Consider the following 57,671-nt stretch of genomic DNA (forward strand, 5'->3'; position numbering starts at 1 on the left):
CAACCGCTCCTCCGGCAAGCAGGGGTACGCGGTGGCCCGGGTCGCCGCGCAGCGGGGCGCCGACGTCGTGCTCGTGACGAGCGCGGAGCTCCCGGTGCCGCAGGGCGTGCGCGCCGTCCCCGTGGAGACCGCCCTGGAGATGGCCCGCGCCGTCGAGCAGGAGGCCGTGGGCGCCGACGTCGTCGTCATGGCCGCCGCGGTCGCCGACTTCCGCCCCGCCCAGGTCGCCGGGCACAAGATCAAGAAGACCCACGAGGCGGGCCCGGACGGCGCACCCGACGAGTCGGCACCCACCGTCGCGCTCGTCCGCAACCCCGACATCCTCGCCGGCCTCGTCGCCGGACGGGGCGAGGCACTGGCCCCCGTCGTCGTCGGGTTCGCGGCGGAGACGGGTGACGAGGCCGCGTCCGTGCTGGAGCACGGACGCGCCAAGCTGGCACGCAAGGGATGCGACCTGCTCGTGGTCAACGAGGTCGGCGCGGGCCTGACCTTCGGCGCCGACGAGAGCACCGTGCACATCCTGCGGCGGGGGAGCGAGGACGTCCTCGACGTCGGCCCCGCGAGCAAGGACGTCGTGGCGGGCGCCCTCTGGGACGCCGTGGCCGAGCTGCTCTGACGGCCGGCCCGCGCGCTCAGCGCCGGGCCGTGTCCGGCGTCTCGTCGGCCTCGACGGTCTCGTCGGCCTCGACGGCCTCCTCGGGCTCGCCCTCGTCCTGCGCGTCCTCGACCTCGCGGACCTCCTCGGGCTCCTCCTGCTCATCGGTGACGTCGAGGGCCTGCTCGCCCTCCTCCGGCGCCGGCGCGTCGTCGGGCTCGACCTCGACGACCTCGGCCTCCTGGCCAGCGGCGGCGATCGCCTCGGCGGCACCGGGCCCGCCGAAGGTGGCGAGCATGTTGCGCACGTTGGACAGCTGGGCGGTGATGCTGTCGCGTCGGGCGACCGCGGCGGCCAGCTCGCGGTCGGAGTCGCGACGGACCCGTTCGGCCTGCTCCTTGGCGGTGCGCACGATCTCGCTCGCCTCCGCCCGCGCGGCCTCGAGGACGTGACCGGCCTCGGCGGTCCGCGCGGCGTGCTCCTCCTCGGCCTCGCGGGCCAGCAGGTCGGCGCGCTCCTGGACGGCGGCCAGGGCCTGGTCCTGGGTGGCCATCTGGGCGTTGAACTCGGCGGCGGCGGCCTCGCGGCGCTCACCGAGGGTCCGCTCGAAGTCGGTGGCCTGCGCGGCGGCCGCAGCGCGCTGCTGCTCGTAGTAGGCCTCGGCCTCCTCCCGCCGGGCGGCCGCCTCGCGCGCGGCGTCGTCGAGGATCGAGTCGGCCTGCGCCCGGGCCCGGGAGAGAACCTCGGCCGCCTCGGTGTCGGCCCGGTTGCGGACCTCCTCGGCGTAGTGGTCCGCGTCGGCGCGGGTGAGCCGGCTGTCCTCCTCGGCGGCCGCGCGCAGCTGCTCGGCCTCGGTGGCCGCTGCGGTGCGCAGCGAGGTCGCCTCCTCGTCGGCGAGCCCGAGCATCGACCCGATGCGCTCGCCGAGGTCGGCGAAGGTCGGGGCGGACACCTTGCGCGACTCCTCCTCGAGCTCGGCGACCCTCCCGCGGTACCCCTCGATCTCCCCGGTGAGGGCCTCGTGCTCCTGGCGGGCCTTGGTCAGCTGCACCGAGGTCTCGGCCGCCTCCTGCCGCGCCGCGTCCGCCTCCTGCTGCGCGGTCTCGACCGCCTGCGCAGCGGCAGCGAGGTGCGCGTCGACCTGCACGGGGTCGTACCCGCGGAAGACGGTGGGGAACTCGGGCTGGTTCATGCGGACTCCTCGTCGGGGGTGGGGTCGGGGGCGGTGTCCTCGGGGGCGGGAGGGCGCTCGTGCGCATCCGCGGGGGCGTCGTCGGGGGTGACGGCGTCCTCCTCGTGGACGGCGAGGGCCTCGATGACCCCGGAGAGACGGCCGAGCTGGTCGCTGATGGCGTCGCGGCGCGCCGCAAGGGCCTGGACCTCGGCACGGGCCCGCTCGAGGGCGGCGTGCGCCTCGTCGCGCACCGTGTCGGCACGCGTCCGGGCCTCCTCGGAGGCGCGGACGATCTCGGCCCGTGCGGCCCGGTGGTACTCGTGCGCCTCGCGGTGCATGTGCTCGACGTCGTCCGCGGCCGCCTGGCGGACGCGGCGGGCCCCCTCCTCGGCCTCGGCGAGCCGGCGCTCGGCGCGCGCGGTGGACTCCGTCTCCTGACGCCGAGCCTCGGTGAGGACGCGCTCGGACTCTCGGGCGGCCGCGGTGCGGGTGCGTTCGGCGTCCGCGCGGGCCTCGGCGAGGACCGTCTCGGCCTGCTCGCGCAGCCGCCGGGACTCCGCCTCGGCCTCGGCGAGCCGGTCGCGGCTCTTGGCCGTCGCGCTGCCGAGGAGGGTCTGGACGCGCTGGCGGTGGCTGCGGGTGCGCTCGACGAGCACGTCGTGGTGCTCCCGGGCCCGGTGCTCCCGCTCGCGCTCGGCGCGGTCGAGGACCTCGCGCACCGTCCCCTGCGCCCAGGCGAGGTGCTTCTCGGCACTGTCGACGACCGAGCCGGCCTCGGCCTCGGCCTCGGCCTGGATCCGGGCGGCCTCCTTGTGCGCGTCCTCGACGAGCAGGTCGGCCTCCACCCGCGCGCCGCGCTCGCGGGTCGTGAGGTCGGCGAGCCGCTGGGCCACCTCCGCCTCCGCCTGGGCCCGGTGGTCGGCGGCGAAGGACTCCGCGTCCTCCCGCAGGGTGGCGAGCTCGGTCTCGGTGCGCTCGCGCAGGGCCGCGAGCTGCGCCGTGTGGCTCGCCTGCTCGGCAGCCCACCGCTCGCGGTGCTGGTGCTCCTCGTCGGCGAGCCGGGCCAGGGTCGACTCGTGCTCACCGCGGGCGGCCTCGAGCACCTGCCGGGCGCGCTCCTCGGCCTCGGCGACGAGCGCCGCGGCCTGCTCCTCGGCGAGCGCGATCGCCTCGTCGCTCGCCTTGGTCGCCCGGGCCCGCAGCAGCGCGGCCTGGTCGGCGGCGTCGCCGAGCATGACCTCGACCTCGGAGCGGGCCTCCTCGAGCTGGTGGCGCGCCTGCGTGCGGGCCTCCTCGAGGCTCGCGGTGAGCTCGGCGAGCTCCTGCGCGGCGGAGGCGGTCTCGGAGCGGATCCGGGCCGCCTCGGCCCGGGCCTCGCTCAGCTCCTGCCCGGCGTCCTGGCGCAGCTGGTCGGCGAGGGTCTGGGCGCGCGTGAGCAGCGAGAGCGCCTCGTCGACCGGGCTCGCGGATGCTGTGGTCTCCACCCCGGACGGCGTCGCGTCGTTGTGGGACCCGTCGGACACGGCCCCCATGATGACACGGCAGCCTGTCCCGCGCGGCCCGAGCCGGAGAGGCTTCTCAGCGACCGGTATGTTGAGCCGGGTGCGCCCCGGTCCCCACCGGCGCATCCCGACGTCGAAGGAGTTGCCGCGTGTCCGCACGCCTGTTCACGTCCGAGTCGGTCACCGAGGGGCACCCGGACAAGATCTGCGACCAGATCTCCGACAGCATCCTCGACGCGCTCCTGGCCCAGGACCCGCACAGCCGGGTGGCCGTCGAGACGATGGTGACCACCGGGCTCGTGCACGTCGCCGGCGAGGTCACCACCGAGGCGTACGTCGAGATCCCGCAGGTCGTCCGCGAGACCGTGCGCGCCATCGGCTACGACTCCTCGACGAAGGGCTTCGACGGCGGCTCCTGCGGGGTCGAGGTGTCGATCGGCCAGCAGAGCCCCGACATCGCCCAGGGGGTCGACACCGCGTTCGAGAGCCGCACGGGCGCGGTCGACCCGCGTGACAAGCAGGGCGCCGGCGACCAGGGCCTGATGTTCGGGTACGCCTGCGACGACACCCCCGAGCTCATGCCGCTGCCGATCCACCTCGCCCACCGGCTCTCCGAGCGGCTGACGCAGGTGCGCAAGAGCGGTGAGCTGTCCTACCTGCGCCCCGACGGCAAGACCCAGGTGACCATCGCCTACGACGGTGACAGCGCGGTGTCGTTGGACGCCGTGGTCCTCTCGACCCAGCACGCCGAGGACGTCAGCCTCGAGGGGCTCCTCGGCCCGGACATCCGCTCCCGGGTCATCGACCCGGTGCTGGCCGAGCTCGCCGACGGCGGGACCGAGCTGCGGACCGACGCGGTGCGCACCTACATCAACCCCACGGGCAAGTTCGTCATCGGCGGCCCGATGGGGGACGCCGGCCTCACCGGGCGCAAGATCATCGTCGACACCTACGGGGGGATGGCCCGGCACGGTGGGGGCGCGTTCTCCGGCAAGGACCCCTCCAAGGTCGACCGGTCCGCGGCGTACGCGATGCGGTGGGTCGCCAAGAACGTCGTCGCGGCGGGGCTCGCCCGCCGGTGCGAGGTGCAGGTCGCCTACGCCATCGGCGTCGCCCAGCCGGTCGGCCTCTACGTCGAGACGTTCGGCACCGAGACGGTCCCGGTCGAGCGCATCCAGGCCGCGATCACCGCGGTCTTCGACCTGCGGCCGCTGGCGATCCTCGAGGACCTCGACCTGCTCCGGCCGATCTACCAGCCGACCGCCGCCTACGGCCACTTCGGTCGGGCCAGCGCCCCGGGCGTCGCGGACGCGTTCACCTGGGAGCGCACCGACCGGGTCGAGGCCCTGCAGCGAGCCGTCCGGGGCTGACCGGCCGTCGGGCCCCTTCGCTAGGTTGCGGGCGTGACCGGGACCGGCGAGAGCGAGCAGCTGGCCCTCCTCGCGGGGGCCGGGCCGGCCCGTCGGCGCCGCGCCGGGCAGGACCCGCCCGCGGCCGAGCGGCCGGTCGCGCTCGTCCAGGTCGACACCGGCCTGGCCCACCTCGACCGGCCCTTCGAGTACCTCGTCCCCGAGTCCATGGCGACGGGGGCCGTGCCCGGGGCCCGGGTCAAGGTGCGTTTCGCGGGGCAGGACCTCGCCGGCTGGGTCCTCGAGCGCCGGGAGAGCGCCGAGCACGCGGGCACGCTGCGCCCCCTGCGCCGGCTGGTCTCCCCCGAGCCGGTGCTCACCCCCGCCGTCCTCGACGCCGCGCGCACCGTCGCGGCGCGCTACGCGGGCACCCTCGGGGACGTCCTGCGGCTCGCGGTCCCGCCGCGGCACGCCCGGGCCGAGCAGGCCCTTCCGGTCACGGCGCCCGAGACCGAGCCGCTCGGGCCGGCGCCGGCCGCCGGGCCGTGGTCTCGCTACCCCGCGGGCGCCGCCTTCCTCGACCGGCTGCGCGAGCGCGGGTCGCCGGGGGCCGCGGTCCTCGCGCTGCCCGCCGGTGGCCCGGAGCAGGACTGGCCGACGCTGCTCGCGAGCGCCGCCCGGGCGTGCGTCGACGGCGGCCGGGGCGCGCTCCTCGTCGTCCCCGACCACCGTGACGTCCGCCGCGTCGAGGAGGCGCTCACCGCCGCCCTGGGGCCGGGCCGGCACACCCGGCTCACCGCCGACCAGGGCCCCCAGGCCCGCTACACCGCGTTCCTCAAGGCTCTGCGCGCTCATGTGCCCGTCGTCGTCGGCACCCGGGCCGCGGCGTTCGCCCCGGTCCGCGACCTCGGCCTGGTCGCCTGGTGGGACGACGGCGACGACCTCCTGGAGGAGCCCCGCGCGCCGTACCCGCACGTCCGGGAGGTCCTCCTCGCCCGGGCGGAGCGGGAGCGGGCCGCCGTGCTCGCGGCCGGGTTCGTCCGCTCCACCGCGGTCGCCCACCTCGTCGGGCAGGGGAGGCTGGCCGCCGTCGAGGCTCCCCGGCGCGCGGTGCGCGCGGCGGTGCCCGCTGTGCGGGTCGCGGGCGAGGGCGCCGACCTCGAGCGCGACCCGGCCGTGGCGGCGGCCCACCTGCCGAGTGTCGCCTGGCGCGCCGCGAAGGACGCTCTCACCGGGGGTCCGGTGCTCGTCCAGGTCCCGCGCCGGGGCTACCTGCCCTCGCTGTCCTGCCAGGACTGCCGCCGGCCAGCCCGCTGCCGCGCCTGCTCGGGGCCGCTGGCGCTCGCCGGTCCGCAGGGGCCACCCGCGTGCCGGTGGTGCGGTCGGGTGGAGACGGCCTTCGCGTGCCCGGTGTGCTCGGGGACCCGGCTGCGCTCGTCGGTGGTCGGGGCGCACCGCACCGCCGAGGAGCTCGGCCGGGCGTTCCCCGGGGTCCCCGTGGAGCGTTCCGGCGCCGGGGCGGTGCTCGACGTGGTTGCCGGGTCGCCTCGGCTGGTCGTCTCGACCCCGGGCGCGGAGCCGGTCGCCGAGGGCGGCTACGCGGCCGCGCTCCTGCTCGACGCCTGGGCGCTGCTGGACCGGCCGACCCTCGACGCGGGGGAGGAGGCGCTGCGCCGGTGGTGCGCGGCCGCGGCGCTGGTGAGACCGGCGAGCGCCGGGGGCGCGGTCGTGCTGGCCGGCGCGCCCACCCACGTGACGGTGCCGGCGGTCGAGGCGCTCGTGCGCTGGGACCCGGCCTGGTTCGTCGAGCGCGAGCTCGCCGAGCGTCGCGAGCTGGCCCTACCGCCGACGGCGCGGGTGGCGGCGGTCACCGGCTCGCGGGCCGCGGTCACCGCTGCGCTCGGGGAGCTCCGGCTGCCGCCGAGCGCCTCGACCCTCGGCCCGCTGCCGCACGGGGAGACCCGCTGGCGCGCCCTCGTCACGGTCCCGGAGGCCGACGGCGTGCAGCTCGCCCAGGAGCTCGCCGCGATGCGTGCCCGGGCGTCGGCACGCAAGGAGGCCGACGCCGTCAGCGTGCGCGTCGACCCGCGCGACCCGGCCGCCTGAGGGCGCGGGGCGCCCCTCCTAGACTCGCCGGGTGCGTCTCGTCCTCGCCGGAACCCCCGCCACCGCCGTCCCCTCCCTCGAGGCGCTGCTCGCCTCGCGGCACGAGGTCGTGGCCGTCGTCACCCGCCCGGACTCGCGGTCAGGGAGGGGCCGCACGCTGGCCCCCTCCCCGGTCAGGGCGGCCGCGCTCGAGCACGGCCTCGAGGTGCTCACTCCCGCCAGCCCGAGGGAGCCGGGGTTCCTCGACCGGCTGCGGGCGATCGCCCCCGACTGCAGCCCGGTCGTCGCCTACGGGGCGCTCCTGCCGCGTGAGGCGCTCGAGGTCCCGGCCCACGGGTGGGTCAACCTGCACTTCTCGCTCCTGCCGGCCTGGCGGGGCGCCGCGCCCGTGCAGCGGGCGATCATGGCCGGGGACGAGGTGACCGGGGCGAGCACGTTCGTCCTCGAGGAGGGGCTGGACACCGGTCCGGTCCTCGGCACGGTGACCGAGCAGATCCGTCCCGACGACACCGCCGGGACGCTGCTCGAGCGGCTCGCCGACGTCGGGGCCGGCCTGCTCGTCGCGACGATGGACGGGCTCGAGGACGGCTCGCTGCGGGCCGTCCCGCAGCCCGAGGACGGCGTGAGCCTCGCCCCGAAGCTCACCGTCGAGGAGTGCGAGGTGCGCTGGTCACTGCCGCCGCATCTCGTCGACCGGCAGGTGCGCGGCTGCACGCCGGACCCCGGCGCGTGGAGCACGTTCCGAGGCGAGCGCCTGAAGATCGGCCCGGTCCACCCCGGCACCGCGACCGAGGGTCTTCCCGCGCTCGGGCCGGGCGTGCTGCACCCGACGAAGCGGGTCGTGTACGTCGGGACCGCCGCCGGCCCGGTGGCGCTCGGCGAGGTCGTGCCGCCCGGGAAGACGCCGATGCCGGCCGCCGACTGGGCCCGTGGTGTGCGGATCGACCGGGGGGAGTGTCTCGGCTGAGCGCAGGGCGCCGACCGCCCGGCGAGGGCCGCCCGGGGTGTCCTACCGTCGGGTCATGGTCCGTGACTCCACCGCAGCGGTGCTGCGCCGCACCGCCCTCGACCGCCAGCGCTCCGGGCGGGTGCCCGGTCTCCACGCCAGCGTCGTCAGACACGGGGAGCTGCTCTGGGAGGGCGCGATCGGGACGGCAGAGGTCGGCACCGAGCGCGTACCGAGCCGCGAGGACCAGTTCCTCGTCGCCTCGAACACGAAGACCTTCGTCGCGACGATGGTCATGCAGCTGCGCGACGAGGGCCGGCTCTCGCTCGAGGACCGCCTCGCCGACCACCTCCCGGGGCTGCGTCACGACGTCACGGTCCGTGACGCGCTGTCGCACGTGAGCGGCCTGCAGCGGGAGCCCGTCGGTGACGTCTGGGTGACCCTGCGCCACCCGGACGAGGAGGCCCTGCTGCGCGAGGCCGACTCGGCCGAGGCGCTCCTGCGGGCGGGGGAGCAGTGGCACTACTCCAACCTCGCCTTCGCCCTCCTCGGCCAGGTCGTGGCCCGGCTCGACGGCAGGGCGTGGCACGAGTCGCTACGCGCGCGCCTCCTGGAGCCGCTGGGGATGACGCGGACCAGCGTCGGCTTCGACGGCGGGAGCCGTGCCCACGGCTACTACGTCGGGCCGTACGACGACGTGCCCCGCGCGGAGCCCGTCCTCGACCTCGCAGCGACCGGGCCGGCCGGGGCGCTGGCGTCCACCGCCACCGACCTCGCGCGGTGGACCGCGTTCGTCGCGGACCCCGACCCCGACGTCCTGGCCCCCGCGACGATGGACGAGATGACCCGCCCGCGGGCCTTCGTCGACGCCGAGGGCTGGCAGATGGGGATGGGCCTCGGCTTCTTCCTGCTGCGCTCACCCGGGGGCCGGGTGCTCGCGGGGCACACCGGAGGGATGCCGGGGCACGTCACCGGGGTCTTCACCGACCGGGCCACCGGCACCGCAGGGGTGGTCCTGATGAACGCGAGCACCCCGGGCGACCCGGCGGGCTTCGCCGCCGCCCTCGTCGACGTCGTCCTCGACCGCGAGCCGCCCGAGCCGGAGCCGTGGCGACCGGGGACCACGGTGCCCGACGACCTGCGCCCGCTCCTCGGGCGGTGGTGGTCCGAGGGCCGGCCCTGGGACTTCTCGGTCCGCCAGGGGCAGCTCGAGGTGCGGTCGCCGGACTGGCCGGCCGACCGGGAGCCGTGGACCTTCGAGCGGGTCGGCCCGGACGTCCTCCGCACGACCACCGGGGCCGAGCGGCACGAGCCGCTGCGGGTGCTCCGCGGTCCCGACGGTGGCGTGGAGTCGCTGCGGTGGGCCACCTACCGGGTCACCCGCGAACCGCTGGGGTTCGGTGAGGAGCCGTCAGCCGGCTGAGGTGCCACCGTCTGCCTCGACCGTGTCGAGGTCCCGCTCGGCGTAGCGGCGGTGCCACCACTCCTCGTTGAGGACCACGTGCAGCGGGTGGCTCGCGGGCATCGTCTCACCGGCGGGCGGCCAGCCGACGCCCTGGGGTACGGTCAGCTCGCGCTCGAGGTCGGCGTCGGTCAGCCCGTCGACGACCTGCCGCACCATCGCCATCCGCTCGGACCGCAGCGCGAGCACCGTGTCGAGGTCCGGCCGGGCGGCACGGTCGCGTGGCACGCCCGGCGTGTCGGGCATGCCGTCCCACGGGAGCGACAGCGGGTGCCACGGCGACGGGTCGCCGAGCACGACGCGGCCGACCCAGGACTCGGTGGCGAAGCACAGGTGGCGCAGGGTTTCGGTGAAGGACCACTCGTCGTCGACCGACGCGTGCAGCTGTTCGGGCGCGAACCCCCGGGCGCGCTCGACCGTGCCGGCCCACAGCCGCTCGACGACGTCCCAGGCCTGCCGGAAGCCCTCGGCGTCGGTCGGCTTCATCGCCGCGTAGTCGGGGTACCGGCGGGCCAGCTCGGCCTCGACGAGCGGCGCCACCTCGACCCCGTTGACGACGAGGCCCTCCACGTCACCGCTGATCTCGACCCGGCCCTCGAGGGAGGCGCCCCGGACGACGACGTCGGCGAGGAGGACCTCGGTGAGCCGCAGCCCGGTGAGGTCGGCGTCGCTGACGTGGGCCCCGCGCAGCCGCACCTGCTCGGCCCGGGCCCCGGAGAGGTCCACCTCGTGGGCTGTGACGTCGCGCAGGACGACCCGCCGGGCACTCGTTCCGGACAGGTCGACGTCCTCGTGGTCGCTCATGGGCGTGACCGTAGCGAGCGATCCGGACACTCGGCGTCCGCAAGGGCCGGATGTGCCCGGCGACCGCGCCCGGCTAGCCTCCTCGGGTGCCCGACCGACCCTCCCGATCCCACGGTGGCGGACCGCGCCGCCGCTCCCGCACCGCGCCGTCCGAGCGCACCCGCCGCGCGGAGCCGACCCGCTTCGCCGCCTACACCCTGCTGCGCGCCGTGGCCGACGGGGCGTACGCCAACCTCGAGATGCCGCGCATCCTCCGCCGGCGCCGCCTCGAGGGTCGCGACGCCGCCTTCGCCACGGAGCTCGCGTTCGGGACGGTGCGCTGGCAGGGGCTGTACGACCGCATCGTCGCGGTGGCGGCGGACCGTCCGGTCGAGCGCATCGACCCGCCCGTGCTCGACGTGCTCCGCCTCGGCGTGCACCAGCTGGTCGGGATGCGGGTGCCCGCGCACGCCGCCGCCGACCAGACCGTGGGGCTCGCGCGCGCCGTCGTCGGCCAGGGCGCGTCCGGTCTCGTCAACGCCGTGCTGCGCCGCGTGGGCGAGCGCGACCTCGAGGAGTGGACCGATGCCGTGACGCCGGAGGGCGGCGGTGTGGCGGCCCTCGCCGTGCGCCACTCGCACCCCGAGTGGGTCGTCACCGCGCTGCGGGCCGCCCTGCTCGGGCACGGCCGGGCCACTCCCGACACGGTCGACGCCGAGCTCGCGGCCCTCCTCGCCGCCGACAACGCGCCCCCGCAGGTGCACCTCGTCGCCCGCCCCGGGCTCGCCACCGTCGACGAGCTCGTCGCTGCCGCCGACGCCGAGCCGAGCGCGACCTCCCCGATCGGCGTCGTCCTGCGCGGTGGCGACCCCGGGCGGGTCGCCGCGGTGCGCGACGGCCGGGCCGCGGTGCAGGACGAGGGCTCGCAGCACCTCGCCCTCGCGCTCGCTGCCGTCGAGGTGGCCGACGGCCTCCCGACCCGCTGGCTCGACCTGTGCGCCGGTCCCGGCGGCAAGGCCGGGGTGCTCGGCGGGCTCGCGCTCGAGCACGGGGCCGACCTCACCGCGGTCGAGGTGAGCCCGCACCGCGCCGACCTGGTCCGCTCCAGCCTCGGGTCGCTCGCCGAGCGCGCCGAGGCGGTGGGGCGCAGCGTGGAGGTGCGCACGGCCGACGGTCGCGAGCTGGGTGCCGAGGAGCCCGGCCGGTACGCACGGGTTCTCGTCGACGCACCGTGCACCGGCCTCGGGGCCCTGCGGCGTCGCCCCGAGGCACGGTGGCGGCGGCAGCCCTCCGACCTCGCGACGCTCGGCCCGCTGCAGCGTGCGCTCCTGGCGTCGGCGCTCGACGCCGCCGCGCCCGGAGGGGTGGTCGCCTACGCGACGTGCAGCCCGCACGTCGCCGAGACGCGGTTCGTCGTCGCCGACGTCCTCAAGAAGCGCGACGACGTCGAGGTGCTCGACGCCCGGCCGTCCCTGCGCGACGCCCACGGTGAGCAGCTGCCCGAGCTCGGCGACGGCCCGCACGTCCAGCTGTGGCCGCACGTCCACGGCACCGACGCGATGTTCCTCGCGCTGCTCCGGAAGCGGGCGGCCCGATGACCCCGGCGGAGGAGGTGGCCCGGGCCACGGAGGCCGCGTACGACGCAGCCTGGAACCGCGCCGACGTCGACGGGCTGCTCTCCTGCCTCACCGACGACGCCGTCCTCGTCAACCCCTCGGGCGAGGAGGCCCGGGGCCGGGACCAGGTCCGCACGGTGTTCGAGGGGCTGTTCGCCGGCTGGGCCGCCGGGTCGCGCCACGAGAGCCGCGTCGTGCGCGCCGACGCCGTGACCGACGACGTCGTCGTGCTCGACGGCGTCGCGCGGCTCACGGGGCTGGGCCCCGACGCGCCACTCGCCGTCGGTGACGACGGGGTCCTCGTCCACGAGTTCACCGAGGTCCTCGTCCGACGGGACGGGCGCTGGCTCCTCGCCCACGTCCGGGCGCACGCGTCCCGTGGCTGACGACGCGCTCGTCCGGCGCGAGCCCGTCCCGTCGGACGCCGAGGCCCTGGGCCTGATGCACCACCGGTCCTGGGTGGACACGTACGGCCCGCTCCTGCCCGACGGGTGGTTCGACGAGCACCCGGCGCAGGAGCGGATCGCGATGTGGCAGCGGGTCCTCGGGCTGCCGCTGCCGGACGGCGCCCGCCGCACAGCGGTGTTCGACCGCCAGGGGGTTGCCCTCGCGTGGTCGATGGCCGGCCCCGCCCGCGGCCACGAGGGCGTCGAGCCGGTCCGTGGCGAGGAGCTGTGGGGGCTGTACGTCGCCCGGGGGCAGCTGGGCACCGGGCTCGGCCAGGAGCTGGTCGAGTGGGCCGTCGGCGACCGGCCGGCCGAGCTGTGGGTGGCCGAGGGCAACGACCGTGCCATCGCGTTCTACCGCCGCAACGGCTTCGCCCTCGACGGGACACGTGCGGCGAGCCGCGGGTTCCCGCTCACCGAGCTGCGGATGGTCCGCTGACCCGCGCCGTCACTCCCCGGGAGAGAGGGCGGGCAGGACGTGCTCGGCGAGCAGGGGCGCGAGGTCGTCCGGCCACGGCCGCTCGCGGGGGTCGAGCCAGCGCTGCTCCTCGATCTCCGACGCGGGCGCGTCGCCCATCGGCACCGGTGGGTGGGTGAAGACGACCGACTCGACGGTGCGCCCCTCCTCGTTCGCGGCCCGGGCGGTGAACCGTCCGAGCCGCACGAGCCGGCCGAGGTCGAGGTCGACGCCCACCTCCTCGGCGGCCTCGCGCACCGCCGTCTGCTCGGCGGTCTCACCGGGCTCGTGCTTGCCACCGACGAGCATGAACCGGTGTGTGCCGCGCTCGCGGACGGTCAGCAGCCGCCCGGCGCCGTCCTGGAGGACGACGGCGCTGACCCGGATCGGCTCGGCGGGGTCGCTCGCGTCGCAGGGGGAGGTCACGGTGTCCGACCCTAACGGCCGCTCGCTAGGGTGGCTTGCGTGCTGATCTCGCCCTCGATCCTCGCGGCCGACTTCGCGAACCTCCAGTCCGAGCTCGAGGCGATCGCCACCGCCGACTGGGCCCACGTCGACGTCATGGACAACCACTTCGTCCCGAACCTCACGCTCGGTCTGCCGGTCGTCGAGGCTCTCGTGACGGTGTCGCCGGTCCCCCTCGACTGCCATCTGATGATCGAGGACCCCGACCGCTGGGCGCCCGGCTACGCCGAGGCCGGTGCGGGGTCGGTCACCTTCCACGTCGAGGCGGCCCATGACGCCGTCGCGACGGCCCGAGCCATCCGAGCGGCGGGGGCGCGGGCCGCGTTCGCGCTCAAGCCGGGGACCCCGTTCGGGCCGTACGAGGAGCTGCTGGGGGAGGTCGACATGGTGCTCGTGATGACCGTCGAGCCGGGCTTCGGCGGGCAGTCGTTCATGAGCGACCAGCTGCCCAAGGTCGCCCAGGTCCGCGAGGCCGTCCGCCGGCACGGCGGCGAGCTGTGGGTACAGGTCGACGGGGGAGTGTCCGCGGAGACGATCGAGCAGTGCGCCGAGGCCGGTGCCGACGTCTTCGTCGCGGGTTCGGCCGTCTACGGCCGGGACAGCGCGGCCGACGCCGTCCGGGAGCTACGCGCCCTCGTCGAGCGGCACCGACACCCGTGAGCAGCTCGCTCGCCGAGCGGCTCGAGGGTACCGGCGGCTACGCGCGCGACCTCGACCTCGTCGAGGGGCTCGCGGCCGGTGAGGTGCTCGACGGGGTCGAGCTCGAGGGGTGCCGGCTCGACGGCTGCGACCTGGAGAAGGCCGTGCTGCGTGGGTGCACCTTCCTCGAGTGCACCTTCACCGGGTGCAACCTGACGATGGTCGACCTCGGCGGGTCGCGCTTCACCGACTGCCGCCTCGTCGACTGCAAGGCGCTGGCCGTGAGCTGGGCACGGGCCGCGACCGCGCCACTGTCCACCCGTCCCTGGGACTTCGAACGGTGCCGTCTCGACCTCGGCTCCTTCCGCGACGGCGCGCTGGCCCGCTCCCGGTTCACCGGCTGCGGGCTCGTCGAGGTCGACCTCGCCGGTGCCGACCTGCGCGATGCCGAGCTCACCGGGTGCGACCTGACCGGGGCCACCTTCGCCGGGACCGACCTGCGCGCGGCCGACCTGCGCGGGTCCACCGGCTACCTGCTCGACCCCGCGCAGAACCGGGTACGCGGCATGCGCGTCGACGCCCTCGCCGCCGGCGGGATCCTGCGCGCCATGGGGATGGTCGTGCAGGACTGAGCGCGGTGAGCGAGGGCACAGCGCACGGCGGTGACGTCCCGCGGCGGCTGGGGCATAATCGGGCGCACGTGCTCCGGGGTCGGTGAAACTCCGAACCGGCGGTGACAGTCCGCGACCCGGCCGCAGCCAGCGGCCGGTTGACCAGGTGGAACTCCTGGACCGACGGTGAAAGTCCGGATGGTAGGCAGCACGGACGGCAGGACGTGCCGGTCCCTCGTGGGCGCGGTCCGTCCCGCGGTGGAGTCCCCGGAGTTCGTCCGAGAAGCACAACGAACCCGAAGGACGAACACCTCTCATGAACACCCTCCTCGCGGCGGCCGACCCGTCGCAGAACCTCTTCCAGCAGGCGATCGACGCCGCCATCCCCATCGGCCCCTACGAGCTGCACTGGCTCGAGCTCATCGGGGTCCTCATCGGCGTCGCGTCGGCGTGGTACGGCATGAAGCGGGCCGTATGGGCCTGGCCGGTCGGCATCGTCGCCAACGTCATGCTCTTCTTCGTGTACATCGGTGCCGCCTTCGGCGCCGACCAGCGCATCCCGCTCTTCGGGCAGTCCGGGCGGCAGGTGCTCTTCATCGCGGTCAGCCTCTACGGCTGGGTGCGCTGGGCCCAGCACCGGCGGGCCGCGGGCGGCGTCGGGGGCGCACCGGTGCTCGTCCCGCGGTGGATGACCTCGCGGGAACGTCTCGTCGTCGCGGCGGGATGGCTGCTCGGGACGGCGGTGGTCTGGTACCTCTTCCTCCAGCTGTGGAACCTCGCGCCCGATCCCTACTGGACTCCGCAGTGGTGGTACTACGCCGCCGACGCGTGGATCTTCGTCGGGTCGTTCGTCGCGACCTACGCGATGGCCCGCGGCTGGAACGAGTTCTGGCTGGCCTGGATCGGCGTCGACCTCATCGGGGTCCCCCTGGGGTTCGCCACCGGGTACGTGCCGACGTCGGTGATGTACATCTTCTACGGCCTCTTCGTCCTCTACGGCTTCACCCAGTGGGTCAAGGTCACCCGGGCCGCCCGGCAGGAGGCCCGCGACGTCGACCCGGCACCGGTCGCCTGAGGGTCCCGACGGGGGAGGGCGGCGTCCGCGGACGGCCGTCCTCCCCCCGGCCAGGTCCCCGTACCCTTGACCCTCGTGAAGACCTTCGACGCGCTGTACGCCGAGCTCGCCGACAAGGCCCGCTCCCGCCCCGAGGGGTCGGGCACGGTCGCCGCCCTCGACGCGGGGGTCCACGCGATCGGCAAGAAGATCGTCGAGGAGGCGGCGGAGGTGTGGATGGCCGCCGAGCACGAGGGGCGCGAGCGCACGGCGGAGGAGGTCAGCCAGCTGCTCTACCACCTCCAGGTCCTCATGGTCGCCACCGAGCTGACCCCGCAGGACGTCTACCGCCACCTGTGAGCGCGCGACGCCCATCCGCCACCCACCCAACGGACCCCGAGGACCCACTCATGCTGCGCATCGCCGTCCCGAACAAGGGATCGCTCGCCGAGCCTGCGGCCGACATGCTCCGAGAGGCGGGCTACCGCACCCGCCGCGACAGCAAGGAGCTCGTCGTGCGCGACGAGGGCAGCGAGGTCGAGCTGTTCTACCTGCGCCCTCGGGACATCGCCGTGTACGTCGGGTCGGGCACCGTCGACTGCGGCATCACCGGGCGTGACCTCCTCCTGGACTCCGGCTCGGCCGCGGTCGAGGTGATGGAGCTCGGCTTCGGCGCCTCGACCTTCCGCTACGCGGCCCGCCCGGGCACCGCGACCTCGCTGGCCGACGTGGCCGGGCACCGTGTCGCGACGAGCTACCCCGGCCTCGTCGAGAAGCACCTCGCCGACCACGGCGTCTCCGCAGAGGTCGTGCGTCTCGACGGTGCCGTCGAGACGGCCATCACCCTCGGTGTCGGCGACGTCATCGCCGACGTCGTCGAGACCGGCGCCACCCTGCGCAGCCAGGGCCTCGAGGTGTTCGGCGACCCCATCCTGCGCAGCGAGGCGGTCCTCGTCCGGCGCGAGGGCAGCGAGGAGAAGTCCGGGATCGAGGTGCTGCGCCGCCGGCTGCTCGGTGTGGTCACCGCCCGGCACTACGTCATGCTCGACTACGACGTCCCGGCCGACCTCGTCGACCGCGCGTGTGCCGTCACCCCCGGGCTGGAGAGCCCGACGGTCTCCTCCCTGCAGAACCGTGACTGGTGCGCCGTGCGGGCGATGGTCCCGCGGGCGGTGACGAACACCGTGATGGACGAGCTCTACGACCTCGGGGCCCGCGCCATCCTCGTCACCGACATCACCGCCTGCCGGCTGTGAGCCCGCCGGAGGGGCCGGTCGACGGCCCACCGTTCAGGCCCCGCCGCGGGCGGGTGGTGCCGCTCGTCGTCGGTGCGGTCTTCGTCGCGACCTGCGCCGCGGTCGCGGTGGGGATGGGGGCCCTCGGGACCTGGGGGCCCGTGGACCAGCTCGCCCTGCTCGCGCTCGGCGTCGCCGTGGCCCTCTTCCTCGCGCGGTACGCGGCGATCCGGGCCACCCCGGGACCGGACGGGCTGACCGTCCGTAACCTCATGCTCACCCGGACCATCGGCTGGGACGAGATCGTCGGGGTCCGCTTCGTCGAGGGCGACCCGTGGGTGAGCCTCGAGCTCATCGACACCGACGTCGTCGCCGTCATGGCCGTGCAGCGGGTCGACGGCGCCCACGGGCGTGCCGAGGCGAGCCGGCTCGCCGCCCTCGTCGCCGCCCACTCCACCGGGCGCCAGGGTCTCGACGGAGAGCGGTAGCGGCCGACCTCAGGCGGTGACCCGCTCGCGGCTCGTCCCACCGACCCTGCCCAGACCGGGCCGCAGACGCGAACCCGCGAGCATCTGGGGCACCGCGACGAGCGCGAGCAGGCCCCACAGGACCCGCCACGAGCCGGAGAGGTCCTCGACGGCTCCCATCGTCGCCGGCCCGGCGGAGGCCACGGTGTAGCCGAGGAGGAAGCCCATCGCGGTGAGCCGGGCGCTGTCGCGGGGGGTGGCGCTGAAGCGCACGACGAGGCCCAGCGCCAGGGCGAAACACGCCCCCTGACCGACCCCGAGCAGGACCGCCCAGGCCCAGGGCGCGAGGCCGGGAGCGAGCCAGACCCCGACCGTCCCGGCACCGCCGACGGCGGAGAAGCCGACGACCAGGGCCCGGGCGTCGCGCACCCGGTCCAGGAGGACCGGCGCGAGCAACCCCGAGACCAGCTGGGTGCCCGCGAACGCCGACATCAGCAGGCCCGCGTCCGCCGCGCTCCACCCGTGCGCCTCGTAGGTCGGCGCGACCCAGGCCAGCGAGGAGTAGAACTGCCAGGACTGGCACACGAGGAACCCCGAGAGCAGCCACGCGGTCCGGCTGCGCCACGGCAGGGCGTGTGAGACGTCGGTCGGCGGGGCCTCGGGCAGGGTCCGCCGGCGGGTCGCGAGGCTCACCGGGACCCACACGAGGACCGCGAGGGCGGCGAGCGGCGCCCAGGCCAGCAGCGAGCCGGCCCAGCCCCCGAGCGCGTCGGCGAGCGGCACCGCGGTGGCCGATGCCAGCGCCGCGAGGGACATCATCGTCAGCATGACCAGACCCGTCCCGAGCCCGGAGCGGTGGGCCGGGAAGACGCTCTTGACCACGCCGGGCAGCAGGGTGCCCGCGAGGGCGATCCCCGCCCCGGCGACGAGGGTGCCGGCGTAGAGCGGCCAGACCGACTGCCCGCCGACGCCCCGCAGCACGAGCCCGACTAGGACGAGGGTGGTGCCCGCACCGACGGTCGAGGAGGCACCCACCCGCCGGGCGACCTGGTTGGCCACCGGCGCGAGCAGGCCCATGCACAGGACCGGTACGGTCGTCAGCACCCCCATGGCCGCGCTCGAGAGGCCGAGGTCGGCGCGGATGCTCTCGGCGAGCGGGGGGAGGCTGGCCATGAGGGTGCGCAGGTTGGCCGCGACGAGGACGAGGGCGGTGACGACGAGCCACGGGGGCAGCGCGCGGCCGGTCGCGTCGGGATGGGCGGTCACGGGGCACTCACCGCGGCATCCTCGCACCCGGGCTCACGGCAGGAAGGACTCGGGGACGAGCTGGAGCGCCTCGTCGTCGTCGAGGCCGGCGACGACGAGCAGGTCGACGACCATCGAGCGCACCTGCCCGCGGACCATCTCGGCCGAGAGCCCCGCGGCCGGCTCCGCCCGGGCGGACAGCCCCGCCACCCGCTCGAGGACCCCACGCCCCGCCGAGGGCAGGGTGTGCTCGTCGAGGACCCGGGCCAGGTCCTCGGCCGCCCGCGCGAGCTCGTCGACGAGGGCGACGTAGTGCTCCGGGACCACCTCCTCGCGCCGCACCGCGACGAGGGCACGCCGGGCGAGCACGCGCAGGTTGCGCACGCAGCGGTCGAGCGGCACGACGAGTGCCGAGGCGGCGACCGCCTGCGGGCGGTGCCCGCGCAACAGGGGGGACTGGCGCACGACCGCCACGCCCTCGGCCGCTGCGGTGCGCAGGTCCGAGAGCTGGTCCTCGAGCGAGCGGGCCTGCTCGAGCGCGCCGCCGGCGGCCACCGGGTCACCGGCGCGCAGCGCCGAGGCCACCTCGTGCAGCGTGGCGGCGACGGCACGGACCGTGCGGGCCGCCTCGGCCCGTGGCCGGGCGATCGGGCTCGTCGGGACCAGGGTGCCGATGACCAGCGCCACCACCCCGCCGACGACGGCGTCGAGCCACCGCGAGAACCCCTCGCCGGTCGAGGCGACGAACGCGACGATGAAGACCGACTGCACCCCGGCCTGGACGACGACGAGCTGCCCCGAGGAGACGACGATGCCGATGGCCATCGCGAGGACGACGACGAGCGCCATCTGGACCCCTCCGCTGCCGAGGAGGACGACGATGACGTCACCGACGAGGACACCGATCGCCACGCCGACCCCGACCTCGACGATCCGCCGCAGCCGCTGTCCGTAGGTGAGGCCGAGGCAGAGGATGGCGGTCACCGGGGCGAAGAACGGCTGGGCGTGGCCGAGCGCCTGGCGGGCGATGGTCCACGCGAGGACGACGCCGGTGCCGATCTGGACGAGGAAGACGACCCGGTCGCGCAGCCGGCGCAGGCCCCGCTCGAGCGCGGCCCGGGCGTCGGCCGCTCCCGAGCCCAGGGTGCCGAGCGCGCTCACCGGCCCTCCGTGGAGACCACGACGTCGGCCGCCTCCCGGGTGCCGTCGCGCCCGAAGAGGGCCTCCTCCTGCCGTGCCCAGCGCTCCCAGTGGGGCCGGAACGCCTCGCCGTCGCGGGCGACGCCGCGGCGCATGCGCTCGGCCCGCGGCGCCTCGACCCACACCCGCACCGCGGCGTACCCGCCGGCGGGGCCGACGCTGGAGCCGCAGCCCTCGACGAGCAGCAGGGGCCCGGGCCGGACCGGCCTCGTCCCGTCCCAGGCGTCGGCCTCCCAGTCCCACAGCCGGTAGTGGCCCTCCTCGCCGCGGGAGAGCGGGGCCAGCACCTGCTCCACGAGCAGGGGCACGGCCCGGGCGAGCCCGTCCCACCCGGGGTAGAGCTCGTCCATGTGGACCACCGGGCAGCCCAGCTCGTCGCGCAGCCCGAGGGCGAGCGTCGTCTTGCCCGAGCCGCTCGGGCCGTCGACCGCGACGACCCGGGTCGAGCCGCAGCGCGCCACCGCCCCGCGCAGCGCCGTCAGGACTGCGGCGACGTGCTCCGGGGCGGCCGGGTCCGTGACCTGGAACCACACGGACACCGACCCTAGTGCCGCCACTACGCTGGCCGCGTGTCCGTCGCCGTCCGCGTCATCCCGTGCCTCGACGTCGACGCCGGACGCGTCGTCAAGGGGGTGAACTTCCGCGGCCTGCGCGACGCGGGTGACCCCGTGGAGCTCGCCCGCCGCTACGACGAGCAGGGTGCGGACGAGCTGACCTTCCTCGACGTCACCGCGAGCAGCGCGGACCGGGCCACGACCTACGACGTCGTCGCCCGCACCGCGGAGGAGGTCTTCATCCCGCTGACCGTCGGCGGTGGTGTCCGCACGGTGGCGGACGTCGACCGGCTGCTGCGGGCGGGCGCGGACAAGGTCGGCGTCAACACCGCGGCGATCGCCCGGCCCGAGCTGATCGCCGAGACCGCGGACCGCTTCGGGGCGCAGGTGCTCGTGCTGTCGGCCGACGTCCGGCGCCGGCGGGCGCCCGACGGGGGAGTCCTGGCGGGCTTCGAGGTGACGACGCACGGTGGGCGGACCGGCACCGGGCTCGACGCCCTCGAGTGGTGCGCGCGCGCCGAGGCGCTCGGGGCCGGGGAGATCCTGCTGAACTCGATGGACGCCGACGGCACCCGTGACGGCTTCGACCTCGAGCTCGTCCGGCTCGTGCGCGCCGAGGTCGGCATCCCGGTCATCGCGAGCGGCGGCGCAGGCGCCGCAGCCGACTTCCCGCCGGCGGTCGCGGCCGGCGCCGACGCCGTCCTCGCCGCGAGCGTCTTCCACTTCGGGGAGCTGACCGTCGGGGAGGTCAAGGCGGCGCTGCGCGCGGCCGGCCACCCCGTCCGGTGACCGGTACCGGCCCGGCCCACGGCACAATGGCGGGGTGCCGACCCCCGACGCCCTCGACCCTGCCGTCGCCGCCCGCCTCAAGCGCGACGAGCACGGCCTCGTCGCCGCCGTCGTCCAGCAGCACGACTCGGGCGAGGTGCTCATGCTCGGCTGGATGGACGACGAGGCGCTGCGCCGCACCCTCACCGAGGGCCGGGTGACCTTCTGGTCGCGCAGCCGCGGCGAGTACTGGCGCAAGGGGGACACCTCCGGGCACGTCCAGCACGTCCGCTCGGTCGCCCTGGACTGTGACGGCGACGCCCTCCTCGTGCGCGTCGACCAGGTCGGGGCCGCGTGCCACACCGGCCGGCGGACCTGCTTCGAGGCCGGTGACCTGCACGCCGTGGCCGGGGGCCGGGCGTGAGCGCCCCACCGGTCGAGAGTCCGGACCTCGCCTACGGCCAGACCTGGCCGGCGCTGGACGCCTTCGGTGTGCTGGCCCGCGACCGCCGGGTCATCCCGGTCGTCCGTCGGCTCATGGCCGACGCCGAGACGCCCGTGGGGGTCTACCGCAAGCTCGCCGGCGACCGGCCCGGCACGTTCCTCCTGGAGTCGGCCGAGCACGGCGGCGTCTGGTCGCGCTGGTCGATCGTCGGGGCGGCGAGCCGGGCCACCCTCACCGAGCGCGACGGCCAGGCGTACTGGGTCGGCGACCCGCCGGCCGGGGTGCCGACGGACGGGCCGGCGACCGAGGCGCTGCGCGCGACGATGGCCGCGCTCGCCACGGCGCCGATCGCCGGCCTGCCGCCGTTGACCGGCGGCATGGTCGGGGCCATCTCCTACGACGCCGTGCGGCAGTGGGAGCGCGTCCCGCAGGAGCTGCCCGACGAGCTGGGGCTGCCCGAGCTGGCGATGATGCTCGCGACCGACCTCGCCGTGCTCGACCACGCCGACGGCTCGGTGCTGCTCGTCGCCAACGCCGTCAACTACGACGGTACCGACGAGCGGGTCGAGCAGGCGTGGGCCGACGCCGTCGACCGGCTGGACGCGATGACCGAGGCCCTCGCGGCGCCCGCGCCGAGCACCGTCGCCGTCGTCGACACCGAGGCCGCCGAGGAGGCCCTGGCGCACGTCCGCTCCGGCACGCCCCGCGAGCGCTACGAGGAGGTCGTCGAGCTCGCCAAGGAGGACATCCGGGCCGGTGAGGTCTTCCAGGTCGTCCTCTCCCAGCGCTTCTCCCTGGACTGCCCCGCCGACCCTCTCGAGGTCTACCGCGCGCTGCGGGCCGCCAACCCCAGCCCCTACATGTACCTCTTCCGCTTCCCGGCACCCGACGGGTCCGACTACGCCGTCGTCGGGAGCTCGCCCGAGGCCCTCGTGCGGGTGACGGGCGAGCGGGCGATCACCCACCCGATCGCCGGGTCCCGTCCCCGCGGCAAGACCCCCGAGGAGGACGTCCGGCTCGCCGAGGAGCTGCTCGCCGACCCCAAGGAGCGGGCCGAGCACGTCATGCTCGTCGACCTCGGGCGCAACGACCTGCAGCGGGTGTGCCGCCCGGGGACCGTCGACGTCGTCGAGTTCATGGACGTGCGTCGCTACAGCCACGTCATCCACCTGGAGTCGACCGTCGTGGGCGACACCCGCCCCGGGGCGAGCGCCTTCGACGTCCTCGTCTCGACCTTCCCGGCCGGCACCCTCTCCGGTGCGCCGAAGCCGCGGGCGCTCGCGCTCATCGAGCGCTACGAGCCGACCCGGCGCGGGATCTACGGCGGCGTCGTCGGCTACCTCGACGTCCACGGCGACCTCGACATGGCGATCGCCATCCGCACGGCCGTCATCCGGGACGGGGTCGCCCACGTCCAGGCGGGGGCGGGGATCGTCGCCGACTCCGTGCCGGCGCGCGAGCACGAGGAGTGTCTCGCCAAGGCGGCCGCGGCGCTGCGCGCGGTGGCGACCGCCGGGGCCCTGCGGACGGTGCCGTGAGGCGGCTCACCGGCCGCGGTCCGGTCGCGCTCCTCGCGCTGCTCGGGGCCGGCGTCCTGCTCGCCGCCGGCTTCCGGCCGTGGGTCGCCGGCACCGTCGTCGACGCCGTCCTCAGCGGCAGCCGGGTGGAGGCCGACGGCGGCGAGGTGGCTCCGGGGCTCACGGCCGTCGCCCTGGCCGTCGCGGCCGCCGCGGTGGCCGTGGTCGCCGCCGGGCGGGTGGCCCGCACGGTCGCCCTCGCCCTGTGGGCGGGGTGCCTGGCGCTCGCCGCCGCGCTGAGCATCCGCGTCCTCGCCGACCCCTCGGGTGTCCTCGGGCCGGTCGCCGCCGCCCGTGTCGGGCGGACGGGATCGGTCGAGGCGGACGCCGCCGCGACGCCGTGGCCGTGGGTGGCGCTCCTCGGCGTCCTCCTCTGTGCGGCAGCGCTCGCGGCGGCCGTCGCCGGGCGGCGACGCTGGGCGGGGCCGGCGCGTCGGTACGAGGCCCCGGCCCGCGACGGTGGCGAGGTGCCCGGCCGGCGGGGCGAGCGCGTGCCGAGCGCCTGGGAGGACCTGTCCGCCGGCCGTGACCCGACCGACGTGGGCGAGGACGCCTCGACCTGACAGAATCGACCACGACCGCTGCACCGGGCCCCGGCCCCCGACCCCGAAGGTGGACCCCCATGGACGAGCACGAGGACCACGGGCACTCCGTGGCCGCGTGGACCGCGGTCACCATCATCATCGTCGCCGCCGCCGTCATGTCCGTCGCGGTCGTCTTCCCCAACGTGTGGCTGTTCGTCGGCGGCGCCGTCCTCGCCGTCGTCGGTGCGGTCGCCGGGAAGGTGCTCTCGCTCGCCGGGTACGGCGCCCACGAGCGCGACCCCGAGCACGAGCCCTCGATCCGGTGACGGGCGCCCGACCGTGAGCACGGTGCTCGACGGGATCGTCGCCGGCGTCCGCGAGGACCTCGCCGAGCGCGAGCGCGCCACGCCGCTGAGCCGGCTGCGCGAGCTCGTCGCCGCGGCACCGGCCCCGCTGGACGCCGAGGCCGCCTTCCGCCGCCCCGGGCTCTCGCTCATCGCCGAGGTCAAGCGCGCCAGCCCGAGCAAGGGCGCCCTCTCGGACATCCCCGACCCCGCCGCCCTCGCGCGTGCCTACGCCGACGGCGGGGCCAGCGCGGTCTCGGTGCTCACCGAGGGCCGACGCTTCGGCGGCAGCCTGGCCGACCTCGACGCCGTCCGCGCCGCGGTCGCGCTGCCGCTGCTGCGCAAGGACTTCGTGGTCACCGACTACCAGGTGTGGGAGGCCCGGGCGCACGGCGCCGACATCGTCCTCCTCATCGTCGCGGCGCTGCCGGAGGAGGACCTCACCGCCCTGCTCGCCCGGGTCCGCGAGCTCGGCATGACGGCGTTGGTCGAGGTCCACGACGAGGACGAGGCCCGCCGGGCCCTCGAGGCCGGGGCGAGCGTCGTCGGGGTCAACGCGCGCGACCTGAGGACCCTCGAGGTGCACCCGGAGACCTTCGCCCGCGTCCGCCCGCTCCTGCCCGACGCCGTCGTCGCGGTCGCCGAGTCCGGGGTGGCCGGGCCAGAGGATGCCGGCGCCTACGCCGAGCAGGGTGCCGACGTCGTCCTCGTCGGCGAGGCGCTCGTGCGCGACGGTGACCCCCGCGCGGCGGCCGCGGCCATCGTCGGCGCGGGAGCCCTGGGGGCGGCGCCGTGAGCGAGCCCACGAGCCGCGCCGAGGCCCCGGACGCCGGCGAGCTCACCGTCGAGGAGCTTCCCCGCCCCGGTCGGTTCGGGCAGTTCGGCGGCCGGTACGTGCCCGAGGCGCTCGTCCCGGCTCTCGAGCAGCTCGACGAGGCCCGGCAGAAGGCCGCCGTCGACCCGGAGTTCACCGACGAGCTGGCCCGGCTGCACGCCACGTACACCGGCCGGCCGAGCATCCTCACCGAGGTGCCCCGCTTCGCCGCGCACTGCGGCGGCGCCCGCGTCGTGCTCAAGCGGGAGGACCTCAACCACACCGGGTCGCACAAGATCAACAACGTCCTCGCCCAGGCGCTGATCACCAAGCGGATGGGCAAGACCCGGATCATCGCCGAGACCGGTGCCGGGCAGCACGGTGTCGCCACCGCGACGGCCGCGGCCCTCATGGGCCTGGAGTGCACGGTGTACATGGGCCGCGTCGACACCGAGCGGCAGGCGCTCAACGTCGCCCGGATGCGCATCCTCGGGGCCCAGGTCGTCCCGGTCGAGCACGGCAGCGCCACGCTCAAGGACGCGATCAACGAGGCCCTGCGGGACTGGGTCACCAACGTCGCGACGACGCACTACTGCATCGGCACCGTCACCGGCCCGCACCCCTTCCCGGAGATGGTCCGGGACTTCCACGCCCTCATCGGCGAGGAGGCCCGCGCCCAGGTCCTCGAGCTGGCCGGGCGGCTGCCCGACGCGGTCATCGCGTGCGTCGGCGGCGGCTCGAACGCCATGGGCATCTTCCACCGCTTCGTGCCCGACGCCGGCGTCCGGCTCATCGGGGTCGAGGCCGGGGGAGAGGGCGTGGAGTCCGGCCGGCACGCCGCCCGGTTCGCGTCGGCGACACCCGGGGTGCTGCACGGCGCGATGAGCTACCTCATGCAGGACGCGGACGGCCAGACGGTGGAGTCGCACTCGATCTCGGCCGGGCTGGACTACCCGAGCGTCGGCCCCGAGCACGCCCACCTGCGCGACTCCGGGCGGGCCGAGTACCGGTACGCCACCGACGAGCAGGTCATGGAGGCGTTCTCGCTGCTGTGCCGGACCGAGGGCATCATCCCGGCGCTGGAGTCGGCGCACGCCCTCGCCGGCGCCATGGAGGTCGGGCGCGAGCTCGGCCCGGAGGCCCTGCTGCTCGTCAACCTCTCGGGCCGCGGCGACAAGGACATGCACACCGCCGCGGCGTGGTTCGGGCTCGTCGAGGAGGGCAGCACGTGACCACCGCCACCGCCGGTGTCGAGGACGTCCTCGCCCGCTGCCGGGCCGAGGGACGGGCGGCGCTCATCGGCTACCTGCCCGTCGGGTTCCCGAGCCTCGAGGGGTCCGTGGCCGCGATGCGGGTGCTCGTCGAGGCCGGCTGCGACATCGTCGAGGTCGGCATCCCCTACAGCGACCCGCTCATGGACGGGCCGACGATCCAGGGCGCCGCCGCCGCCGCGCTCGCCGGCGGCACCCGGGTCGACGACGTGTTCACCGCGGTCGCGGCCGTCCGGGAGGCCGGTGGCACCGCTGTGGTGATGACCTACTGGAACCTCGTGCTCCACCGGGGGGTGGAGCGGTTCGCCGCCGACCTCGCCGCCGCAGGGGGTGCCGGGCTGATCACGCCCGACCTCATCCCCGACGAGGCGGCAGAGTGGACGTCGGCCAGCGACCGCCACGGGCTCGACCGTGTCTTCCTCGTCGCGCCGAGCAGCACCCGAGAACGGCTCGAGGTCGTCACCTCCGCGTGTCGCGGCTTCGTCTACGCCGCCTCGACCATGGGCGTCACCGGTGCCCGCGAGAACGTTGACGCGGACGCCCGCGGGCTGCTCGAGCGCGTGCGGGCCGTGACCGACCTGCCGGTGTGCGTCGGGCTCGGGGTCTCGACGCGCGCCCAGGCCGCCGAGATCGCCGCCTACGCCGACGGCGTCATCGTCGGCTCGGCCCTCGTGCGCGCCCTCGCGGGCGAGGGGGAACTCACACAGCGTCTTGACACGTTGCGCACACTGACCGCCGAGCTGGCCCAGGGCGTCCGGGAAGGGAACCGATGAGCGTGACCGTCGACGAGGTCGACGCCGAGGCCGCCGTGCCCTGGTACCGCCGCGGGCGCACCCTCGACGTCGTCGGGCTGCTCGCCCGGCTGCTGCTCGGCGTCGTCCTCGTGTGGGCCGGGGCGGCCAAGGTGGGGCACCCGCTGACCTCGCAGCGAGCCGTCCAGGCCTACCAGATCTTCCCCTTCGAGCTCGCCGGGTGGATCGGGCTGGCGCTGCCGTTCCTCGAGATCGTCGTCGGCGTCCTGCTCCTGCTCGGGCTGTTCACCCGCCCTGCCGCCGTGGTCGGGGCGCTGCTCATGCTCGCGTTCATCGCCGGCATCGCCCAGGCCTGGGCCCGCGGGCTCTCGATCGACTGCGGCTGCTTCGGCGGTGGCGGTGAGATCGCTCCCTCGGCCACCCGCTACCCCGAGGAGATCGCGCGCGACACCGGCTTCGCGCTCGCGGGGGGCTGGCTCGCCTGGCGTCCCCGCTCCCTCGCCTCCCTCGACCGCATCCTCTTCGGACACTGAAAGGCACGACGAGCACCATGGCCAAGAACTCGACCAAGGGCAGGGCCCCGGCCGGCACCAAGGGCAGGACCGCGGCGAACGCCCGGCAGGCCAAGATCCAGGCCGCGCAGCGCTCCTCCTCCGGAGGTGCCAACAAGATCGTCGTCGCCACGGTGGTCGTGGTCGTCGCGATCGTCGCCGTCGTCGGCGGCGTCATCTGGATGGAGACCTCGAAGAAGGACGCGATCACCGGGGGCGGTAACGCACTCCCGGCCGGTGTGTCGGCGCTCGGCGACGGGTACCCCGCCTACCAGGACGTCACCCCGGTCGACGGCGCGCCCACGCTGGAGATCTACGAGGACTTCCAGTGCCCGGCGTGCAAGTCCTACGAGGACCAGCTGGGCTCCACCGTCGAGGACCTCGCCGAGCAGGGGAAGGTCCGGCTCGTCTACCACGTGAAGAACTTCCTCGACGACAACCTCGGTAACACCTGGTCGACCCAGGCCGGCAACGCGGCGTTCTGCGCGGCCGACGCCGGCAAGTTCCAGGCCTTCCACGACCAGGCCTACGCCAACCAGCCCACCGAGGGCGACGGCTTCACCGACGACCAGCTCGCCGGCTTCGCGGAGGCGGCCGGCATCACCGGCTCGGCCCTGGACACCTGGCAGGAGTGCTACGACGCCGGCAAGTACGTCGACTACGTCAACTCGGTCGAGGAGTCCTCGGCCAAGGACGGCGTCACCGGGACCCCCACCCTCCGGCTCAACGGGGAGACCCTCGACCTCGGCCAGGTCGGCACGCCCGAGCAGCTCACCGCGGCGATCGAGGACGCCACGGCGTGACCCACCTCGCCCGGTCCGCGGGGTCCCCCGCGTGACCACGGTCCTGCCCAGCCCCACGGTCGCCGCCTTCCATCTCGGCCCGCTGACCGTCCGGGCGTACGCCCTGTGCATCCTCGCGGGGATCGTCCTGGCGGTGTGGCTCACCGGGCGGCGTCTCGGCCGGCGCGGCGTCGACCCGGGTGTCGCCCTCGACGTGGCCGCCTACGCGGTGGTGCTGGGGATCCTCGGCGGGCGGCTCTACCACGTCGTCACCACCCCCGAGCCGTACTGGGGCGAGGGCGGGCACCCGCTGGACGCGCTGAAGATCTGGAACGGCGGGCTCGGCATCTGGGGCGCCATCTCGCTCGGCGCGCTCGGGGTGTGGGTGGGCTGCCGCCGTGCCGGCGTGCCGTTCCTCGTCTTCGCGGACGCGGCGGCGCCCGGCGTCGCCTTCGCCCAGGCGCTCGGGCGCTGGGGCAACTGGTTCAACAACGAGCTGCACGGGGGCCCGACCGACCTGCCGTGGGGGCTGCGGGTCTACGACTGGGACCAGAGTGCCGGGCGGGCGGTCACCGACGCGTCCGGCGACCCCGTCGTCGCGGGCGTGTTCCACCCCACCTTCCTCTACGAGTTCCTCTTCCTCCTCGTCCTGGGCTTCGGCCTGCTCGCCCTCGACCGGCGCCGCCGGCTCGCCCCCGGCCAGCTCTTCGGCGTCTACGTTGCGGGCTACCCCGTCGGCCGGGTCGTCGTCGAGCGGATGCGAACGGACGAGGCCGAGCTCATCTGGGGCCAGCGGCTCAACGTCTGGACGAGCATCGTCGTCTTCGTCCTCGGCCTGTGGGTCTTCTGGTACACCGGGCGCCGCGCCCGCAGGAGCCCCCCACCGGACCCGGAGGGTCCCGGACCCGAGCCGCCGACGCGCCCGGCCGCCAGGTCCCATGATGTGGGATAGCCCGGCTCGGATGTCAAGACGGGGAGGGGCGACGATACGATTCCCGGACGTGGCCACCGGTGTCCGCGCCTGACCTTGCCGTGCCCGGCCGTTTCGCGGCCCTCGACCCCGAGGACGGTGATCCGACGTGACCGTCGCCCGCTTCTCCGCCCAGCCCGACGACGTGGGGCTGTACCGCCGTGCCCACGAGCACGACGCGTGCGGCGTGGCGATGGTCGCGACGATGCGGGGGAGCGCGGGGCACGACATCGTCGTCCACGCCCTGGACGCCCTGCGCAACCTCGACCATCGCGGCGCGACCGGGGCTGACCCGCACGTCGGCGACGGCGCCGGCATCCTCACCCAGGTGCCGGACGCCTTCTTCCGCGCCGTCCTGGAGACCGAGCTCCCGGTGGCGGGCCGCTACGCCGTCGGCATGGCCTACCTGCCGACCGACGCCGCGGCGCGCCGGGACGCCGAGCGACGGATCGAGGAGATCGCCCGGGTGGAGGACCTGGAGGTCCTCGCCTGGCGGGACGTCCCCGTGGCGCCCGACCTCGTCGGGGAGGCCGCGCGCGCGACGATGCCGTGCTTCCGGCAGCTGTTCGTCTCCTCGCGCGACGGGCTGAGCGGGATCGCGCTCGACCGCGTGGCCTTCGCCCTGCGCAAGCGTGCCGAGCGGGAGGCCGAGGTGTACTTCCCCTCCCTGTCGGCACGCACCGTCGTCTACAAGGGCATGCTGACGACCGGCCAGCTCGAGCCGTTCTTCCCCGACCTGTCCGACGAGCGGTTCGCCACCGAGCTGGCGCTGGTCCACTCCCGGTTCTCGACCAACACCTTCCCCAGCTGGCCGCTCGCCCACCCCTACCGGCTCATCGCGCACAACGGCGAGATCAACACCGTCAAGGGCAACCGCAACTGGATGCACGCGCGCGAGAGCCTCCTGCACTCGGACCTCGTCCCCGGTGACCTCTCCCGGCTGTCGCCGATCTGCACGCCCGAGGCATCCGACTCGGCCTCCTTCGACGAGGTGCTCGAGCTGCTCCACCTCGGCGGTCGCTCGCTGCCGCACGCCGTGTTGATGATGATCCCCGAGGCGTGGGAGAACCACGCCTCGATGGACCCCGCCCGGCGGGCGTTCTACGAGTTCCACTCGATGTTCATGGAGCCCTGGGACGGCCCCGCCGCCGTGTGCTTCACCGACGGGACCCTCGTCGGTGCGGTGCTCGACCGCAACGGTCTGCGCCCGGGCCGGTACTGGGTCACCGACGACGGTCTCGTCGTGCTCGCCTCCGAGGCCGGGGTGCTCGACCTCGAACCCGAGAACGTCGTGCGCCGCGGACGGCTGCAGCCGGGGCGGATGTTCCTCGTCGACACCGCCGCGGGTCGGATCGTCAGCGACGAGGAGGTCAAGTCCGGGCTCGCCGGCGAGCACCCGTACGAGGAATGGCTGCACGCGGGGCTCATCGAGCTCGGCGACCTGCCCGAGCGCGAGCACATCATCCACACGGCCGCCTCCGTCGCCCGCCGCCAGCGCACCTTCGGCTACACCCAGGAGGAGCTGCGGGTCCTGCTCGCCCCGATGGCCCGGACCGGCGCCGAGGCGCTGGGCTCGATGGGCACCGACACCCCCATCGCCGTCCTCTCCGACCGCCCGCGGCTGCTCTTCGACTACTTCACCCAGCTCTTCGCCCAGGTGACCAACCCTCCGCTGGACGCCATCCGGGAGGAGCTGGTCACCTCGCTCGCCAGCGCCATCGGCCCGGAGGGCAACGTCCTGGAGGCCAACCCGGCACACGCGCGCCAGGTCGTCCTGCCCTTCCCGGTGATCGACAACGACGAGCTGGCCAAGATCGTCCACATCAACGCCGACGGCGACCTGCCGGGCTTCGAGACGGTCGTCGTGCGGGGCACCTACCAGGTCAGCGGCGGCGAGCGCGCGCTGCGTGCCCGGCTGCAGGAGATCTTCACCGAGGTGTCCGAGGCGATCGCCGCGGGCGCCCGCTTCATCGTCCTCTCCGACCGCGACTCCGACCGCGACCTCGCGCCGATCCCGTCCCTGCTGCTCACCTCCGCGGTCCACCACCACCTGATCCGGGAGAAGACCCGGACCCAGGTCGGGCTCATCGTCGAGGCCGGCGATGTGCGCGAGGTCCACCACGTGGCCCTGCTCATCGGCTACGGCGCCGCCGCGATCAACCCCTACCTCGCGATGGAGTCGGTCGAGGACATGGTCCGCCGGGGCGACATCACCGACGTCGGGGAGGACAAGGCCGTCGCCAACCTCATCAAGGCGCTTGGCAAGGGCGTCCTGAAGGTGATGTCGAAGATGGGCATCTCCACGGTCGCCTCCTACCGGGGCGCGCAGGTGTTCGAGGCGATCGGGCTCTCCCAGGAGCTCGTCGACGAGTTCTTCACCGGAACGGTCAGCCAGCTCGGCGGCGTGGGCCTCGGGATCGTCGCGTCCGAGACGGCGGCCCGCCACGAGATGGCCTACCCGCCCGACGGCGTGCGGCTGCCCCATCGCAAGCTGCTCGTCGGCGGCGAGTACCAGTGGCGGCGCGAGGGCGAGCCGCACCTGTTCGACCCCGAGACCGTCTTCCGCCTGCAGCACGCCACCCGGCAGCGTCGCTACGACGTCTTCAAGCAGTACACCCGGCGGATCGACGAGCAGTCCGGCCGGCTGATGACCCTCCGCGGGCTCTTCGAGCTCGGGGGCGCCGAGCCGCGCGAGCCGGTGCCCCTCGAGGAGGTCGAGCCGGTTGCGCAGATCGTCAAGCGCTTCTCCACCGGCGCGATGAGCTACGGGTCGATCAGCAAGGAGGCCCACGAGACGCTGGCGGTCGCCATGAACCGGCTCGGGGCCCGCTCGAACACCGGAGAGGGCGGCGAGGACGCCGAGCGTCTCCTCGACCCGCGGCGCCGGTCGGCGATCAAGCAGGTCGCGTCGGGCCGGTTCGGGGTGACCTCGCTCTACCTCACCCACAGCGACGACATCCAGATCAAGATGGCCCAGGGCGCCAAGCCCGGTGAGGGCGGCCAGCTGCCCGGCCCCAAGGTGTACCCCTGGGTGGCCCGGACGCGCCACTCCACGCCGGGCGTCGGGCTGATCTCGCCCCCGCCGCACCACGACATCTACTCCATCGAGGACCTCGCCCAGCTCATCCACGACCTGAAGAACGCCAACCCGCAGGCCCGGGTGCACGTCAAGCTGGTCTCCGAGGTGGGCGTCGGCACGGTGGCCGCCGGGGTGAGCAAGGCGCACGCCGACGTCGTGCTCATCTCCGGGCACGACGGCGGCACCGGGGCCGCCCCCCTCACCTCGCTCAAGCATGCCGGCGGCCCCTGGGAGCTCGGGCTCGCCGAGACCCAGCAGACGCTCGTGCTCAACGGGCTGCGGGACCGCATCGTGGTCCAGGTCGACGGGCAGATCAAGACCGGCCGCGACGTCGTCGTCGCCGCGCTGCTCGGGGCCGAGGAGTTCGGCTTCGCCACCGCGCCGCTCGTGGTCTCGGGCTGCGTCCTCATGCGCGTGTGCCACCTCGACACCTGCCCGGTCGGCATCGCGACCCAGAACCCCGAGCTGCGCCGCCGCTTCTCCGGGGCACCGGAGTTCGTCGAGACCTTCTTCGAGTACATCGCCGAGGAGGTCCGCGAGCACCTGGCCGCGCTCGGCTTCCGCAGCATCGAGGAGGCCGTCGGCCAGATCCAGCACCTCGACACCCGCCGGGCGGTCGCCCACTGGAAGGCCTCGGGGCTCGACCTGGCGCCGGTGCTCACCCGGGTCGAGAGCCCCGACGGGTCCGGGGTGCGTCACCGCGTCGCCCAGGACCACAGCCTCGAGAAGGCGCTCGACCACGAGCTGATCGCCGCGGTCCGGGACGCCATCGACCACGGCGAGCCGGTCTCGGCCTCGTTCGGCATCCGCAACGTCAACCGCACCGTCGGCACGATGCTCGGCCACGAGGTGACCCTGGCCCACCCCGAGGGCCTCGCCGACGGCACGATCGACCTGACGCTCACCGGCTCGGCCGGCCAGAGCTTCGGTGCCTTCGTGCCCGCCGGCGTCACGCTGCGCCTGGAGGGCGACGCCAACGACTACGTCGGCAAGGGGCTCTCCGGGGGGCGGATCGTCGTGCGCCCCGCGCCGGGCTCGGCCATCGTCGCCGAGGAGAACGTCATCGCCGGCAACGTCATCGGCTATGGCGCGACCTCCGGCGAGATCTTCCTGCGGGGCCGGGTCGGCGAGCGCTTCTGCGTGCGCAACTCGGGCGCCACGGCGGTCGTCGAGGGGGTCGGCGACCACGGCCTGGAGTACATGACCGGCGGGACGGCGCTCATCCTCGGGCCCACCGGGCGCAACGTCGCGGCGGGCATGTCCGGCGGGGTGGCCTACGTGCTCGACCTCGACCCGGACCGGGTCAACCCCGAGCTGGTCGACCTTCGCCCGCTGCGCCCCGACGACGAGCTCGTCGTCCACGACCTGCTCGAGCGCCACCACCGGTGGACCGACTCCGCGGTCGCCGCGCGGCTGCTCGAGGACTGGGGGAGCGCCCGCTCGGCGTTCACCCTCGTCCTGCCCCGGCAGTACCAGCGCGTCCTCGACGTGCGCTCCGCCGCCGAGGCGGAGGGACTCGACCCCGACGGCCCCCAGGTGTGGGAGCGGATCATGGAGGCCTCCCGTGGGTGACCCCCAGGGCTTTCTCAAGACGCGTGAGCGCGAGCTGCCACGGCGGCGCCCGGTCCCGGTGCGCATCCGGGACTGGAAGGAGGTCTACGAGGACCAGCCGGTCACCGAGCTGCAGCGCCAGGCCGGGCGTTGCATGGACTGCGGGATCCCCTTCTGCCACAGCGGCTGTCCACTGGGCAACCTCATCCCCGAGTGGAACGACCTCGCGTGGCGGGGGGAGTGGCGCGAGGCCATCGAGCGGCTGCACGCGACGAACAACTTCCCGGAGTTCACCGGGCGCCTGTGCCCCGCGCCGTGCGAGACGGCGTGCGTCCTCGGGATCAACCAGCCCCCCGTCACCATCAAGCAGGTCGAGGTCTCGGTCGTCGACCGGGCGTTCGAGAACGGCACGATCCTGCCGCAGGCGCCCGACCGGCTCTCCGGCAAGACCATCGCCGTCGTGGGGTCCGGCCCCTCCGGGCTCGCCGCCGCCCAGCAGCTGACCCGGGCCGGGCACACCGTCGCCGTGTACGAGCGGGCCGACCAGCCGGGGGGCCTGCTGCGCTACGGCATCCCCGAGTTCAAGATGGAGAAGTCCGTCCTCGACCGCCGGATCGCGCAGATGAAGTCCGAGGGCACCCGCTTCCGCACGGGTGTGGCCGTCGGGGAGGACCTCACCGGTGCCGACCTGCGCAAGCGCTACGACGCCGTGGTGCTCGCCGTCGGCTCGACCGTGCCCCGGGACCTGCCGGTCCCCGGCCGTGAGCTCGAGGGCGTCATGCAGGCGATGGACTTCCTGCCGCCGGCGAACCGGGTGGCGCTCGGGCAGAGCGTCGAGGGCCAGGTCACGGCCGAGGGCAAGGACGTCGTCGTCATCGGCGGCGGTGACACCGGCGCCGACTGCATCGGGACCGCTCACCGCCAGGGCGCGCGCTCGGTGACCAGCCTCGAGATCATGCCCCAGCCCCCGGCCGAGCGCGGTACCCAGCACCCGTGGCCCACCTACCCGATGATCTTCCGCGTCGCCTCGGCCCACGAGGAGGGCGGTGACCGCGTCTACGCCACGACGACGAGCGAGGTCGTCGGCGACGGCTCCGGGCACGTGCGGGCGCTGCGCCTGCACGAGGTCCGGATGGGCGAGAACGGCTTCGAGAAGGTCGAGGGCACCGAGCGCGAGGTCCCCGCCCAGCTCGTGCTCCTCGCCATGGGGTTCCTCGGGCCCCGGCCGGAGGGCCTGCTCGAGCAGCTCGGGGTCGAGAAGGACGAGCGGACCAACGTCGCCCGGGACGCGCACTTCATGTCGAGCGTCCCCGGCGTCTTCGTCGCGGGTGACGCCGGGCGTGGCCAGTCGCTCATCGTCTGGGCCATCGCCGAGGGTCGCTCGGTCGCGCACGAGGTCGACGCGTGGCTCTCCGGGAAGCCCTCGCGCCTGCCCCGTCCGGTCAACCCGAGCGACCGGCCGCTCATCGCCTGAGCGCCGGCCGCCGCGGCCGGCCGTGGGTGTGGCCCGGGTCACGGTGGAACCGCTTCCACCGCTAGGCTCGTGACCATGCGTCGCGCGAAGATCGTCTGCACCCTCGGCCCGGCCACCTCCTCCGCGGAGAACCTGCGCGAGCTCGTCCTGGCGGGGATGGACGTCGCCCGGCTGAACCTCAGCCACGGCAGCCACGCCGACCACGAGCAGGTGTACCGCGACGTCCGGGCCGCCAGCGACGCCACGGGGCACGCCGTCGGCGTGCTCGTCGACCTGCAGGGCCCGAAGATCCGCACCGCGCGCTTCGCGCAGGGGCCGGTCCGGCTCGAGCCGGGGGCGACCTTCACGATCACGACCCGGGAGGTGCCCGGCGACGTCGAGTCCGTCGGCACGACGTACGCGGGCCTGCCCGGCGACGTCACCACCGGGGACCGGATCCTCATCGACGACGGCAAGATCGCCCTCGTCGCGACCGAGGTCACCGGCACCGACGTCGTCTGCCGTGTCCTCGAAGGCGGGACCCTGAGCAACAACAAGGGCATCAACCTGCCCGGGGTCGCGGTCAGCGTGCCCGCGCTGTCCGAGAAGGACGAGGACGACCTGCGCTGGGCCCTGCGGACGGGGGCCGACATGATCGCGCTGTCCTTCGTGCGCACCGCCGACGACATCCGCCGGGTCCACGAGATCATGGACGAGGAGGGCCACCGGCTGCCCTGCATCGCCAAGATCGAGAAGCCGCAGGCGGTGGAGAACCTCGACGAGATCATCCGCGCCTTCGACGGGGTCATGGTCGCCCGCGGCGACCTCGGGGTCGAGATGCCGCTCGAGGAGGTGCCGCTGGTCCAGAAGCGGGCCTGCGAGATCGCCCGGCGCAGGGCCAAGCCGGTCATCGTCGCCACCCAGGTGCTCGAGTCGATGGTCGAGAACAGCCGCCCGACCCGCGCGGAGGCCTCGGACGCGGCCAACGCCGTCCTCGACGGCGCCGACGCCCTGATGCTCTCGGGCGAGACGAGCGTCGGCAAGCACCCCTTCGCCGCCGTGCGGACCATGGCGAAGATCATCGAGAACACCGAGACCCACGGGCTGCACCGGATCCGCCCGCTCGGCACCCGGCCGAACTCCAAGGGCGGGGCGGTGACCGCCGCGGCTGCGGACATCGGCGAGCTGCTCGGGGTGAAGTACCTCATCACGTTCACCGAGGGGGGCGACTCCTCGCGGCGGCTGGCCCGGGTCCGCCCACGGATCCCGATGCTCGCGTTCACCCCGAACCAGGCGACCCGCAGCCAGCTGGCCCTGACCTGGGGGGTGGAGACCTTCCTCGTCGGCAAGGTGCGGCACACCGACGAGATGGCGCTGCAGGCCGACGAGGTGCTCCTCGAGCTCGGCCGGGTCAGCGAGGGCGACCACGTCGTCATCGTCGCCGGGTCCCCGCCCGGGACCCCGCGCTCGACGAACGCCCTGCGCGTGCACAAGATCGGCGACGCGAAGAACCGGGTGGCCCCGGCCTACCAGGCAGGCGCCGGCAGCGGGCAGGCCTGAGGGAGAGGGTCACCGCCTCGGTATGCTGTCCACCACCCCGGCCGGGGTGGTGGAACGGCAGACACGGAGCACTCAAAATGCTCTGCCCGCAAGGGCGTGCGGGTTCAAGTCCCGCTCCCGGCACATGACAACGAGTGCAGCCCCCGCCCAGCGCGTCCTCGTCGCCGAGGACGAGGCCATCATCCGCCTCGACCTCGCGGAGATGCTCCGCGAGGCCGGCTACGACGTCGTCGGCCAGGCCGGCGACGGTGAGCAGGCCGTGGAGATGACCCGTGCGCTCGAGCCGGACATCGTCATCATGGACGTCAAGATGCCCGTCATGGACGGGCTCACGGCCGCCGAGACCATCGGGGCCGAGCGCATCTGCCCGGTCGTCATGCTCACCGCCTTCAGCCAGACCGAGCTCGTCGAGCGCGCCCGGGACGCCGGCGTCATGGCGTACGTCGTCAAGCCCTTCACGGCCAACGACGTCACCCCGGCGCTCGAGATCGCCCTCTCACGGTGGGCCGAGCTCAAGGCGCTGGAGACGGAGGTGGCCGACCTCGGCGAGCGGCTCGAGACCCGCAAGGCGGTCGACCGGGCCAAGGGCGTGCTCATGGCCCGGCTCAAGCTGAGCGAGGCCGACGCCTTCCGGTGGATCCAGAAGACCGCGATGGACCGTCGGATGGGCATGCGCGAGGTCGCCGAGGCGGTCGTCGCCGGCATGGAGAAGGGCTAGCGTTCCGCGCCCCGGGGGTGCGGAGGCCGCCGGATCCGCGGCATGCCGGGCCGGTGGTCCACGCGTTCCGCGCCCCGCCCCTTCCCGGCGTGCCGGTCGAGGGCATAGTGTCCGGTAGCGGCACCACCGCGGTGCCGCCCGAGCGAGGAGGAGCCGTGGGTCGACGCTCGGTCGAGGTGACCCCCGTCGTGGACGAGCTCCGCGACGTCACCGACCTGTGGTGCGAGGCCCGGATCGACGCGGGGACCAGCCCCGAGGTCTGCTCGCGGACCGTCGCCGACGGCCGGCTCGGCGCCGCGCTGCGCCGCCCCGGCGTGCAGGCGTTCGTCGCCCGGCTCGACGGCGTGGCCGTCGGGTACGTCGTGACGACCGACAACCCCTTCGGGCTCACCGCGACCCCGGAGGCGACCATCGAGCAGCTCTGGGTGACGCCCTCAGCACGCAGGCACGGCGTGGCCAAGCAGCTGCTCGGCGCGGTGCTCTCCGCCGCCGAGCGGGCCGGCTGCGAGCACGTCGTGTCCAACGTCCCGACGACGAGCCGGGAGGCGAACCGGTTCTTCGCCCGCCTCGGCTTCGGCTCGGTCGTCACCCGCCGGGTCGTCCCCACGGCGCTGCTGCGCCGGCGGATCGCCCCGGCGAGCGCCGAGACCGGGCTCGAGCTCACCCGCCGCCGCCGCAGCCTGCGCCGCCGCGCGTTCGTGCCCTCGCGCCCGGCCTGAGCCCGGCGTCCGGCCCTCGGGTCAGGCCCCGGGCGCCGTGCCCCGGATGAGACAGGTGATCCGCGAGGTGCAGATCCGGTGCCCCTCCTCGTCGGTGACGACGATCTCGTAGCTGGCGAGCGTGCGCCCGAGGCTGAGCGGCGTCGCGGTGCCGGTCACCGTCCCGGACCGGGCCGCCCGGTGGTGGGTGGCGTTGATGTCGAGCCCGACGACCGCCCGGCCCTCTCCGGCGTGCAGGGCGGCCCCGATGGAGCCCAGGGTCTCGGCGAGGACGACCGAGGCCCCGCCGTGGAGGAGGCCGTAGGGCTGGGTGTTGCCGGCGACGGGCATCGTCGCGACGAGCCGCTCGGGGGTGGCCTCGACCACCTCGATGCCCATCCGGTCCATGAGGGAGTCGGGGTTCATCTCCCGCATCCGCCGCACGCCTGCCATGAGGTCTGAGCTGTCGGTCATGCTCGTTAGGCTGCCACGCGTGAAGCTCCTCCTCCTCGACGGACACTCGCTGGCCTACCGCGCGTTCTACGCGCTTCCCGTCGAGAACTTCTCGACGAGCACCGGGCAGCACACCAACGCCGTCTACGGCTTCACCGCGATGCTCATCAACGTCCTGCGCGACGAGGCCCCGACCCACGTCGGGGTGGCGTTCGACGTCTCGCGCGAGACCTTCCGCCTGCGGGAGTACAGCGAGTACAAGGCCGGGAGGTCGGCGACGCCCTCGGAGTTCTCCGGCCAGCTCCCCCTCCTGCGCGAGGTGCTCGACGCGCTGCGGATCCGGCACGTCGGCCTGCCGGGGTTCGAGGCCGACGACGTCATCGCCTCGCTCACCCGGCAGGCGGTCGAGGCGGGGGGCGAGGTCGTCGTGTGCACCGGCGACCGCGACGCCTTCCAGCTCGTCTCGGACCGGGTCACCCTCCTGTACCCGGTGCGGGGGGTCTCCGAGGTGTGGCGGATGGACCCGGCCGCCGTCGAGGAGCGCTACCTCGTGCCACCGCAGCGCTACAGCGACCTCGCCGCGCTCGTCGGCGAGACGAGCGACAACCTGCCGGGCGTGCCCGGCGTGGGTCCGAAGACCGCCGCGAAGTGGCTGGGCCGCTACGGCGACCTCGCCGGTGTCGTGGCGCACGTCGGCGAGATCGGCGGCAAGGCCGGGGAGAACCTGCGTGCCCACCTCGACGACGTGCTGCGCAACCGCCGCCTCAACCGGCTCGTCGACGACCTCGACCTCCCGCTGTCGGTCGAGGAGCTCGAGCGCTCCTCGTGGGACCGCGAGGAGGTCCACCGGGTCTTCGACGGCCTCGAGTTCCGGGTGCTGCGCGAGCGGCTCTTCCAGACCTTCGAGGTCGAGTCCGACGAGGTCGAGGGCGGGTTCGACGTCGGCGAGGCCGTGTTCACCGCCGACGACCTCGAGGCACGCTTCGGCGAGGGCGGGGTCGGACGCACGGTGACCCACGGGGTCGTCGTCTCCGGGCAGTACCGCGCGGCCGAGGGCGACGCCACCGCCGTGGCCCTGGCCGGTGAGGACGGCGCCACCGCCTCCCTCGACCTGGCCACCCTCACCCCCGAGCAGGAGCGGCTGCTCGCCGGCTGGCTGGCCGACCCCGCGGCGCCCAAGGTGCTGCACGACGCCAAGCCGCAGCTCCAGGCGCTCTCCACGCGGGGCCTGGCCCTGCGCGGCGTGGTGAGCGACACCGCGCTGGCTGCCTACCTCGTCCGCCCCGACCAGCGCTCCTACGACCTCGAGGACCTCGTCGTGCGCCACCTCGGCCGCGAGCTGAGCGCCGAGGGCGACGCCACGAGCGACCAGGGTCGCCAGGGGACGCTCGACTTCGACGCCGAGGACGGCTCCGCGCAGCGCGACGCGATGGTGCGGGCCCGGGCGGTGCTGGAGCTGTCCGAGGCGCTCGCCGAGAAGGTCGAGGAGACCGGCGGGACGGCTCTGCTGCGCGACCTCGAGCTGCCCCTGGTCGACATCCTCGCGGAGATGGAGCGCACGGGCATCGCCGTCGACGAGGGTGCGCTGAGCGCCCTCGAGGCCGACTTCGCCGGGAAGATGCGTCAGGCCCAGCAGGACGCCTACGACGCCATCGGGCGCGAGGACGTCAACCTCGGCAGCCCCAAGCAGCTGCAGGAGGTGCTCTTCGACCAGCTCGACATGCCCAAGACCAAGCGCACCAAGACGGGCTACACCACCGACGCCGACGCGCTCGCCGACCTGTACGTCAAGACCGAGCACCCCTTCCTCGAGGCGCTGTTGCGCCACCGCGACACCAGCCGGCTGCGGGTCACCGTCGAGGGGCTCATCAAGTCGGTCGCGGCCGACCGGCGCATCCACACGACCTACCTGCAGACGATCGCGGCGACCGGTCGGCTCTCCTCGACCGACCCCAACCTGCAGAACGTCCCGATCCGCACCGAGGAGGGCCGGCGCATCCGTGACGTCTTCGTCGTGGGGGAGGGCTACGAGTCGCTGATGTCGGCCGACTACAGCCAGATCGAGATGCGGATCATGGCCCACCTGTCCGGGGACGCCGGGCTCATCGAGGCGTTCCGCACGGGTGAGGACCTCCATCGCTTCGTCGGGGCCCGGGTCTTCGCGGTGCAGCCCGAGGCGGTCACGCTCGAGATGCGCAGCAAGGTCAAGGCGATGAGCTACGGGCTCGCCTACGGGCTCTCGGCGTTCGGGCTGTCCAAGCAGCTGACGATCTCGACCGCCGAGGCGCAGGGGCTCATGGACGACTACTTCGCCCGGTTCGGTGGGGTGCGCGACTACCTGCGCGAGGTCGTGGCGCAGGCCCGGGCCACCGGTTTCACCTCGACGATGCTCGGCCGGCGCCGCTACCTGCCCGACCTCACGAGCGACAACCGGCAGCGACGCGAGATGGCCGAGCGGATGGCGCTCAACGCCCCCATCCAGGGCTCCGCCGCGGACATCATCAAGCTCGCGATGAAGGGCGTCCACGGCGCGCTGCAGGCCGAGGGCGCTCGTAGTCGGATGCTCCTCCAGGTGCACGACGAGCTCGTCCTCGAGGTCGCCCCCGGGGAGCGGGAAGACGTGGAGGCCCTGCTGCGCCGGGAGATGGGCGCCGCGGCCGAGCTGGACGTGCCGCTCGACGTCAGCGTCGGGGTCGGGCGCAGCTGGCACGACGCCGCGCACTGAGCCTTCGGGACGTCAGCCCGGCCGCTCGGTGACGAGGATCGCCGTGCCCGGCAGCAGCCGTCCGCGCAGCGGCGACCAGCCACCCCACGCCTCGGTGGTGCGCTCGGGCCACTCGGGCTCGACGAGGTCGCGCAGCACGAGCCCGGCCGCGGTCACCTGCCGGACGAGGTCGCCGAGGGTCCGGTGGTGCTCGACGTAGGTGACCACCTCGGCCTCGCTCTCGACGTAGGGCCGGCGGTCGAAGTACGAGCTCGTCGCCGTGAGCCCCTCCGGGCCCGGGACGTCAGGGAAGGCCCACCGCACCGGGTGCGAGGTGGAGAAGACGAACCGCCCCCCGGGGCGCAGGACGCGGGCGGCCTCCCGCAGCACCGCCGCGCTGTCGGCGACGAAGGGCAGGACGCCGTAGGCGGTGAACACCCGGTCGAGGGTGGCGTCCGCGAGCGGCAGGGCCGTGCCGTCGCACTGGAGCAGGGGGAGGGGGCGGCCGGTGTGGGAGGAGCCGATGGCCCGGGCCGTGCGCAGCATCCCGGCCGACAGGTCGCTGGCGGCCACCCGCACCCCGGGCAGGTCGGGCCGGGCCGCGACCCACCGCGCACACTGGGCACCGCCGGCGCCGATCTCCAGGACCGTCATCCCGTCCCGGAGGCCGAGCAGGTCCAGCTCGGCCTCGGTCCAGCCTTCGGGGCCCCACACGAAGTCGGCGTCGCCGAGGAACCCCCCGTGCTCCTCGTGGTAGGCCACCGCCTCGGCGTCCCACCAGGACCGGTTGGCGGCGCGGGTCTCGGCGGCACCGACCGCGCGCCGCCCGACCTCGGCGCTCACCGTGGTCTCGCCGGCGGCCGAGGCGCCGCTGTTTTGCCCGGTACGTGCGTGCCCGGGTAGGCTACTGCGGTACGCGTGTGCCCTGCGTAGGGTCGCCGCGCACGGAAAGCACCCCATCGAGTCCATCTGTCCACATCGGAGTTCCTACTACATGACTGCCAGCACGGTCGACACGACCGCCCCTCAGGTCGCCATCAACGACATCGGCTCTGAGGAAGACCTTCTCGCCGCCATCGACGCGACGATCAAGCACTTCAATGACGGCGACATCGTCGAGGGTCGCATCGTCAAGGTCGACCGGGACGAGGTCCTGCTCGACATCGGCTACAAGACCGAGGGCGTCATCCCCTCGCGCGAGCTGTCCATCAAGCACGACGTCGACCCCAACGAGGTCGTCGCCGTGGGCGACGAGGTCGAGGCCCTGGTCCTCCAGAAGGAGGACAAGGAAGGCCGGCTGATCCTGAGCAAGAAGCGCGCACAGTACGAGCGCGCGTGGGGGACGATCGAGAAGATCAAGGAGGAGGACGGCGTCGTCACCGGCACCGTCATCGAGGTCGTCAAGGGTGGCCTCATCCTCGACATCGGCCTGCGCGGCTTCCTCCCGGCGTCGCTCGTCGAGATGCGTCGGGTTCGCGACCTCCAGCCGTACGTCGGCCGCGAGATCGAGGCCAAGATCATCGAGCTGGACAAGAACCGCAACAACGTGGTCCTCTCCCGTCGTGCCTGGCTGGAGCAGACCCAGTCCGAGGTCCGCACGACCTTCCTCAAGGAGCTCGGCAAGGGCCAGGTCCGCCAGGGTGTCGTCTCCTCGATCGTCAACTTCGGCGCCTTCGTCGACCTCGGTGGCGTCGACGGTCTCGTCCACGTCTCCGAGCTGTCCTGGAAGCACATCGACCACCCCTCCGAGGTCGTCGAGGTCGGCGACGAGGTCACGGTCGAGGTTCTCGACGTCGACATGGACCGCGAGCGGGTCTCGCTGTCGCTCAAGGCGACGCAGGAGGACCCCTGGCAGCACTTCGCCCGCACCCACGCGATCGGCCAGGTCGTCCCGGGCAAGGTCACCAAGCTCGTCCCGTTCGGTGCGTTCGTGCGCGTCGACGACGGTATCGAGGGCCTGGTGCACATCTCCGAGCTCGCCGAGCGGCACGTCGAGCTGCCCGAGCAGGTCGTCCAGGTCGGGCAGGAGATCTTCGTCAAGGTCATCGACATCGACCTCGAGCGCCGCCGGATCTCGCTGAGCCTCAAGCAGGCCAACGAGGACGGCGCCGGGCAGGTCGAGTTCGACCCGACCCTGTACGGCATGGCTGCCGAGTACGACGAGCAGGGCAACTACAAGTACCCGGAGGGCTTCGACCCGAGCACCAACGAGTGGCTCGAGGGCTTCGAGACCCAGCGCGAGGCCTGGGAGAAGGAGTACGCCGAGGCGCACGCGCGCTGGGAGGCGCACCGTGCCCAGGTCGAGTCGGCTGCGAAGGCCGACGCCGAGGCCGTCGGGGAGGCCGCGACGACGTCGTACTCCTCGGACAGCACCGACGACACCCCGGCCGCCCGCCCGGCCGCCCCGTCGAACGAGGGCACCCTGGCCTCCGACGAGGCGCTCGCCGCGCTGCGCGAGAAGCTCACCGGCAACTGAGCCGGCGCGCTCACCGCGCACCGTTCCCATCGAGACCCGGGCCCCTGAGGGGGCCCGGGTCTCGGCGTCCCGGGCGACCTCGGGGAGGTAGCGTCGGGCCATGGCACGTACCGTCGCGACGACCACGACCGTCGACCTGGAGGGCCTGCTGGACTTCGTCCGGCCGCGCCACCACATGGTCCTGCTCACGACGCGCGGGTCGGACGGCCGCCCGCAGGCGTCCCCGGTGACCGGTGGTGTGGACCGCTCCGGGCGGATCGTCGTCACGAGCTACCCGGAGCGCGCCAAGGTGCGCAACGCGCGGCGCGACCCGCGCTGCAGCGTCCTCGTCCTCTCCGACGACTTCGGCGGCGCCTGGGTGCAGGTCGACGGCGAGGCCGAGGTCATCGAGGCCGCGGACGACGTCGAGCCGTTCGTCGAGTACTTCCGCACGATCTCCGGGGAGCACCCGGACTGGGACGAGTACCGCCGCGCGATGGTCGAGCAGGGCAAGTCGCTGCTGCGGATCTCCCCGACCCGGTGGTCCCCGGTCGCGACCGGGGGGTTCCCCGCGCGGCTCGCCGGCTCCTGAGCGTGCCGCGTCGGTAGGGTCGGCCGCATGCTGCGTGTCGGGCTCACCGGGGGGATCGGCTCGGGGAAGTCGACGGCGGCGGCGGTGCTCGCCGGCCTCGGCGCCCACGTCGTCGACGCGGACGCGCTCGCCCGCGAGGTCCTCGCGCCCGGCACCCCGGGGCTCGCGGCGGTCGAGCGCCGCTTCGGGCCCGGCGTCCTCACCGCGGACGGTTCCCTGGACCGGGCGGCGCTGGGACGGCTCGTCTTCGCCGACCCCGAGGCCCGGGCCGACCTCGAGGCGGTGACGCACCCGGCCATCCGGGCACGGACCGCCCAGCTCGTCGCCGAGGTGCCCGCGGGGGCCGTCCTCGTCCACGACGTGCCCCTCCTCGTCGAGCAGCGGATGGCGGGGGAGTACCACCTCGTCCTCGTCGTCGGGGCGAGCGAGGAGACCCGGCTGGCACGGCTGGTCACCCTGCGCGGGATGTCCGAGGAGGACGCCCGGGCACGGATCGCCGCCCAGGCCGGTGACGAGGAGCGCCGTGCGGCCGCGGACGTCTGGCTCGAGAACGAGGGTGGCGTGGAGGCGCTCGGCGTGGCCGTCCGGCGGCTGTTGCACGAGCGGCTCGAGCCGTTCGCGGCCAACCTCGCCACCGGGGTGCGCAGCACGCTGCCCGCCGCCGTCCTCAGCCCACCGGACCCGACGTGGCCGTCGGCCGCCGCCCGCCTGCTGGCCAGGGTCCGGTACGCCGTGGGGGAGGTCGCGCAGACCCTCGACCACATCGGGTCGACGGCCGTGCCCGGGCTGCCCGCCAAGGACATCGTCGACCTCCAGGTCGGGGTCCGCTCGCTCGCCGAGGCGGACACGGCGCGCTTCGTCGAGGCGATGGCGCGCGCCGGCTTCCCGCGGGTCGAGGACGTCACCGCGGACGTCGGCCACGACGGCAGGCCCTGGCCGAAGCGGTTCCACGGCTCGTGCGACCCCGGCCGGGTGGCCCACGTGCACGTGCGCGAGGTCGGGTCGCCCGGCTGGGAGTTCGCCCTCCTCTTTCGCGACTGGCTGCGCGCGCAGCCGGGGGAGCGGGACGAGTACGCCGCGACGAAGGCGGGCCTGGCCGCGCGGCTGGTCAGCACCGAGGAGTACGCGGCCGCCAAGGAGCCGTGGTTCGACCGGGCCTGGGGCCGCGCCCGGGACTGGGCCGGCGCGAGCGGGTGGGGACCACCTGAGGGCTGAGCCCGAGGCACGCGGGTGTCGGTGGCGCCGCCTACCGTAGAGGCATGCGCCCCACCACCGACCTGCAGCGCCGGGTCGCCCCGTTCGAGGTCGTCTCGGAGTTCTCGCCCTCCGGCGACCAGCCCACGGCGATCGCCGAGCTCGCCCGCCGGGTGCGGGCGGGCGAGCAGGACGTCGTCCTCCTCGGCGCCACGGGCACCGGCAAGTCGGCGACGACGGCCTGGCTCGTCGAGCAGGTGCAGCGACCCACGCTCGTCATGGCCCCGAACAAGACCCTCGCCGCCCAGCTGGCCAACGAGTTCCGTGAGCTGCTGCCGCACAACGCCGTCGAGTACTTCGTCAGCTACTACGACTACTACCAGCCCGAGGCCTACGTCCCCCAGACCGACACCTACATCGAGAAGGACTCCTCGATCAACGACGAGGTCGAGCGGCTGCGGCACTCGGCGACCAACAGCCTGCTCACCCGGCGCGACGTCGTCGTCGTCGCCTCGGTCTCGTGCATCTACGGCCTCGGGACGCCGCAGGAGTACGTCGACCGGATGGTGCCCCTGCGGGTGGGTGACGAGGTGAACCGCGAGGACCTGCTGCGCAAGTTCGTCCAGATGCAGTACACCCGCAACGACCTGGCGTTCACCCGCGGGACCTTCCGGGTGCGCGGCGACACCGTCGAGATCATCCCCGTCTACGAGGAGCTCGCCGTGCGCATCGAGCTGTTCGGGGACGAGGTCGAGCGGCTCTACACGCTCCACCCGCTCACCGGGGAGATCGTGCGCGAGGAGCAGGAGATGTACGTCTTCCCCGCCTCGCACTACGTCGCCGGTCCGGCGCGGATGGAGCGGGCCATCGCCGGCATCGAGGCCGAGCTCGAGGAGCAGCTCGCGGCGTTCGAGCGTCAGGGCAAGCTCCTCGAGGCCCAGCGGCTGCGGATGCGCACGACCTACGACATCGAGATGATGCGTCAGATCGGCTCGTGCTCGGGCATCGAGAACTACTCGATGCACATCGACGGCCGCTCCCCGGGCAGCGCGCCGAACTGCCTGCTCGACTACTTCCCCGAGGACTTCCTCCTCGTCATCGACGAGTCCCACCAGACCGTGCCGCAGATCGGGGCGATGTACGAGGGGGACATGTCGCGCAAGCGCACCCTCGTCGAGCACGGCTTCCGGCTGCCCTCGGCGATGGACAACCGCCCGCTGAAGTGGGAGGAGTTCCTCGAGCGGATCGGTCAGACGGTCTACCTCTCGGCCACGCCGGGGGACTACGAGGTCGCCAAGAGCAACGGCGTCGTCGAGCAGGTCATCCGCCCGACCGGCCTGGTCGACCCCGAGGTGGTGCTCAAGCCGACGAAGGGCCAGATCGACGACCTGCTGCACGAGATCACCGTGCGCACCGAACGCCACGAGCGCGTCCTGGTGACGACGCTGACCAAGAAGATGGCCGAGGACCTCACCGACTACCTCCTCGACAAGGGAGTGCGGGTGCGCTACCTGCACTCCGACATCGACACCCTGCGCCGAGTCGAGCTGCTGCGCGAGCTGCGGCTCGGCGAGTTCGACGTGCTCGTCGGCATCAACCTGCTGCGCGAGGGCCTCGACCTGCCCGAGGTCTCGCTCGTGGCCATCCTCGACGCCGACAAGGAGGGCTTCCTGCGCTCGGCGCGCAGCCTGATCCAGACCATCGGCCGGGCCGCGCGCAACGTCTCCGGGCAGGTGCACATGTACGCCGACTCGATGACGCCGTCGATGCGCCAGGCGGTCGAGGAGACCCGCCGGCGCCGGGAGAAGCAGCTCGCGTACAACCGCGAGCACGGCATCGACCCGCAGCCGCTGCGCAAGCGGATCGCCGACATCACCGACATGCTCCAGCGCGAGGACGCCGACACCCAGGAGCTCCTCGGCTCCGGTCGGGCGCGCTCGCGCGGCAAGGCCGACGGGGGTCGCCCGGGCCGGGGTGCCGTCGCGGCCGACGCCGACGCCGCGCTGGGGTCGCGCCGCGGCGCGGACCTGCCCGCCACCGAGCTGGCCAACCTCATCCAGGAGCTGACGACCCAGATGCACCAGGCGGCCGGTGACCTGCACTTCGAGCTCGCGGCCCGGCTGCGCGACGAGATCGGCGACCTGAAGAAGGAGCTGCGCCAGATGAGCGAGGCCACCCGGTAGGCGCGGCCGGCGGCCACCCGGGCCGGGCGCACCGGGCCCGGCTAGGCTGGCGCCGTGCTGCCTGCCACGCTCCCCACGGCGACGGACGGCCTCGACCTCGCCCCGTGGGTGTGGTGGGCGACCGTCGGCGTCGCCGCGCTCGTCCTCGCCTTCGACGTGGCGGTCATCGCCCGTCGTCCGCACCGACCCTCGACGCGCGAGCTCGTCACGGCCCTCGCCGTCTACGTGGGCGCCGCGGTGGTTTTCGGGCTGGCCCTGTGGTGGCTGGCCGGTGGGCGGCTGGCCGGGGAGTTCTTCGCCGGCTGGCTCACCGAGTACTCGCTCTCGGTGGACAACCTGTTCATCTTCATCCTCATCATGGCGAGCTTCTCCGTCCCCGAGAAGCTCCAGCAGTTCGCGCTCATGGTCGGCATCGTCATCGCGATCGTCCTGCGCGGGATCTTCATCGCCGTCGGCGCCGCGGCGATCAACAGCTTCAGCTGGATCTTCTACGTCTTCGGGGCCTTCCTCGTCTACACCGCCGTCCGGCTGGCCCGAGGGGGCGACACGAGCGACGACGAGTACGAGCAAAACCGGTTCATGCGCTGGGCCGCGGGCCGCTTCCCCGCGACCGAGCGGTACGAGGGGACCCGGCTGTTCGTCCGGGACGGGGCGGCCCGGACCGCGACGCCGCTGTTCTTCGTCATCCTCGCGCTCGGCACGACCGACCTGCTCTTCGCCCTCGACTCGATCCCCGCGATCTACGGGCTCACCGACGAGGCCTACCTCGTCCTCGTCGCGAACCTCTTCGCCCTCATGGGGCTGCGCCAGCTCTACTTCCTCATCGGCGGCCTGCTGCGCAAGCTGGTCTTCCTCAGCTACGGGCTGGCCGTGCTCCTGGCGTTCATCGGGGTCAAGCTGGTGCTGCACGCCCTGCACGAGAACGACCTCCCCTTCGTCAACGGGGGGCAGCCGCTCCCGGTGCCGGAGATCCCGATCGCCGTCTCGCTCGGCGCGATCGTCGTCATCCTCGGGGTGACGACGGTCGCCAGCCTGTGGGCGACCCGCCGCCACCCCGAGCTCGCCGACGGCTGAGCCGGTCGCTCACGTGCCGGTGACCGCCTCCGGCTCGCCGCGGGCCCCGAGGCCGAGGACGAGCGTGGACGCGGCGACGACGAGCGCCATCCCGGCGACCTGGCCCGGGGCGAGCCGCTGCCCGAGGACGACGAGCCCGGCCAGGGCCGCGCACGCCGGCTCCAGGCTGAGCAGGACGCCGAACACCTGGGGGCGCAGCCGACGCAGGGCGAGCAGCTCGAGAGAGTAGGGCAGGGCGGAGGAGAGCACCGCGATCCCCAGCCCCTTGAGCACCGTCGCCCCCGTCCACGTCGGCACGCTCGCCACGCCGAACGGGAGCATGAGGACGGTGGCCCACACCATGGCCAGGGCGAGCCCCTCCAGGCGCGGGAACTGCGACCCCGCGCGCCGGGACAGGACGATGTAGGCGGCCCAGAAGGCCCCGGCCGTCAGGGCGAGGAGGATGCCGGTCCACTCGAGCTGCGCCACCGGCACGGCCAGCGCCTCGGAGATGAGCACGACGCCGGCGGCCGCGGCCAGCACGGCGACACCGTCGAGCAGCCGGCGCGAGAGCGAGGCCGCGAGCGCGAGCGGCCCGACGAACTCGATGGTCACCGCGACGCCGATCGGCAGGTGGGCGAGGGATCCGTAGAACGCGAAGTTCATCAGGCCGAGGGCCACCCCGAAGGCGCCCACGGTCGCCCAGGCCCGCGGAGGATGCCCACGCCACCGGGGACGGACGAGGACGAGCAGGAGCCCGGTCGCGAAGAGCAGCCGCAGGACGACCGACCCCCCGGCCCCGACGACCGGGACGAGGGTCTGCGCCAGGGCGCCGCCGAGCTGGACCGACACGATGCCGGTGAGGACGAGCGCCGGAGCGGGGACCCGGTCGGCGAGCGTCACCGCGTCAGGCTAGCCAGCCCGGACCGGACGCCGGGCGGGCGTCCCACGGCGGGCGTCACCAGCCGCGCTCGCGCCACTCGCCCAGGTGGGGGCGCTCGGCACCGAGGGTGCCGTCGTCGCCGTGCCCGGGGTAGAACCAGGTGTCGTCGTCGTAGACGTCGAAGACGCGCTCGACCACGTCGGCGTACAGCGACTCGAAGCTCTGCCCGGGGTTCTTGGTGTTCCCGACGCCGCCGGGGAAGAGGGAGTCCCCGGTGAACAGGTGGGTGCGGCCCTCGGGTGCCCGCCAGGCGAGCGCCACCGACCCGGGCGTGTGGCCCCGCAGGTGCACGACGTCGAGGGTCAGCTCGCCGACGCGCACGGTGTCGCCGTGGCGGAGGCGGACGTCCGGCGGCAGCGGCAGCGCGTCCGCGTCGTCCTCCCCGGCGTAGGTGCGGGCTCCCGTGGCGCGCGCCACCTCCTCGAGCGCCCGGACGTGGTCCCAGTGCTGGTGGGTCGTCACGAGGTGGTCCAGCCGGCCGGTCCCCTCCGCGACGAGGTCGAGGCAGCGTCCGGGGTCGTCGGCGGCGTCGACCATGAGCTGCTCGCCGGTCGCGGTGCACGTGAGCAGGTAGACGTTGTTGTGCATCGTCGAGACCGCGGCCTTGCGCAGGGTGGCGGTGCCGAGCTCGCGCACGTCGCTCGGGCCCGCGGGGACGACGGCGCCGGTGTAGCCCACCTCGCTCACCGGCCCTCGGGCAGGCGCGGCAGCGGGCTGCCGGAGACCCCCTCGGTGACCCCACGGGCGAGCCAGCCGAGCACGCCGACCCGGTCGCCGGTGACTTCGACGCTCCCGAGCCCGACGCTCCACTGCTCACCCTCGGTGGTGCGGATCGTGACGTCGGGTGGCGGGTCGCAGGCCCGCAGCCGGGTGACCTCCTCGAGGAGCAGGTCCTCGACGAGGTCGGGCTCGACGTCAGCCAGGCCGAACCCGGCGTCGAGGTCGAGGTGGTGCAGGACGACCTCGCGCAGCCGCATGAACGGCAGGCGCCCGGCGGGCACCAGCCGGCCCCCCGGGGTGCGCTCGAGACGGTACTCGGCGTGCTCGGGGCCGAGCGCCGCGAGGGCCCGGGCGACGATCTGGTCGCTCGCGCGCAGGTCCGCCGCCTGGGTCCGGGCGTCGCGGTGCGCCCCCTCCTCGACCTCGGCGTCCCGGGCCTCGTCGGAGGGGTACATCGCCTCGCCGGTGCCCTCGACGGCCGCCCGCGCCACCCGGGCGAGGGCCTCGGCGTTGCGCGCGAGGTGCGCCAGGACGTGCCCGCGGGTCCAGCCGGGGCACAGGCTCGGCCCGGAGACGTCCTCGAGGGAGTCCGCCGTCGCCTCGAGCCGGCGGGTGTGCCGCTGGAGCGCGGCGAGCTGGTCGGTGGTGCTCAGGGCCATGGCCTCGACGCTACCCCGGGGCGGCCCCGTCGGCCTCGGCGAGCGCGAGGGCCGCCTGGACGAGCGCGAGGTGGGAGAACGCCTGGGGGAAGTTTCCGAGGAGCCGGCCGGTCCGCGGGTCGTACTCCTCGGCGAGCAGGCCGAGGTCGGTACGCACCGCGAGCAGGCGCCGCATCAGGGCGTGCGCCTCCTCGAGCCGGCCGGTGCGCGCGTAGGCCTCCACGAGCCAGAAGGAGCAGGCGAGGAACGGGCTCTCGTCCCCGTCGAGCCCGTCGACGCCGGACCGGGTGCGGTAGCGCAGGAGGAAGCCGTCCCGCAGCAGGTCCTCCTCGACGGCGCGCACGGTGCCGAGCACCCGGGGGTCGTCCGGGGGCAGGAAGCCCACGGCCGGGATGACGAGGAGGGCCGCGTCGACCTCATGGGTCTCGTAGTGCTGGGTGAAGGTGTTCCGCTCGGCGTCGTAGCCCCGTCGGCAGACCTCGTCGTGCACCCGGTCCCGCAGCACGCGCCAGCGCTCGACGTCCCCGTCGTGGCCGTCCTCCTCCACGGCGCGTACGGCCCGGTCGAAGGCCGCCCACACCATGACCCGCGAGTGCGTGAAGTGCTGGGCCGGCCCGCGGATCTCCCACAGGCCGTGGTCGCGCTGGTCCCAGTGGTCGGCGAGGTCGTCGACGAGCGCACGCTGGACCGCCCACGTCTGGCCGGACTCGCTCACGCCGAGACGCCGGGCCCGGTCCAGGGCGATCATCACCTCTCCGAGGACGTCGCTCTGCTGCTGGTCGACCGCCCCGTTGCCCACCCGGACCGGGCGGGAGCCGGCGTAGCCGGGGAGGTGGTCCAGCTCGCGCTCTGGCAGGTCGCGGGAGCCGTCGACGGCGTACATGATCTGCAGGTCCGCCGGGTCGCCGGCGACGGCCCGCACGAGCCAGTCGCGCCACAGCCTGGTCTCCTCGAGGTAGCCGCAGCCGAGCAGGGCCTCGAGGGTGAGCGAGGCGTCGCGCAGCCAGCAGTAGCGGTAGTCCCAGTTGCGTGACCCCCCGAGGGCCTCGGGCAGGCTCGTCGTGGGCGCGGCGACGATGCCCCCGCGCACCTCGTCCGTGAGCAGCCGCAGGACGAGGAGCGAGCGGGTCACGGCCTCCCGGTACGGGCCGCGGTGGCGGCTGCGCCCGGCCCAGGACTCGAAGTGACCGACCGTCTCCTCGACCCGGGTGGCGATCTCGAGCGCCTCCGGCACCTCGCACCAGGACGGTGCCCACGTCATCGCGAACTCGAGCCTCTCCCCGGCACCCACCGTGAAGCGGTCGCGGTGGCGGTGGTCCGCCGGCTCGGGGAGCCGGGTGCCGCGCAGCACGAGCATGTCCGGCCCCGCGACGGCGCGGATCGCGGGGGTGCCCGCGGCGTCGCGGACCCGCGAGACCCAGGGCAGGACGGCACCGTACGCGGTACGCACGACCCACTCGTGGTCCATCTCGACCTCGCCCTCGAGACCCTCGACGACGCGCACCAGGTCGCTGCGGCCGTCACCGAACGGCATGAGGTCGGTGACCCGCACCCGGCCGCCGGCGGTCTCGTGGACGGTGTCGAGGACGAAGCTGTCCGCACGGTAGGTGCGGGTCGTCGTGGCCTCCTCGACCGGCCCGAGGAACCACCTCCCGTGCTCGTCGGTGCCGAGCAGCGAGGCGAAGCAGGCGGGGGAGTCGAACCGGGGCAGGCAGAGCCAGTCGACGGCGCCGTGCCGGCTGACGAGGGCCGCGCGCTCGGTGTCGCCGAGGAGGGCGTACTCGCCGATGGGGGTGCTCACCCGACGACCCTAGACGTCCCTCGCCGCTGATGAGGGGGCTGTCGGTGGGTCCACCTAGCATGGCCGTCGTGAGTCATGACCACCTCCTCGTCCGTGGCGCCCGGGAGCACAACCTCAAGGACGTGAGCATCGAGCTGCCCCGCGACGCCCTCGTCGTCTTCACCGGTCTGTCCGGCTCGGGCAAGTCCTCGCTGGCCTTCGACACGATCTTCGCCGAGGGGCAGCGCCGCTACGTCGAGTCGCTGTCGGCCTACGCCCGCCAGTTCCTCGGGCAGATGGACAAGCCGGACGTCGACTTCATCGAGGGGCTCTCCCCGGCGGTCTCCATCGACCAGAAGTCCACCAACCGCAACCCGCGCTCCACGGTCGGCACCATCACCGAGGTCTACGACTACCTGCGGCTGCTCTTCGCCCGGGCCGGGCGGCCGCACTGCCCGGTGTGCGGTGAGCCGATCACCCGCCAGAGCCCCCAGCAGATCGTCGACCGCCTGCTCGAGCTGCCCGAGCGCACCCGCTTCCAGCTGCTCGCGCCGGTCGTGCGTGCCCGCAAGGGGGAGTACGTCGACCTCTTCGCCGAGCTGCAGGCCAAGGGCTTCTCCCGGGCGCGGGTCGACGGCGAGGTCGTCGCGCTCACCGAGCCCCCGGCGCTCGAGAAGCAGGTCAAGCACACCATCGAGGTCGTCGTCGACCGGCTCGTGGCCAAGGGGGCGCAGGACTCCTCGGCCAAGCGGCGGCTGACCGACTCGGTCGAGACCGCCCTCGGGCTCGCGGGCGGGGTGGTCGTCGTCGACTTCGTCGACCGCGCGCAGGAGGACCCCGAGCGCGAGCGCCGGTTCTCGGAGCGGATGGCCTGCCCCAACGACCACCCGCTGTCCATGGACGAGGTCGAGCCGCGCTCGTTCTCCTTCAACAGCCCCTTCGGGGCGTGCCCGGAGTGCACGGGCATCGGCACCGAGCTCGAGGTCGACCCCGAGCTCGTCGTGCCGGACGAGGACCTCAGCCTCGCCCAGGGGGCGATCGCGCCCTGGGCGACGGCCTCGGGGGCGGCCGACTACTTCCAACGGGTCATGGGCGGGCTCGCCGACGAGCTGGGCTTCTCCATGGACGTCCCGTGGCGCGAGCTGCCGAAGAAGGCCCGGGACGCCCTGCTCACCGGGCGCAACCACAAGGTGCACGTCCGCTACCGCAACCGGTTCGGCCGTGAGCGCTCCTACTCCACGGGCTTCGAGGGCGCCATCCCGTTCGTCAAGCGGCGGCATGCCGAGACCGAGTCCGACTGGAGCCGTGAGCGCTACGAGGGGTACATGCGCGAGGTGCCCTGCCCGGTGTGCCAGGGGGCCCGCCTGAAGCCCGAGTCTCTCGCCGTGCTCGTCGGAGGGCGCTCGATCGCGCAGGTCTCGGCCCTGCCGATCGCCGAGGCCGCCCGGTTCTTCGCCGACGTCGACCTCACCGAGCGCGAGCGCCAGATCGCCGCCCGGGTCATCAAGGAGATCGACGCGCGGCTCGGCTTCCTGCTCGACGTCGGGCTGGACTACCTCAGCCTCGACCGGCCCGCCGGCACGCTCTCCGGGGGCGAGGCGCAGCGGATCCGGCTCGCGACCCAGATCGGCTCCGGCCTCGTCGGGGTGCTCTACGTCCTCGACGAGCCGAGCATCGGCCTCCACCAGCGCGACAACCACCGGCTCATCGAGACCCTCACCCGGCTGCGCGACCTCGGCAACACGCTGATCGTCGTCGAGCACGACGAGGACACCATCGCCACCGCCGACTGGGTCGTCGACATCGGCCCGGGAGCCGGCGAGCACGGCGGCCAGGTGGTGCACTCCGGCACCGTCGCCGACCTGCTGAGCCACCCGGACTCGCTGACCGGGAAGTACCTCTCGGGCCGGCGCGAGATCCCCACGCCCTCGGTCCGCCGACCGCAGGGGCGTGGCCGGGAGGTCGTTGTCGTCGGGGCCACCGAGCACAACCTCGACAACGTCACCGTCGGCTTCCCCCTCGGCAACCTCGTCGCGGTCACCGGGGTCTCCGGGTCGGGCAAGAGCACGCTCGTCAACGACATCCTCTACAACGTCCTGGCGAACAAGCTGAACGGCGCCCGGCACGTGCCCGGCCGGCACAAGTCGGTCACCGGCCTGGACCACCTCGACAAGGTCGTCCACGTCGACCAGAGCCCGATCGGGCGCACGCCTCGCTCGAACCCGGCCACCTACACCGGGGTCTTCGACCACATCCGCAAGCTCTTCGCCACGACCGAGGAGGCCAAGATCCGCGGGTACCAGCCGGGCCGGTTCTCCTTCAACGTCAAGGGTGGGCGCTGCGACGCGTGCTCCGGCGACGGCACGATCAAGATCGAGATGAACTTCCTCCCGGACGTCTACGTGCCGTGCGAGGTCTGCCACGGAGCCCGGTACAACCGCGAGACCCTCGAGGTGCACTTCAAGGGGCGCACGATCGCCGACGTGCTCGACATGCCCATCGAGGAGGCCGCCGACTTCTTCTCGGCGGTGCCCGCGATCGCCCGGCACATGCGCACCCTGAGCGACGTCGGGCTGGGCTACGTGCGCCTCGGCCAGCCGGCCCCGACGCTCTCCGGTGGGGAGGCGCAGCGCGTCAAGCTGGCCGCCGAGCTGCAGAAGCGCTCCACCGGCCGCACCGTGTACGTCCTCGACGAGCCCACCACCGGGCTGCACTTCGAGGACATCCGCAAGCTCCTCGGGGTGCTCCAGGGGCTCGTCGACAAGGGCAACACGGTCATCGTCATCGAGCACAACCTCGACGTCGTCAAGTCGGCGGACTGGATCGTCGACCTCGGGCCCGAGGGCGGCAACGGAGGCGGCCGGGTCGTCGCCGAGGGCACCCCCGAGCACGTGGCCGCGCTCGAGGAGTCGCACACCGGGCGCTTCCTCGCACCCGTGCTCGCCAAGACCGCACGGACGGCGGCACCGCGCCGGGCCTCGGCGACGGCGGCGCGCGGCGCGCGGGCCCGGCGTGAGCCGACGCCGAGGACGAAGCGCGCCCGCAGGGCCGGCTGACGGGTGCCCCCAGGCGTTCCACAGGCGACGTCCAGGGCCCGACGGGATACTGGGGTGCACCAGCCACCGGATGAGAGGCAGCACCCGATGACGACCGCCACCCCCGACCCGTCCACCGCGCAGCCCCCGCGCGTCGGGCGCCGCCAGACCCTGCACGCCGTCGGCGTGGCCGGAGTCGCCGTCACCGGCGCCGGGCTGCTCGCCGGGTGCGGGTCCGACGACGTCGAGCAGGCCGCGAGCTCGGCGGCCGGTGCCGCCAGCTCGGCCGCCTCCGCCGCCGGCTCGGCAGCCTCCGACCTCGTCGAGGCAGCCCAGATCCCCGTCGGCGGGGGGAAGGTCTTCGAGGCCATCCAGGCCGTCGTCACCCAGCCCACCGACGGCGACTACAAGGCCTTCTCGTCGGTGTGCACGCACTCCGGCTGCCAGGTCGACTCCGTCGAGAACGGTGTCATCGAGTGCCCCTGCCACGGCAGCCAGTTCGACATCTCCACCGGGGAGGTCCGCCAGGGGCCGGCCACCGACCCGCTGCCCGAGAAGTCGGTGAGCGTCGACGGGGACGGCATCACCGTCACCTGAGCGGCGCCGGGCCCCGGCGGCGCCCACCGGGCCGCCGGTGTGAGTGGGCACGCCTAGGGTTGGGGAGTGGCCGACCCGTCGACGTACCGCCCCGCGCCGGGGGAGATCCCCACCGAGCCCGGCGTCTACCGGTTCCGCGACCGCGAGGGTCGGGTCATCTACGTCGGCAAGGCCAAGAACCTGCGCCAGCGGCTGTCGTCGTACTTCCAGGACGTGGCCGCGCTCCACCACCGCACCGCGACGATGGTGCGCACCGGCGCGAGCGTCGAGTGGACGGTCGTCACGACCGAGGTCGAGGCCCTCCAGCTCGAGTACGCGTGGATCAAGGAGTTCGACCCGCGCTTCAACGTCAGGTACCGCGACGACAAGTCCTACCCCTACCTCGCGGTGACGATGGGCGAGGAGTTCCCCCGGGCGATGGTCATGCGCGGGGCCAAGCGCAAGGGCACGCGGTACTTCGGCCCGTACGCCCACGCCTGGGCGATCCGCGAGACGCTCGACCTGGCCATGCGGGTCTTCCCCATGCGCACCTGCTCAACCGGCGTCTTCAAGCGCGCCGGCCAGGTGGGCCGTCCCTGTCTGCTCGGCTACATCGACAAGTGCAGTGCACCGTGCGTCGGGCGGGTCGACGCCGCCCACCATCGTGCCATCGCCGAGGACTTCTGCGACTTCATGGCCGGCAACAGCGGGAAGTTCCTCACCCGGATGACCCGCGAGATGCGCCAGGCCGCCGCCGAGCTCGACTACGAGCGGGCCGCCCGGCTGCGCGACGACATCGGGGCCCTGGAGCGCGTCCTGGAGAAGTCGGCCGTCGTGCTGCCCGACGCGACCGACGCCGACGTCTTCGGGCTCGCCGAGGACGAGCTCGAGGTCGCCGTCCAGCTCTTCCACGTGCGCGGCGGACGGGTCCGGGGTCAGCGCGGCTGGGTGGCCGAGCGCGACGCCGAGACCACCCCGGAGGTGGTCGAGCACCTCCTGCAGCAGGTGTACGGCGGCGAGTCGGCCGAGGGGGTGCCCCGGGAGGTCCTCGTCCCGGTCCTGCCCGAGGACGCCGGTGCCCTCGGGGCGTGGCTCGCCGGTATCCGCGGCAGCCGGGTCGACCTCCGCGTCCCGCAGCGAGGGGACAAGCGCACGCTCATGGAGACGGTCGCCCGCAACGCCTCCCAGAGCCTGGCCCGGCACAAGGTCACCCGGGCCGGTGACCTGACGACCCGGAGCCAGGCACTCCAGCAGCTGCAGGAGATGCTCGACCTCGACGACGCACCGCTGCGCGTCGAGTGCTTCGACATCAGCCACGTCCAGGGGACCCAGGTCGTCGGGTCCATGGTCGTCTTCGAGGACGGGCTGCCGCGCAAGTCCGAGTACCGCCGGTTCGTCGTCCGCGGGGACGAGACCGGCGCCACCGACGACACCGCCGCCATGCACGAGGTGCTGACCCGCCGGTTCCGTCGGGGCCGCCAGGAGGCCGCGGAGCGCGACCAGGACGTCGCCGAGGGGCGGGAGCGCCCGGCCCGCTTCGCCTACACCCCGAACCTCGTCG

General features: G+C 74.2%; 52 protein-coding genes, 1 tRNA gene and 1 riboswitch (2 of these 54 running past the window's edge). Of the genes, 40 read left to right on the forward strand and 13 right to left on the reverse strand.

The genetic code is table 11. The features are described 5' to 3' along the window. Nucleotides 1-616 carry the 3' portion of a bifunctional phosphopantothenoylcysteine decarboxylase/phosphopantothenate--cysteine ligase CoaBC gene (gene coaBC, locus G8D98_RS01370; protein WP_166098089.1) on the forward strand. It extends 614 nt beyond the left edge of the window, so the window shows 616 of its 1,230 coding nt (coding positions 615-1,230); its start codon lies beyond the left edge, outside the window; its stop codon occupies nt 614-616. A 16-nt stretch (nt 617-632) separates the two neighbouring features. On the opposite strand, the gene G8D98_RS01375 is transcribed toward coaBC, so the two are convergent. Next, entirely contained in the window at nt 633-1,787 is a 1,155-nt protein-coding gene (locus G8D98_RS01375) for a DivIVA domain-containing protein (protein ID WP_166098091.1), read from the reverse strand. Further along, nucleotides 1,784-3,292 carry a coiled-coil domain-containing protein gene (locus tag G8D98_RS01380; RefSeq protein ID WP_166098093.1) on the reverse strand — a complete coding sequence of 503 codons (1,509 nt, stop codon included), beginning with the start codon at nt 3,290-3,292 and terminating at the stop codon, nt 1,784-1,786. The genes G8D98_RS01375 and G8D98_RS01380 overlap by 4 nt, the downstream gene beginning before the upstream one ends. A 128-nt stretch (nt 3,293-3,420) precedes the next feature. Between G8D98_RS01380 and metK the strand changes: the two genes are divergently transcribed. Genes metK through G8D98_RS01400 form a run of 4 tightly spaced genes read left to right on the forward strand, consistent with a single transcriptional unit; the run spans nt 3,421 to nt 9,095 of the window. After that, nucleotides 3,421-4,641, forward strand: coding sequence for a methionine adenosyltransferase (gene metK, locus G8D98_RS01385; RefSeq protein WP_166098095.1), 1,221 nt, complete (start codon nt 3,421-3,423; stop codon nt 4,639-4,641). Nucleotides 4,642-4,674: 33 nt separating this feature from the next. Next, complete coding sequence (locus tag G8D98_RS01390; RefSeq protein ID WP_240920855.1) at nt 4,675-6,726, forward strand: primosomal protein N'; 2,052 nt, start codon at nt 4,675-4,677, stop codon at nt 6,724-6,726. A 31-nt stretch (nt 6,727-6,757) separates the two neighbouring features. After that, on the forward strand, nt 6,758-7,693 hold the full coding sequence (locus G8D98_RS01395) for a methionyl-tRNA formyltransferase (RefSeq protein ID WP_166098097.1): 936 nt from the start codon (nt 6,758-6,760) through the stop codon (nt 7,691-7,693). 55 nt (nt 7,694-7,748) lie between these two features. Beyond that, a complete protein-coding gene (locus G8D98_RS01400; RefSeq protein ID WP_166098099.1) occupies nt 7,749-9,095 on the forward strand; it encodes a serine hydrolase domain-containing protein in 1,347 nt (448 codons plus the stop codon). On the opposite strand, the gene G8D98_RS01405 is transcribed toward G8D98_RS01400, so the two are convergent. After that, a complete protein-coding gene (locus G8D98_RS01405) occupies nt 9,084-9,938 on the reverse strand; it encodes a DinB family protein (protein ID WP_166098102.1) in 855 nt (284 codons plus the stop codon). The two genes, G8D98_RS01400 and G8D98_RS01405, sit on opposite strands and share 12 nt — an antisense overlap. Nucleotides 9,939-10,024: 86 nt before the next feature. On the opposite strand from G8D98_RS01405, the gene G8D98_RS01410 reads away from it, so the two are divergent. The 3 genes from G8D98_RS01410 to G8D98_RS01420 are packed head-to-tail and all read left to right on the forward strand — an operon-like array spanning nt 10,025 to nt 12,418. Continuing rightward, nucleotides 10,025-11,515, forward strand: coding sequence for an RsmB/NOP family class I SAM-dependent RNA methyltransferase (locus G8D98_RS01410; RefSeq protein ID WP_166098104.1), 1,491 nt, complete (start codon nt 10,025-10,027; stop codon nt 11,513-11,515). Then, a complete protein-coding gene (locus G8D98_RS01415) occupies nt 11,512-11,919 on the forward strand; it encodes a YybH family protein (protein WP_166098106.1) in 408 nt (135 codons plus the stop codon). The genes G8D98_RS01410 and G8D98_RS01415 overlap by 4 nt, the downstream gene beginning before the upstream one ends. After that, nucleotides 11,912-12,418, forward strand: coding sequence for a GNAT family N-acetyltransferase (locus G8D98_RS01420; RefSeq protein WP_166098108.1), 507 nt, complete (start codon nt 11,912-11,914; stop codon nt 12,416-12,418). Before G8D98_RS01415 ends, G8D98_RS01420 begins: the two co-directional genes overlap by 8 nt. 9 nt (nt 12,419-12,427) lie before the next feature. On the opposite strand, the gene G8D98_RS01425 is transcribed toward G8D98_RS01420, so the two are convergent. Further along, the gene (locus G8D98_RS01425) at nt 12,428-12,862 is read right to left on the reverse strand and encodes an NUDIX hydrolase (RefSeq protein WP_205859665.1); all 435 of its coding nucleotides are present in this window, start codon (nt 12,860-12,862) and stop codon (nt 12,428-12,430) included. Between the two features lie 39 nt (nt 12,863-12,901). Between G8D98_RS01425 and rpe the strand changes: the two genes are divergently transcribed. From rpe to G8D98_RS01455, 6 genes are all read left to right on the forward strand, one after another. Continuing rightward, the gene (gene rpe, locus G8D98_RS01430; protein ID WP_166098110.1) at nt 12,902-13,561 is read left to right on the forward strand and encodes a ribulose-phosphate 3-epimerase; all 660 of its coding nucleotides are present in this window, start codon (nt 12,902-12,904) and stop codon (nt 13,559-13,561) included. Further along, nucleotides 13,558-14,172, forward strand: coding sequence for a pentapeptide repeat-containing protein (locus tag G8D98_RS01435; RefSeq protein WP_166098112.1), 615 nt, complete (start codon nt 13,558-13,560; stop codon nt 14,170-14,172). Before rpe ends, G8D98_RS01435 begins: the two co-directional genes overlap by 4 nt. A gap of 65 nt (nt 14,173-14,237) precedes the next feature. Then, a riboswitch (FMN riboswitch) is annotated at nt 14,238-14,366 on the forward strand. Between the two features lie 101 nt (nt 14,367-14,467). Next, nucleotides 14,468-15,226: a nicotinamide mononucleotide transporter family protein gene (locus G8D98_RS01440; RefSeq protein ID WP_166098114.1), complete on the forward strand. Its 759-nt coding sequence runs from the start codon at nt 14,468-14,470 to the stop codon at nt 15,224-15,226. A gap of 75 nt (nt 15,227-15,301) precedes the next feature. Then, the gene (locus G8D98_RS01445) at nt 15,302-15,565 is read left to right on the forward strand and encodes a phosphoribosyl-ATP diphosphatase (RefSeq protein ID WP_166098116.1); all 264 of its coding nucleotides are present in this window, start codon (nt 15,302-15,304) and stop codon (nt 15,563-15,565) included. A gap of 50 nt (nt 15,566-15,615) precedes the next feature. Next, entirely contained in the window at nt 15,616-16,461 is an 846-nt protein-coding gene (gene hisG / locus G8D98_RS01450) for an ATP phosphoribosyltransferase (RefSeq protein ID WP_166098118.1), read from the forward strand. Then, a complete protein-coding gene (locus tag G8D98_RS01455) occupies nt 16,458-16,928 on the forward strand; it encodes a PH domain-containing protein (RefSeq protein ID WP_229661709.1) in 471 nt (156 codons plus the stop codon). Before hisG ends, G8D98_RS01455 begins: the two co-directional genes overlap by 4 nt. Before the next feature lie 9 nt (nt 16,929-16,937). On the opposite strand, the gene G8D98_RS01460 is transcribed toward G8D98_RS01455, so the two are convergent. The 3 genes from G8D98_RS01460 to G8D98_RS01470 are packed head-to-tail and all read right to left on the reverse strand — an operon-like array spanning nt 16,938 to nt 19,885. Continuing rightward, nucleotides 16,938-18,173, reverse strand: a complete 1,236-nt coding sequence (locus G8D98_RS01460; RefSeq protein ID WP_229661708.1) for an MFS transporter — start codon at nt 18,171-18,173, stop codon at nt 16,938-16,940. A gap of 33 nt (nt 18,174-18,206) precedes the next feature. Then, nucleotides 18,207-19,313 carry an FUSC family protein gene (locus G8D98_RS01465; RefSeq protein WP_166098121.1) on the reverse strand — a complete coding sequence of 369 codons (1,107 nt, stop codon included), beginning with the start codon at nt 19,311-19,313 and terminating at the stop codon, nt 18,207-18,209. Beyond that, the gene (locus G8D98_RS01470) at nt 19,310-19,885 is read right to left on the reverse strand and encodes a nucleoside/nucleotide kinase family protein (RefSeq protein WP_166098123.1); all 576 of its coding nucleotides are present in this window, start codon (nt 19,883-19,885) and stop codon (nt 19,310-19,312) included. The genes G8D98_RS01465 and G8D98_RS01470 overlap by 4 nt, the downstream gene beginning before the upstream one ends. Nucleotides 19,886-19,921: 36 nt before the next feature. Between G8D98_RS01470 and hisF the strand changes: the two genes are divergently transcribed. From hisF to G8D98_RS01555, 17 genes are all read left to right on the forward strand, one after another. Further along, a complete protein-coding gene (gene hisF / locus G8D98_RS01475) occupies nt 19,922-20,695 on the forward strand; it encodes an imidazole glycerol phosphate synthase subunit HisF (protein ID WP_166098125.1) in 774 nt (257 codons plus the stop codon). A gap of 34 nt (nt 20,696-20,729) precedes the next feature. Continuing rightward, nucleotides 20,730-21,098 carry a phosphoribosyl-AMP cyclohydrolase gene (gene hisI / locus G8D98_RS01480; protein WP_166098128.1) on the forward strand — a complete coding sequence of 123 codons (369 nt, stop codon included), beginning with the start codon at nt 20,730-20,732 and terminating at the stop codon, nt 21,096-21,098. Further along, the gene (locus G8D98_RS01485) at nt 21,095-22,657 is read left to right on the forward strand and encodes an anthranilate synthase component I (protein ID WP_166098131.1); all 1,563 of its coding nucleotides are present in this window, start codon (nt 21,095-21,097) and stop codon (nt 22,655-22,657) included. The genes hisI and G8D98_RS01485 overlap by 4 nt, the downstream gene beginning before the upstream one ends. Next, the gene (locus G8D98_RS01490; RefSeq protein ID WP_166098134.1) at nt 22,654-23,259 is read left to right on the forward strand and encodes a Trp biosynthesis-associated membrane protein; all 606 of its coding nucleotides are present in this window, start codon (nt 22,654-22,656) and stop codon (nt 23,257-23,259) included. Before G8D98_RS01485 ends, G8D98_RS01490 begins: the two co-directional genes overlap by 4 nt. 59 nt (nt 23,260-23,318) lie before the next feature. Next, entirely contained in the window at nt 23,319-23,546 is a 228-nt protein-coding gene (locus tag G8D98_RS01495) for an HGxxPAAW family protein (protein WP_166098136.1), read from the forward strand. 13 nt (nt 23,547-23,559) lie between these two features. After that, nucleotides 23,560-24,360, forward strand: a complete 801-nt coding sequence (gene trpC / locus G8D98_RS01500) for an indole-3-glycerol phosphate synthase TrpC (RefSeq protein WP_205859666.1) — start codon at nt 23,560-23,562, stop codon at nt 24,358-24,360. Further along, nucleotides 24,357-25,610, forward strand: coding sequence for a tryptophan synthase subunit beta (gene trpB / locus G8D98_RS01505; protein ID WP_166098138.1), 1,254 nt, complete (start codon nt 24,357-24,359; stop codon nt 25,608-25,610). The genes trpC and trpB overlap by 4 nt, the downstream gene beginning before the upstream one ends. Then, nucleotides 25,607-26,422 carry a tryptophan synthase subunit alpha gene (gene trpA, locus G8D98_RS01510; protein ID WP_166098141.1) on the forward strand — a complete coding sequence of 272 codons (816 nt, stop codon included), beginning with the start codon at nt 25,607-25,609 and terminating at the stop codon, nt 26,420-26,422. Before trpB ends, trpA begins: the two co-directional genes overlap by 4 nt. Then, a complete protein-coding gene (locus G8D98_RS01515; protein WP_166098144.1) occupies nt 26,419-26,934 on the forward strand; it encodes a MauE/DoxX family redox-associated membrane protein in 516 nt (171 codons plus the stop codon). Before trpA ends, G8D98_RS01515 begins: the two co-directional genes overlap by 4 nt. A gap of 17 nt (nt 26,935-26,951) precedes the next feature. Then, on the forward strand, nt 26,952-27,755 hold the full coding sequence (locus G8D98_RS01520; protein WP_166098147.1) for a DsbA family protein: 804 nt from the start codon (nt 26,952-26,954) through the stop codon (nt 27,753-27,755). A 31-nt stretch (nt 27,756-27,786) separates the two neighbouring features. Continuing rightward, complete coding sequence (gene lgt, locus G8D98_RS01525) at nt 27,787-28,686, forward strand: prolipoprotein diacylglyceryl transferase (protein WP_166098149.1); 900 nt, start codon at nt 27,787-27,789, stop codon at nt 28,684-28,686. A gap of 127 nt (nt 28,687-28,813) precedes the next feature. Beyond that, nucleotides 28,814-33,355 carry a glutamate synthase large subunit gene (gene gltB / locus G8D98_RS01530; protein WP_166098152.1) on the forward strand — a complete coding sequence of 1,514 codons (4,542 nt, stop codon included), beginning with the start codon at nt 28,814-28,816 and terminating at the stop codon, nt 33,353-33,355. Then, a complete protein-coding gene (locus tag G8D98_RS01535) occupies nt 33,348-34,808 on the forward strand; it encodes a glutamate synthase subunit beta (protein WP_166098154.1) in 1,461 nt (486 codons plus the stop codon). Before gltB ends, G8D98_RS01535 begins: the two co-directional genes overlap by 8 nt. Before the next feature lie 75 nt (nt 34,809-34,883). Then, nucleotides 34,884-36,347 (forward strand): pyruvate kinase, encoded by a 1,464-nt coding sequence (pyk, locus tag G8D98_RS01540; RefSeq protein WP_166098156.1) that lies wholly within the window; start codon nt 34,884-34,886, stop codon nt 36,345-36,347. A gap of 40 nt (nt 36,348-36,387) precedes the next feature. After that, nucleotides 36,388-36,470, forward strand: a tRNA-Leu gene (locus G8D98_RS01545). A 1-nt stretch (nt 36,471) separates the two neighbouring features. After that, on the forward strand, nt 36,472-37,065 hold the full coding sequence (locus G8D98_RS01550) for an ANTAR domain-containing response regulator (RefSeq protein WP_166098158.1): 594 nt from the start codon (nt 36,472-36,474) through the stop codon (nt 37,063-37,065). 155 nt (nt 37,066-37,220) lie between these two features. Continuing rightward, entirely contained in the window at nt 37,221-37,784 is a 564-nt protein-coding gene (locus tag G8D98_RS01555) for a GNAT family N-acetyltransferase (protein WP_166098159.1), read from the forward strand. A 21-nt stretch (nt 37,785-37,805) separates the two neighbouring features. Here the strand turns inward: G8D98_RS01555 and G8D98_RS01560 are convergent, their stop codons facing one another. Further along, nucleotides 37,806-38,237, reverse strand: a complete 432-nt coding sequence (locus G8D98_RS01560) for a hotdog fold thioesterase (protein WP_166098162.1) — start codon at nt 38,235-38,237, stop codon at nt 37,806-37,808. On the opposite strand from G8D98_RS01560, the gene polA reads away from it, so the two are divergent. Then, nucleotides 38,236-40,941, forward strand: a complete 2,706-nt coding sequence (gene polA, locus G8D98_RS01565) for a DNA polymerase I (RefSeq protein ID WP_187566783.1) — start codon at nt 38,236-38,238, stop codon at nt 40,939-40,941. The two genes, G8D98_RS01560 and polA, sit on opposite strands and share 2 nt — an antisense overlap. A 12-nt stretch (nt 40,942-40,953) precedes the next feature. Here the strand turns inward: polA and G8D98_RS01570 are convergent, their stop codons facing one another. Continuing rightward, nucleotides 40,954-41,763 (reverse strand): class I SAM-dependent methyltransferase, encoded by an 810-nt coding sequence (locus tag G8D98_RS01570; RefSeq protein WP_229661706.1) that lies wholly within the window; start codon nt 41,761-41,763, stop codon nt 40,954-40,956. 151 nt (nt 41,764-41,914) lie between these two features. Here G8D98_RS01570 and rpsA point away from each other — a divergent pair, with 151 nt between their 5' ends. From rpsA to G8D98_RS01595, 5 genes are all read left to right on the forward strand, one after another. Beyond that, on the forward strand, nt 41,915-43,396 hold the full coding sequence (gene rpsA / locus G8D98_RS01575) for a 30S ribosomal protein S1 (protein WP_166098167.1): 1,482 nt from the start codon (nt 41,915-41,917) through the stop codon (nt 43,394-43,396). A 100-nt stretch (nt 43,397-43,496) separates the two neighbouring features. Next, complete coding sequence (locus G8D98_RS01580; protein WP_166098169.1) at nt 43,497-43,967, forward strand: PPOX class F420-dependent oxidoreductase; 471 nt, start codon at nt 43,497-43,499, stop codon at nt 43,965-43,967. A gap of 27 nt (nt 43,968-43,994) precedes the next feature. After that, entirely contained in the window at nt 43,995-45,182 is a 1,188-nt protein-coding gene (gene coaE, locus G8D98_RS01585) for a dephospho-CoA kinase (protein ID WP_166098171.1), read from the forward strand. 44 nt (nt 45,183-45,226) lie between these two features. After that, nucleotides 45,227-47,344 (forward strand): excinuclease ABC subunit UvrB, encoded by a 2,118-nt coding sequence (gene uvrB / locus G8D98_RS01590; protein ID WP_166098176.1) that lies wholly within the window; start codon nt 45,227-45,229, stop codon nt 47,342-47,344. Nucleotides 47,345-47,398: 54 nt separating this feature from the next. Continuing rightward, on the forward strand, nt 47,399-48,418 hold the full coding sequence (locus G8D98_RS01595) for a TerC family protein (RefSeq protein WP_229661705.1): 1,020 nt from the start codon (nt 47,399-47,401) through the stop codon (nt 48,416-48,418). Nucleotides 48,419-48,427: 9 nt separating this feature from the next. Here G8D98_RS01595 and G8D98_RS01600 read toward each other — a convergent pair whose 3' ends face one another. From G8D98_RS01600 to G8D98_RS01615, 4 genes are read right to left on the reverse strand one after another with little or no spacing between them, the layout of a single operon-like run. Then, a complete protein-coding gene (locus tag G8D98_RS01600) occupies nt 48,428-49,300 on the reverse strand; it encodes an EamA family transporter (RefSeq protein WP_166098179.1) in 873 nt (290 codons plus the stop codon). A 55-nt stretch (nt 49,301-49,355) separates the two neighbouring features. Further along, the gene (locus tag G8D98_RS01605) at nt 49,356-50,018 is read right to left on the reverse strand and encodes an MBL fold metallo-hydrolase (protein ID WP_229661733.1); all 663 of its coding nucleotides are present in this window, start codon (nt 50,016-50,018) and stop codon (nt 49,356-49,358) included. A 5-nt stretch (nt 50,019-50,023) separates the two neighbouring features. Further along, entirely contained in the window at nt 50,024-50,719 is a 696-nt protein-coding gene (locus tag G8D98_RS01610) for a maleylpyruvate isomerase family mycothiol-dependent enzyme (protein WP_166098181.1), read from the reverse strand. A 10-nt stretch (nt 50,720-50,729) separates the two neighbouring features. Continuing rightward, entirely contained in the window at nt 50,730-52,520 is a 1,791-nt protein-coding gene (locus G8D98_RS01615; protein ID WP_166098184.1) for a glycoside hydrolase family 15 protein, read from the reverse strand. 59 nt (nt 52,521-52,579) lie between these two features. Here G8D98_RS01615 and uvrA point away from each other — a divergent pair, with 59 nt between their 5' ends. From uvrA to uvrC, 3 genes are all read left to right on the forward strand, one after another. Beyond that, a complete protein-coding gene (gene uvrA / locus G8D98_RS01620) occupies nt 52,580-55,555 on the forward strand; it encodes an excinuclease ABC subunit UvrA (protein ID WP_166098186.1) in 2,976 nt (991 codons plus the stop codon). Between the two features lie 87 nt (nt 55,556-55,642). Further along, nucleotides 55,643-56,131 carry a Rieske (2Fe-2S) protein gene (locus G8D98_RS01625; RefSeq protein WP_166098190.1) on the forward strand — a complete coding sequence of 163 codons (489 nt, stop codon included), beginning with the start codon at nt 55,643-55,645 and terminating at the stop codon, nt 56,129-56,131. A 66-nt stretch (nt 56,132-56,197) separates the two neighbouring features. After that, nucleotides 56,198-57,671, forward strand: partial view of an excinuclease ABC subunit UvrC gene (uvrC, locus tag G8D98_RS01630; protein ID WP_166098192.1) — the 5' portion only. The gene runs 485 nt beyond the window's last position; 1,474 of the gene's 1,959 nt are visible here — the first part of the coding sequence; it begins with the start codon at nt 56,198-56,200; its stop codon lies off the right edge, out of view.

The sequence above is a fragment of the Phycicoccus endophyticus genome (assembly GCF_011326735.1).
Taxonomy (GTDB): domain Bacteria; phylum Actinomycetota; class Actinomycetes; order Actinomycetales; family Dermatophilaceae; genus Phycicoccus; species Phycicoccus endophyticus.

Excerpts from the sequence above, each read along its gene's own strand:
- G8D98_RS01580 (WP_166098169.1), top strand. The coding sequence starts at position 43,497 with ATGGCACGTACCGTCGCGACGACCACGACCGTCGACCTGGAGGGCCTG.
- G8D98_RS01625 (WP_166098190.1), top strand. The coding sequence starts at position 55,643 with ATGACGACCGCCACCCCCGACCCGTCCACCGCGCAGCCCCCGCGCGTC.
- G8D98_RS01400 (WP_166098099.1), top strand. The coding sequence starts at position 7,749 with ATGGTCCGTGACTCCACCGCAGCGGTGCTGCGCCGCACCGCCCTCGAC.
- polA (WP_187566783.1), top strand. The coding sequence starts at position 38,236 with ATGCTCGTTAGGCTGCCACGCGTGAAGCTCCTCCTCCTCGACGGACAC.
- G8D98_RS01405 (WP_166098102.1), bottom strand. The coding sequence starts at position 9,938 with ATGAGCGACCACGAGGACGTCGACCTGTCCGGAACGAGTGCCCGGCGG.
- G8D98_RS01550 (WP_166098158.1), top strand. The coding sequence starts at position 36,472 with ATGACAACGAGTGCAGCCCCCGCCCAGCGCGTCCTCGTCGCCGAGGAC.
- G8D98_RS01520 (WP_166098147.1), top strand. The coding sequence starts at position 26,952 with ATGGCCAAGAACTCGACCAAGGGCAGGGCCCCGGCCGGCACCAAGGGC.
- uvrA (WP_166098186.1), top strand. The coding sequence starts at position 52,580 with ATGGCCGTCGTGAGTCATGACCACCTCCTCGTCCGTGGCGCCCGGGAG.
- G8D98_RS01495 (WP_166098136.1), top strand. The coding sequence starts at position 23,319 with ATGGACGAGCACGAGGACCACGGGCACTCCGTGGCCGCGTGGACCGCG.
- rpsA (WP_166098167.1), top strand. The coding sequence starts at position 41,915 with ATGACTGCCAGCACGGTCGACACGACCGCCCCTCAGGTCGCCATCAAC.
- coaE (WP_166098171.1), top strand. The coding sequence starts at position 43,995 with ATGCTGCGTGTCGGGCTCACCGGGGGGATCGGCTCGGGGAAGTCGACG.
- G8D98_RS01515 (WP_166098144.1), top strand. The coding sequence starts at position 26,419 with ATGAGCGTGACCGTCGACGAGGTCGACGCCGAGGCCGCCGTGCCCTGG.
- G8D98_RS01375 (WP_166098091.1), bottom strand. The coding sequence starts at position 1,787 with ATGAACCAGCCCGAGTTCCCCACCGTCTTCCGCGGGTACGACCCCGTG.
- uvrB (WP_166098176.1), top strand. The coding sequence starts at position 45,227 with ATGCGCCCCACCACCGACCTGCAGCGCCGGGTCGCCCCGTTCGAGGTC.
- pyk (WP_166098156.1), top strand. The coding sequence starts at position 34,884 with ATGCGTCGCGCGAAGATCGTCTGCACCCTCGGCCCGGCCACCTCCTCC.
- G8D98_RS01415 (WP_166098106.1), top strand. The coding sequence starts at position 11,512 with ATGACCCCGGCGGAGGAGGTGGCCCGGGCCACGGAGGCCGCGTACGAC.
- G8D98_RS01610 (WP_166098181.1), bottom strand. The coding sequence starts at position 50,719 with ATGGCCCTGAGCACCACCGACCAGCTCGCCGCGCTCCAGCGGCACACC.
- G8D98_RS01560 (WP_166098162.1), bottom strand. The coding sequence starts at position 38,237 with ATGACCGACAGCTCAGACCTCATGGCAGGCGTGCGGCGGATGCGGGAG.
- G8D98_RS01440 (WP_166098114.1), top strand. The coding sequence starts at position 14,468 with ATGAACACCCTCCTCGCGGCGGCCGACCCGTCGCAGAACCTCTTCCAG.
- hisG (WP_166098118.1), top strand. The coding sequence starts at position 15,616 with ATGCTGCGCATCGCCGTCCCGAACAAGGGATCGCTCGCCGAGCCTGCG.